Below are 57,671 nucleotides of genomic sequence, written 5' to 3'. Positions count from 1 at the left end.
TTGTGGTGACGAGTTGAGATGACCCGGAGCAACTGCCTCATTGGGATCGATCGAGCTTCATCATGGTAACGCTGTCTCACTCCCCAGTCATGCTCAGGGGCGAAAGTCAGGTGCATGGTTTGAGGCAAATTGAAAGTCAATGAGTCAGTTGTTGAAGCTGGTTTCTGAGCATCGTGTTTTCCATCATTCGGCTGTTTCGCGACTAAGTATCATGTAACCTCCCAGATTGCATGAATGCTTTGGAATCTGGACTGACCTGTTATGACAGAATCCTCCGTTGGGGGATTTTTTATTGCTATTTTCTGCAAGCCTAATTGACAGGAAAAATTTCTAGACTGCAATAGGTTGTTTTGAATTTAATTCGAGCTGGTTGATAATTAATTAGACTTGATTTAAACAATTTTTGGTGAACTGCTGAACTAGAGAAAACGGCCTGAGATTTGAACAATTTTCGATGGATAATCAAAAATTAACAATTAACCATTGATCATGCCCCGATGAGCGATCGCGCCGCAAAGTGGCCGACACCGGAATCATCAGCGCTTGAATGGTCTATAGAATTTTGATTGGGAACTTGAACTGGCTTTCTGAACCGGGTTTCTAAACTGGATTCATATCTAGCACTCGATCGGCTGAGTTGGCTGACTGGAGTGCAGGCTAACTTGGCACTAACGCAATGCCAATTCAATCAACTAATTCTAACTATTGCGCCTATTATCATTGCGCCTGCTGTCTATGAAACTTCGACAAGTCTTTGTCCAAATCTGGCGTGTGAATGCAGTCCTGATCCTGTTGGGTGGTTTGCTCTCTCTGGGTGTGATGGGATTAGCCCTGATCTCAATGCTGCTGCACAACGCGCGATCGCACTCAGCTTCGCAGGTGATGAACATTGACCAAACCCAATCGATTGAAACCCGAACCCGATTGGGAAATTTTGCGCGAATCGAGGGAACCAATACCTTACGCGCACCGCTGCACCTAACCCAGGATTATGAACAAAGCCGTGGATTTGCCAACTCTTCCTATTCCAAAGAGGCAGATTCCCTACAGAACTATCTCTTTTTTAACGAGCTGACACGTCAAACCTATTGGCTCAAACCACCCGATCGGGGACTGATTTGGGTGGATGAAAAGCTTTTAGCCGCTCCCGTCCAGCCCACGGATCCTCCGACCACAACGCCAGTTGGGTTCGTTTATCTAGTCATTACAACCGACAGCAACCAAGATCGCCGCCTGACCGAAAAGGATCGCAAAACCCTGGCGATTTCCGATGCCAACGGTGAGCGCTTTGCATTGTTGATTGAGAATGTGGACGAGTTTCACGGCGCATCGGGGGTGAAAGATCAGCGCCTTTCGGTGTTTTACACCCGTGACCAAATGCTGAATGTGGCAGAGTTGGATCTAAAAACTCAAAAAGTCTTGAGCACCACCTCAGTTCCCAGGCCCCAAGGTTCACCGGCTCCCTAAGCTGAATCGCCAACGCCGAACTGAGGAGATGCCCGAAAAGTATCTTGAGGCACTCGCCAATCATCAACGATCGTGGAGGCACGCGGCTGGGGGTGTCTCATCACTCCCCCGCGTCATCCCCGATCTGCGTCCAAGGACTTATTTCAATGCTCTGCTCCGGATCACCGAGCCGGATTGCGCTCCCTGGCTGGTTGTTCCAATTTTCAGGTTAGAAAACCCCAATTCCGGTGATTGGGAAGCTTTTCGGCCCGTATCTCACCCAGAATTGGTAAAAATTCTACAAGAAGACTAAACTTTTGCTTCGTGAAATGCTAATATCCAGTTAGAGCGAAAGCCAAAGGGCCACGTTCAAGTAGCCCTCAAGTTTTCCTCCCAAAAGACGTAGACGAATTCGGAGTCGCCTTCCCCCCTCGCGATTCCGATTTTTTTTATCGAAATCTTGCTCAAATCAGGCTTCCGTGGAACCACCGGCTAGTGAGTTACCCCCCGTAACTCATCAAGCGTTGCTTGGCGGCTCCCTGCGTTGACCTACCCTAACGATTAAGGTTTCAGGTAAAGCTGAGCTAAAACTGCGAATGCACCCTGGGGCTGCTCGCCTAGTTATCCAAGACAGAGGTTGAGAGCAAAGACAAACTCAAGAGAGCGTCAGCATCTGTGTTCTCTCGCCTGAGTTGCTGTCCTGATTATTCCCTAGGAACAGGGGATTCGACAAGTTTTTGGCTACCGTCTTCATCAAATCTTTAAAAAAGTTGCGAAAGTCCGGCGGGCGATCGAACGCGGAGATCGCTGCTATTGGGCGGAAATTCTGATGATGATGAGGCCAAGATGGCAATGGGGTGATGGTGGTTCTTTGCGGTTGGCCGCAAGCCGGGGCCTGGAAATAGGCGAGAATGAAGGACTGTTGGGCTGGTAATGCCGCCATTGCACGATCGCCCCAATTTCGATCGCCCTCATCCCTCGCTTGTAGTTAATCGCTTGTGTTACCTGAATCGATTCTGAAGCAATTAACGGATTTGGCCCGGGTGGACGGGGCAACGCTCCACTTGGGGGTCTATTACAAAAATACGCTTGTGGCCCTGTGCCATGCCTTGGAAGATGCGATCGCCCAGTCCCAGGGCCGGCCGGTGGTGCTGGCGGCATTTCAACTGGGTAAGTGGTATTTGCAAGAGGCCGATCGCTATGGGCAGTTGGCGGATCGATCGCGCCAGATTGTGATTCTAGCTGCGCCGGATGCGGGGTTTGCGGAAGATCCCACCAGCCAGCGATCGAACGTGGCGATCGTGCCCCTCAGTCCCACGGATCCGGTCGCCCAAGAATGGCACTTAACCATCGTGTCGCCGTCCTACTGTGCCATGGTGCTTTGCCAGGAATTGACGGCGGCGGACTATGGCCCCGAAGGGCCGCCCCAGTCGGACTTAGAGCGTAAGTTCTATGGCTTGTGGACTTTTGTACCCCAGTGGGTCGATCGCGGTGCGGCCTTGCTGGTGGAACGGGTGGCTCGCTATCAACCAGCCCTCGCAGAACAGCTCCAACGGCAATTGGCAGCGGTGGCCCAAGAGCAGGCCACGGCCCCAGGAGAAGACTGGTTAACCATTACCCAGCAGGTGGTGAACTACTTGCAAGCCACCCATCAACATCGCCACCCGGCATTGCAACCGGGGCAATTGGGGTTTGAAGTGGGGGCCCCTCTGGATCAAAACCTGGTTTCCAACGAATTACAGGCATTTTTGCGATTAGCGGAACTGCTGGAACTGTCCGATGGGCAAAATTCTGGATCGGCGGCGGAAGTGGCGGCGCTGACGGAGGCGATCGGGCAATTGCTGGATTTGCCAGCGGCCCAACTCAAACGAATGCGATTGGCCGCCGCGCTCCATCGCTTGGGCCGTTGGCCCGCCGTTTGGCGTGAAGGGCTGGCTGACCCATCTGCCGATTGCTGCGATCTCAGTGCGGTGCAGGTGTTGCGAGTGATGCCGCGCTTGCGCCCGATCGCCCACATCTTGAACCATTTAACGGAGCATTGGGACGGCTCCGGGCAGCCTTCGGGGTTGGCGGGGGATGCTATTCCGCTGGAGTCGCGAGTGGTGGCCCTTTGTGCCGACTTCCAGCACCGTCGATCGCGCGGTGAGCAACCGAATGAAATTTTGCAGCACTACCGCGATCAGTCAGGCCGCTGGGATCCAAAGCTTTTGGAGGCTTTGACCCTGTTAGCCCAGGGATTGCAACAGGGCTGGGAATTGCCACAGATGTCGCTGCGAGCTTCCTCGGGGTTGTGGCTGTTGGATGAGGGGGCGATCTCCTAGGCAATTCCCCCTGCTCAACTCCATCACTTTCAGTTTGGCCGGTGTTATGACTAGTCTTTCTCCGCTTGATTTGGATGCCATTCGCGATGGTCAGCTTTTGCAGCTAGCCGATCGGGATCTGACGGGTGCGGACTTGGAAGAGGCCCAGCTATCCAGGGCGGATCTGAGTCAGAGTCGGTTGGTGGGAGCTATTTTGACCGGGGCAGACCTGCGCCACGCTTGCTTAAACCGGGCGGTGCTTTCAGGTGTGAATGGGGTGGGACTGCAAGCAACTGGGGCGATCGCCCGGGGAATTTGGGTTGGGGCCAATTTAACCCAGGCGGATTTTGCGGAAGCGGATCTGCGGGGGGCTAATTTTCGGGGAGCGATCCTGATGGGGGCGAACCTGACTCGGGCCATGGCGATCGGGGCGGTTCTGAGCGGGGCCAACCTCGCCGGAGCCAATCTGCGGGGAGCCGACTTGCGAGGAGCCGACTTGCGGGGAGCCAACCTCAGCCAAGCCCAATTGCAGGGGGCGGACTTAAGCCAGGCCGATTTGGCCGGAGCCAGCTTAACCGGAGCCAATTTGGAAGAGGTGAACGGCCAGGGGGCTAATTTAGCGGGGGCTGATTTCACCAATGCCTACGGCCTTTGTGCCAACTGGTTGGAAGCGCGTGTGACGGGGGTGAACCAGCGAGGGGCGATCGCCCTGGATTTGCCGCCGGAACCCCCGCAGCCCTGAACCTGGGCATTTAGTCCTTGGCCCAGTTGGCTTCAAGTGGGTTTAGCGATCCGGAGCCAACAGGGCCCGCACCACCCGATCGAGGCCAACCGATCGGGAAGCCTTCAGGAGCCAAACATCTCCCGATCGCAACTCCCCTTGCAGGCGATCGATCAGTGCTTCGTGGGTGGTGAAGGTTTCGCAGGGAATACCCTCAGCCCCCGCTGCAAGATGCAAGGCCGTGGGGTCATCGGCCAAAATTAACAGACCCTCCAGGCGTAAATCTCGCGCCAACTCACCCACCTGTTGATGGAACTCGGGCGCGCGATCGCCCAATTCCTTCATGGTTCCCAAAACCGCCAAGCGCCGCTGCCCCGGTGTTTCCGCCAACAGGTACAGAGCCGCCGTCATCGACTCCAAACCAGCATTGTAGGTTTCATCCAACAGGGTCACCCCATTGGGCAAGTCGTGGCGACGGGCCCGCCCGTCGGGTAATTCCACCGCCAAGCCCGCCGCGATCGGCTCCCAATCTACCCCCAACACCTTGGCCACGGCCAAAGCGCCCAGAAAATTGAGGGCATTGTGACGACCGGGCAACGGGAGGCGAAAGGTTTTGCCTTCCACGCTCAGGGTTTGGGCATCTAGCAATTGACCGCGAAAGGTTCCGTTAGCAAAACCGTAGTCAATCACTTCCCCCGGCCAAAGGCGGCTGGCCGTCTCCATCAGCCGGGCACAGTCGGCATTCAACACCGCCACACTGTCGATCGGCATTTCCGTCAGCAGTTCGCACTTGGCCTCCGCGATCGCCTGTTCCGATCCCAGCAATCCAATATGGGCCGTGCCCACGTTGGTGATCAGCCCCACATTTGGGCGAGTAATTTGGGTTAGCTCGGCAATTTGTCCCCGACCGCGCATGGCCAACTCCACCACAGCGAAATCATGTGCTCCGGTGATTTGCAAAAGGGTTTTGGGTACGCCAATTTCGTTGTTGAAGTTGGCGTGGGTTTTGTGAACTTGACCCGCTGTGCCCAGGACGGCGGCGATCAGTTCCTTGGTGGTAGTTTTGCCCGCCGAACCGGTCACGCCCACGACAGGGATGTTTGCCCGATCGCGCCAGGCTCGTCCCAAGGCCTGATAGGCCGTCAGGGCATTGGGGACGATCAGTTGCGGATAGGGCTGGTCGATCGGCTCCTCAACGATCGCCGCCACGGCTCCCGCCGCGATCGCCCCCGGCACAAACGATCGCCCATCGAAATTCTCACCCCGCAGGGCCACAAACAGGTCGCCCGCCCCGATCGTCCGGCTATCGGTGTTGACCTGGGCGATCGGCTGGGCCAAGGCGCGATCGGGTAAGTGCTGGATCGTTGCTCCCGTGATGTGGGCCACTTCCTGCAAAGAAAATGGCGCGATCGTTTCTAAGCCGTTGCCCATGACCCTACCCTATATGCTCAAGATCTCTGAAAAATATTGCCTAATATCGTCGCACCGGATCAGCCGTTGCTAAACCTGGGGCTGATTGGTTGGGATGCTGCTGGCCATGGACTCTTTCCGGCGGCCGCTCCCACGGGCGATCGCGATCGACCCAATTCCTGAAAACCCAATTGTTGATTAACCTCGTTTCATGATGCAACGACCGCTGTTGGTTCACCGTTCCCTCGCCCCCGCCGATCGCCAGCACCGGTTGATCGGCCTGTCGCTGGTGGCCTCCCCGATCGTTGCGGCCCAATGGCTGGCCCACAGTCACCAAACTTCATCGCTGATCTGTCCCTTTCACTGGTTGACGGGGTTGCCCTGTCCCGGCTGTGGCTTAACCCGATCATTCGTAGCGATCGCCCGGGGAGACTGGCCAGGGGCGATCGGCTACCATCCCTTCGGCCCCCTGTTGTTTGGGGTCTTGCTGGGTTTGGGATTGCAATGGGCTGTGGAACTACGGGCGCGGCGGCGACTGGTTTGGCCGATCGGGCGATCGCTTCGGCGGGCGATCGGGCGCGGGCTGCTGATTCTCGGGCTGGTTTGGTACAGCGCCCGACTCTACGGCCTGTGGGGCAGCGGCGCGGCAGCCCTGGCCTGGAGCCGATCGCCCCTGGGTCAGTGGCTTGGTGGTTAGCACCCGGCCACAACTCCCGCAAACGATTCCGCCCAAAGTGGTTCCATTTGGTACGATAGATATTTGGCGATTTTCTTAGCGATCGCCCTCTTTTGCCAGCGCCCAATTTGCCTCAAAAGAGTCAGCGTCATGCCTTTGGGCCTGTGCGCCATATTTTGTCCACCTATCGCAAGGAGTGAAACCGCATGACCCAAGTGGTTTTGGGTGAAAACGAAGGAATCGAATCCGCGCTACGCCGTTTCAAGCGCCAAGTCTCGAAAGCCGGTATCTTGGCGGACGTGAAATATCGCCGGTACTATGAAACCCCGATCGAAAAGCGCAAGCGTAAGGCCGCTGCTGCCCGCCGGAAGCGCCGTTATCGGTAAAGTTTTTTGAGCAATTGCACCGTATTGAGCGGGGACAAGGGAGGTGAGCCTATGTCCCCGCTCTGTTTTTTGCCGGTTTCTAAGGTCGATGCCAAACTGAGGCGATCGCCCGGCCCAGTTGCCGCCCCAGCGATCGCACCGGGAGCTGGCACAGCAAACAGGCCCCCAGCACCAAAGCCGCTCCCACCCGGCCCCGATCGCCCAACTGTTCCCCCAACCAAGCCGCCGCCATCAGGGCCGCCCAAACTGGCTCCAAGGTATACAAAATCGCCGCCACCGGAGCCGCCACCGATCGCTGGCCGATCGCCTGCAACCAGGCCGTGCCCGCCGTGGCAAAGGTTCCCAAATAGACCAAATCTAGCCAAGGAATGGTTTGGGGGTTCCAAATTGCCGACGAAATTGCCCATGAAGCCCCCCACACCCACAGGGCCGCCGCCAGAGTCGTGATCCCCAACTGAATCAACGACAGCCACAGCACTTGGGCCCGAGCCGCGTAGGCCTCCATCCGCCAAATATAAAAAGACCAAGTGATAGCCGTGCCCACGCTCCACAAATCCCCAATATTGGGCGGTGCGCCATCGTAGGACAGCAACGCCACCCCCAACGCCGCGATCGCCGCCGCCCACCAAACCTTAGGGAACAGCCGCTGGCCCGCAACGCCCGTCAGCAATGGAACCAAGACTACATAGAGGGCGGTGATAAACGCGCTACGCCCCGCTGTAGTGTATTGCAGCGCGATCGTGTGAGCCACATAGCCCAAGGCCATCCAGAAGCCTAATTCCAAGCCTCCGCGCCCAGTAACCGCCCAAGCGGCTGAATTTTTCGGCAAACCGCTCCAAAGGGTGATCGGCAACAAAGTAATGGTGGCAATGCCAAACCGCACCAACATCAAAATGCTCGGGGAAACGGCCTCTAAACTAGACTTGACAACAACATAGGTACTTCCCCAAAGTACGCCCGCAACTAACAGCGCGATCGGGTTCAACCATTGCTCGCGATCGGCCCTTTCTACCCCGTGGATCATGTCTCGCCTCAATGATCGTGCTTACCAACTCCTGAAGGGAGCTATCCGTGCCCGCTATCAACAACAACCCGCCGCCCGGATTCCCAAGGAAGTGCTGTGGCAGCGGTTAGAAAAGTTGCGGTTGCAGTCTGGCGAGCCGGCCAGCTTTGAAGATCTGCGGGCGATCGTGAGTGATGCTTTCCCGGATTTTGATCTGGGCTTGCTCAAGTCCGCCGCTCGCCTTAACCAGCCTAAGACGGGCTGGGGATTTTGGGCTTGGGGATCTTGGGGCTGTGGTTTGGCGGGCGTGGTGGTGGCGACGGGGGGAATTGCCCTGGCCAACCTGCCATTGCCGCCGATTCGGAATGTGGTGGCAGACAACGCGCCATTGCTGTTGCTGCCCAGCTTTTGGATGATGGATCAAGATTATCGAGCCGCCACCGCCGCCACGGCCCAGGCCAAGCAATTGCTCGACAATGCCACCAGTGCGGCCGATATTGAACTGGGAGCCACCAAAACCCAAGCGGCCCAAGCAGCGCTCGATCGCCTGCCCGTTTGGTTTTTGGGGTCTCGGCCAAAGACTTATTGCAGCCTGTTTTCATGCCGGTGGCGATTCACGTTGGATGAATTTGCCGCCGCCCGCCAAACCGTGGCCCGTTTGGAAGCGCAAGTGTTTCAGGAGCGCAATGCCCAAGCCTTGTTGAATCAGGCCTTGGCAACCGTGGAAACGGCCCGCCAACAGCACCAAAGCGCCAAGGACAGCAGCGCCCAAAACGCGGCTCTCGGTGATTGGCAGTCAGGAATCGATCGCCTGCGGGAAGTGCCCCAGAAAACCTTGGCCGGGCGGCAAGCACGGGCCAAACTGGTTGGGATCGATCGAGACTTTCAATCGGTCACTGGTCGGGCGGTGGGGCGGCAGCAAGTGGGCAGCCTGATCACGGGGGCCAAGGAATATGGGTTTCGGGCGGCCTTGGCTGCTCAAAAACCTCCTCACCCGGTGGAACAGTGGCGGGTGGTGCAAAACCTGTGGCAAGAGGCCTTGGCCCTGTTGACCCAAATTAAGGATGATGATCCGCAATTTGCGGCCGCCCAGCGACTCCGGGCGGAATATGCGCAAAATCTGGCAATTGCCAAGCAGCGGGAGGCTTTGGAGCGCCAGTCGATCGAGTCTTTGGAACAAGCGGATCGGCAAATCGCCCAATGGCGCACCCTGGCCGCTGCTGACCCCAGCAATCCCCGACTGTTGGGAACGCTCCAGGAGATCGAAAACAACTTGGAGCGGGTTCACCCGGCCAGCACTGCCTACGCCAAGGCTGAACAGTTGCGCCAGTTTGCGAACCAAGCGCTCCAGCGCTACCAACCCATGACTCCGCAGCCCAATGTTGCCCCGGATGCTCCTGCCACCCAAGCTCGCTAGGGCAAGAACGACCCAGCCTTTCCCGGGCGATCGCCCATGGTTACGAGAGGGTTGATTGGTACTCCCATGCACCGGGGATTGTTGTTTTTGCGCGATCGGCTGCGGTGCATGGGAGGGATGGGGAAATGGTCGTTCATGGCCAAGCGTTCTCCCATGCACCCTACTGCTGGGATGGTTTCTCAGGGGCGATCGCGCCAGGGTTGGGCGGTGGTGAGGTGGTGGTGATAGAGCGGAACCCAGAGCCGATAGCCGCTGGGGCTGTTGGGGTCGGGGCGGAGAATTTCTTTGTGGAGCAGCTTTTGCAGGGGGCGATCGTCTTCGGGGCGGAGGGGCTGCTGGGTCAGCAGTTGAGTCAGGGCGGCCCGTTGGGATGCGGTGAGGGAGTTGTCCCAAAATTCCCGCAGGATTGCGCCTCCGGATTCGGTGGCCCGATCGAGGGCGCGATCGACATCCTCCACGGTGGCGCGGCGGCGTTGTTCGCGGTTCAGCAGTTGCACCACTTCAAAGCAGAGGTTTTGAGTCCAGTAGGGGTGGCCGGCTGTCCAGTGCCAGATTCGATCGACGGCTGCGGGGTCGTAGATCTCGGGGAAGTCGCGTTGGGGTTCGGGTTTGATGATCAGGTCGCGGCTGTCGGCTTCGCTGAGGTAGGAGACTTTGACGGTGCGGGTGTTGATCAGGTAGTCGCTCCAGTAGGGGTTGAGTTCGCCGGGGTCGTGGGAGCCACAAAACAACAGCGTCCAGGCGCGGCGGTTTTGGAAGATGTAGCGGAAAAAGTTGAGGGGGGCGCGGCTGCCGGTGGCGCTGATCAGTTCCTCTAGGCGTTCGTATTCATCCAAGCAAAGCCAGAAGCGGCGGTTGGGACAGCACCGTTCAATCTCGCTGAACCAGGTTTGGAGTTCCGCGAAGGGATCATCGTTCAGGGCTTGGGCGTTGGGTGGGGGCAGGCGCAGCTTGTGGGCCTGGTTGGCGGATTCGATTATCTCTTTGGCGAGGCTGCGGGCAAAGCCGGCCAGGCTACGGGTGGTACCGGCGGAGCCTTGCAGATCTACGCGCAGGGGCACAATTTCGCTGTTGAGGCAACGGGGCAAATAGTTGAGGGCCCAGCTTTTGCCCATCCGGCGGTTGCCCCACAGCAGCAGCATGGGCGGCGAGCTGGCTTGGGCCAGGTTTTCGAGTTCTTGGAACACATCGCGCCGCCCCCGAAACTGTTGCACGGCAGCGGTGTCAATCAGGCTGGCGTTGGGGCTGTAGGGGTTGGGGAGTTCGCCGGTGCGTTGGGCGGCTTCGCTGAGGCGGTCTTGCAAATCTTGGATCGCCTGCTGCCATTGGCGCACGGCCCGCAACAGATCGGGAATTAAGGCAGGATCGGGCAGGGCGGCAATATCGGCCTTGAGGGTTTCCAGGTCTTGCTTGGGCAATTCTAGGTTTTGCTGTTGGCGATAGGGGCTAGTGGCCGCGTTGGTGGCTCGGATATCGCCAGCCAAGTCCAGAAAACTTAAGAGAATGCGATTGATATGATCTTGGTTCTGATCTGATTGCCGGGACGGAATCCAGGCAATTTCTCGGGAAATCGCATCGATTGCTTGAATGTTTTGGCAACTGGCTAGGCGATCAACAGCGACGAAGATCATCACTTGCCTTGCTAGCTTTTCTTGGTTGGTAAATTGGAGTAGATACTCTAATTCGGCTTTGCCCAGTTGCGGTGATTCCCGGTAGAGTCTGAGCAGGTTCTTATCCAAAAATGGTAATGGTAGGTAAATAATTTCATTTAGACGGTGGGGAAAATAAGGAATGAATTTGGCTATGGATTTATCAATAACCAATCGATCTAAAACGATTGACCAAATGAACCAAAAAGGGTCTGAAAAGAGTCGCATATACCTAAAAAAAACCGCCACGCCCGTGCCGTACATCACGCCTAACGCTGTGCCTTCCGCCACGCCGAACGCCGCGACGACCCCCATTCGACCAAGCTCACCAGACATTAATAGTCCTATTAATAAACTCAACCCTAGCCCTATGGTGAGTATGACAGCCGCCATCAAAGAGCCATGACGTTGTGACCAGCCTTGACGGGCTAAAATCAATCCAATTAACCAGCCCACTGCAATTGATACGGTACTGACACAATAGAAATCTTTCATGAAGTCAAAATAGAAATCTTTCATGAAGTCAGAAATGACGAACTGCGCTAGCCCAACATTGACCATGGCGATCATGCTCGGTACAACCGCTATCAACCACCAAGCTTGGTTTGCATAAGCCTGCAATCGTCGATTGTTTGGATCTTTTTTGAGGAAAAAAAAGGGATTAGAGTCCCACTTTAAATCAGGGTGGATTGTCTTTAGTTTAGCTTGGAGCGAAAAAGGTTTGAAATAGCTGAAATAGAGTAATCGCAGGGCAGAGCGAACCGATCGCCCAAACTGTGCCCAAGCCTGAGCCTTTTTCGGTTTATTTCTCATTGCTCGGCTCCAGTGCTCGATTTGGAAACTCAATCACGCTGTTGACTGCCTTTTTCACCTGTGGAAATGTCCAGGCTCCAACTGCAATTCCTCCAATTGCAATGAAAATGAGTATCCCTTTGGCAACTGCTTCCACTTCGTCCAGCTTTAGCCCCAACCACGTTGCAGATTGCCCCACCGCTTTGAACGGCCACAACATCACCACCAAAATTCGCTTCCCCCGCCCCGGTTGCGGCTCCGACGGCAGCTCCACCGATCGCGTTTGCGCCAAAAACTTTTGATGGGCCCAATCCAGCGTTTTGCCCTCACGCCGCGATCGCCACAAGCAAGCCCCCGCCTTTTGCAACAACTCCGGCGCATACCCCTCCGGTTGCTTCACCCACCTCAGCGCCGCCGCCTTGTCCGCAGCGCTCAACCCCGCCCCCGAACCACTCAACAGCGCCTCTGCCTCTTCCCGACTCAGCAGACACAAATTCACCTTCTGCAACACATTGAAAAAGTCCGATGTGATCTTCTTTTCGCGGCTGTAAATCTCCACATCCCGCCGCGAAGCCACTACCAACAACAGCGGTGAATTTTGGGTCAGCGATCGCCACCCATCATAAAAATTCATCCCAAACTCCTCGGGATGATCCATCGCATCTTCAAAATCATCCAGACAAATCAACCAGCGCCAACCCGCCAACCGCAACGCCGCCAACACCGGCTTGATGCAACTGCCATCCTGGGCGCTGTCTTGGTTGACCGTTGCGATCGCCCGTTGCACCTCCGTTGCGATCGGGGAGTTGCCCTGAATCACCGGCTGCCCCAACAAATCCTGCAAAAGCCGCTGATGAAACCCATTCACCGTGCGGCATCCGGGATCTTTGAGCGAAACCCCCGTCACCACCCAAGTGCCCAGATGGTTGGCTTGGGCAATGTTCGCCGCCTGGGTTGCAAAATAGTGCAGCAACGACGACTTGCCCAGCCGCGCCGCCCCATGCAGGTTCACACAACGCGGCGATTCGCAAAACAGATGGGATTCAATATCGCTGATGGTATCGTCGCGTCCGACCAGCTTGGCTCGATCGGCGATCGGCTGGCCAAAGGTGAACGGAAAGCCGGTCGAAGCAGAGGAGGATGGGGGCACGATCGCGATTCCCACAAAAATTTGTGACAATCTTAGCCTCGTTGCTTCACTGAGGGGCGATCAGACCAGCAACTCTGCCCATCCTAACAACCTCACTAAGGCGCTAGTCGATCGTGAGGGGCAAGGAGCCTAACCCCCTTGTCTACGATGATTTGGGGCATAACGAGTAGGGTGGGCACTGCCCACCACATATTTCGCCAAAACGACATCCATTCTCAAAACAATGATCGCCGCTTCTCGAAGTGCAATCAAATTACTTTAGCGATGGGCTATGGGCGGAGGTGGGCATTGCCCACCCTACAGGCTCAACCCAACCTACTCGACTACTCAACTAAAATAGGGTCATGCCTGCTAAAGATCTCTATCACCAAACTGTTTGCAATGCCCTAATTGATGATGGCTGGACGATTACGGATGATCCCTTGATTCTAAAAATTGGTGCGCGATCGGTCTTTGTCGATTTGGGTGCAGAACGCCTAATTGCGGCTGAACGCGGTTCTGAAAAGATTGCGATCGAGATTAAAAGCTTTCTCAGTGCCTCTCTTGTCAGCGATCTCGAAAATGCCTGGGGACAGTTTTTTATGTATGCTCGCGCTCTAGAGAAACGCGAACCCGATCGAATTCTGTACTTGGCCGTGACTCAAGAAACTTTTAATACGATTTTTCAAGAGTCGATCGGTCAACTTTTATTAGAAGAACCGGGTTTTCATTTGGTTGTTTTTGATGCAAAAACGGAGAAAATTGCAGAATGGAAGCCTTAGAAGTCAAGACAGCTCCTAACCTCGATCAATGGCGATCGCTCCTAGAAAAAATCCTTAGCGATTATGCCAAGTTGCCCTATCGCTATGGAGATGTGACGACCTATTTGGTGGTTGACCAGGATCGCAATCATTTCCTGCTCATGCAAGAAGGCTGGGAAGAGAATCGACGAGTGCATGGCTGCCTAGTTCATGCCGAAATTCGGAACCAAAAAATCTGGATTCACTACGATGGCATTGAAGGCGGGATTGCTAATGAGCTAACAGATTTGGGAGTTCCGAAAGATCACATCGTCTTAGCGTTCCATGCTCCCACCGTTCGGCAATATACGGGCTACGCGATCGATTAACTCCAGCAAGAATTAGCTGTGGCCGCGTTGGGTTTCGCACTGCTCAACCCAACCTACTCGACTTAATCAGGTGGATGACGATTGATAGACTTGAGTAGTTTTCGTAAGTTCACCACACCTGATCGATTTAGCTTCAATGCTTCGACAGTTGCCCGCCCGATCGGTGTTAAGCCAATTGCCAAGCTACAGTCTTCATTCCAAGCAAAGTGCTCGTTCCACACCTGCTGTCGAGGATTGAATAAACCGGTCATCTGTCCAGTCAAAGGATCGATCGCAGAGATTTTATTATATTTATGATTGTTGCAACCCTGACAAGCCAAGGCTAGGTTCTCTAAAGCTGTTTCACCTCCTTGACTGACAGGAATAATGTGCTCAATGGAAAATGCCTGTAGTGCAAACTGAACTTGGCTACGACAATACTCACAGCAGTTAGCAGCGCGTATTTCAACGGCTGTACGAATTGCAGATGAAATTCGACGACTCATTCAATAACTGTCGGTAATTGAAGTAGACCTAAATCAATCATGAGTTGATCTAAGGAAGTCTGTCGGAGTTGCGCTAGTTGCAGCAAGTTCCCTAAACGCTCGGCTTCTAGATTTTCGATGCGATCGCCTAGCGTAATTAACTCTGAATATTCTTCTGATGTCAGAGCATTTGCATCGCGCTGCATCAAGAGATAGTGATAATGTTCTTGCAGCTCTACAGGAATCGCCTGATTAATCGCCAATAGCAATCGAGATTCATCAGCACTCAGGATGACTGGGCGTTTCTTTGTCGCATTGGGAACAGATGGCCATGATAGGAACAACGATCGAATTAATTCGCCGATTAAGATCAATCGATCGCGCACTGGCCAAGTGGCAGCCTGTGATCGTAAATCCTGAAGGTTCATAGTGCTTGGTCAATCTCCTGACTTGAAAAATTTGTCTTCCTGGAATCAATAATTACTTATGAAATCTGGATATCAGTTGTAGTGGGCTTAGTGCCGATCAATCTAACTTGCTCAACTCATTGATGGCAGTGATATCGCCTCTTGTTGGATGCGATCGCGCCATTCTTCGCGAATATTTTTGAGGGTGACAACATCAACCGGGCAATTCAATAAGTCTGATAGATCCTGAATGCAGCCAATGTGATCGAGCAAACTGTGATCGGGTTCCATCTCCACCAAGAAATCGATATCACTTTCGGCAGTTGCTTCGCCTCGGGCCACAGAACCAAAAATGCGAATGTGGCTGATGCCATGTTCTGCCGCGATCGCCTGGATTTGCTCACGGTAATGGATCAGGTGCGATCGCAATTCCAAGGTCGCGGGGGTGACTGAAGGCGTGATCGCTGGCATGAATCGGGTGGGATGTCGGGGCAATGGGTCGATCGTAGCAAAGGTCGTGGGGGCGATCGCGGCGGGCCGTGGAATCATAGACAGTAGTGTTTAGCCCCTGCCCGATCGCATGAGTCTGCTGTCTCTGAAGAATGCCCACAAGGATTTTGGAATCAAAGAAATTCTGCGGGATGGAACCTTTAGCATTGAGCCGACGGACAAAATTGGCTTGATTGGCACCAATGGTTCGGGCAAGTCCACGCTGCTGAAGATGCTGGCGGGGCTGGAGCCGATCGATCGGGGCGATCGACTGGTGAACCCCAACTATCGCTTGGTCTATTTGCCCCAGGATCCGCCCCTCGATCCCGATCGCACGGTGCTGGAGCAGGTGTTTGCCGACAGTGGCGAGCAAATGGCGCTGGTGCGGGAATACGAGGATTTGTCCCACCGGCTGGGCCATACGACGGGGCCGGAGTTGGATTTGGTGATGGCGCAGTTGGCCAGCCTGGGCGACAAGATGGCGGCGGCGGGCGCTTGGGAATTGGAAACCCAGGCAAAAATTGTGCTGTCTCAGTTAGGAATTGAGGATTTTGAAGCAAAGGTGGGGACGCTTTCCGGGGGCTATCGGAAGCGAATTGCGTTGGCGGCGGCGCTGTTAGCCCAACCGGATTTGTTGTTAATGGATGAGCCAACCAACCACCTAGATGCGGACTCGGTGAACTGGTTACAAGATTATTTGCGCCAACAGTTTCGCGGGGCGTTGTTGTTGGTAACGCACGATCGCTACTTTCTCGATCGGGTGACGAATCGGATCTTGGAACTTGATCGCGGCGATCTGTTCAGCTATGCCGGGAATTATGGCTATTACCTGGAGAAAAAGGCAGAAGTGGAAACGGCCGAAAACAGCCGCCAGCGCAAATTTCAAGGGGTATTGCGGCGGGAGCTAGAGTGGCTGAAGCGCGGCCCGAAAGCTCGCAGCACCAAGCAGAAGGCGCGGATCGATCGCATCCAAGACATGCGCGAAACGGAATTTAAAGCCAGTTCGGGCAAGGTGGAAATTGCCACGGCGGGCCGACGAATTGGTAAGAAGGTGATCGAGCTGGAGAATTTGACCTATGAAGTGGGTGATCGGGTCTTGATTCGTGATTTCACCTATCAGTTTATGCCGGACGATCGGGTGGGAATTATCGGCGGTAATGGGGTGGGGAAATCAACACTGATGAACCTGATTATGGGTAAGTTGGAACCTACAGCGGGCCAGGTCGATCGCGGTAGCACGATCCAAATTGGCTATTTTGATCAGCACTCGGATGACTTGTCTGATAAGGGTGATATGCGAGTGCTAAATTACCTGAAGGAAACGGCAGAGCTGGTGAAAACCGCCGACGGGCAAATCATCACCGCCTCGCAAATGTTGGAGCGGTTTCTGTTTCCACCCGATCAACAATATGCGCCGATCAGCAAACTTTCGGGGGGCGAACGGCGGCGCTTGTTCCTGCTGAAGGTGTTGCTGGAAGCGCCGAATGTGTTGATTTTGGATGAACCGACCAACGATGTGGATGTGCAGACCTTGGCGGTGTTGGAAGAATATTTGGAGGAGTTTAATGGCTGTGTGATTGTGGTGTCACACGATCGCTATTTTCTCGATCGCACCGTTGAAAAAATCTTCGCCTTTGAGCAAGCCGGTCAAATTCGCCAATATCCCGGTAACTATTCGGTGTATTTGGATTTGCGATCGCCCGATGTGTCTAGCGATGCCCCCGAGAAAAACGGGCGATCGGCTGAGAAGAAGGCTAGTGCTGCAAACACGCCAGAGCTGGATCAAAGTAGTTCGCCTAAGGGGCGATCGCGCAAATTGTCCTACAAGGAAAAGCGCGAACTAGAACATTTGGAAACCCATTTACCCCAGTGGGAAGAGGAAAAAGCGACCATTGAAAAGCGCCTCTATGAAAATCCCCCCAGTGGCTATAGCGAGGTCGAGAAATTATCGCAAAAGCTGGCGGATCTCAGTCACCAAATTGATCAGGGAACGGAGCGCTGGCTTGAATTGTCTGAGCTAGCTGAATCCTAGGATTCAGAATTCGATCACAACTGCCCGAGACAAGATGCTCAAGCCCCTTATTCCCTGACGATTCGGCTAATAGCTCTATCGAGATCTTCTATAGTAGTGATTGAAGGTTTTTCGCCGTTTTCCCTCGCTGTTTTCTGTGTCACCCACCATGGTTTTTGCACCGTCGCTATCGGCTACTCGCCCCGATTGGGAGGCGATCGCCCGGGAATTTGTGAACGCCCTGGGCGATCGGGCGGTGATTCGCCGCAAAGATGAACTGCTGACCTATGAATGCGATGGGTTAACCAGCTATCGCCACCGGCCGGCGCTGGTGGTGTTGCCGCGCACTACGGAGCAGGTGGCGGCGGCGGTCAAGCTTTGCAACCGGTTTCGCGTGCCCTTTGTGGCGCGGGGGGCGGGCACGGGCCTCTCCGGCGGCGCACTCCCGACCGAGGATTCGGTGCTGATTGTCACGGCGCTGATGAAACAAATCCTGAAAGTGGATTTGGACAATCAACGGGTGGTGGTGCAACCGGGGGTCATTAACAATTGGGTGACGCAGGCGGTGAGCGGTGCGGGATTTTATTACGCACCCGATCCATCGAGTCAAATTATTTGCTCGATCGGGGGGAATGTGGCAGAAAATTCCGGCGGGGTTCATTGCCTCAAATATGGCGTAACCACCAACCATGTTTTGGGTCTAAAATTGGTGTTACCCGATGGGGAAATCGTAGAAGTGGGTAGCGCCGTGCCGGAGATGCCCGGTTACGATTTAACAGGAATTTTTGTGGGTTCTGAAGGCACGTTGGGTATTGCCACGGAAGTCACCTTACGAATTCTGAAAACCGCCGATGAAATTGCTGTTTTGCTGGCCGATTTCACCAGTATGGACGCGGCGGCCAAGAGTGTGGCTGATATCATTGCCGCCAAGATTATTCCCGGCGGCATGGAAATCATGGATAACCTCAGTATCAATGCGGTGGAGGATGTGGCCAAAACCAATTGCTATCCCCGAGATGCGGAGGCAATTCTATTGGTTGAGTTAGACGGTTTGGCGGTGGAAGTGGAAGCCAATACCGATCGGGTGGCCCAAATTTGCCGCGAGAATGGGGCGCGCAATATTGCGATCGCCACGGATCCCCAAGAGCGCTTAAAACTCTGGAAAGGTCGCAAGTCTGCTTTTGCCGCTGCTGGCCATGTCAGCCCCGATTACTATGTGCAAGATGGCGTTGTGCCACGCGGTAAATTGGTCTGGATTCTACAAGAAATTGCCAAGCTAAGTGAGGAATATGGCTACAAAGTCGCCAACGTTTTCCATGCGGGCGATGGCAATTTGCACCCGTTGGTTTTGTACGATAAGTCCGTGCCGGGACAACTGGAAGCGGTGGAGGAAATGGGCGGCGAAATTCTCAAGCGCTGTGTGCAAGCGGGCGGCACAATCTCCGGTGAGCATGGCATTGGGGCTGAGAAACGCTGCTACATGCCCGATATGTTTTCGGCGGCGGATCTGGAGACGATGCAATGGCTACGATCGGCCTTTGATCCCTTGCGTTTAGCCAATCCCGACAAGGTATTTCCCACACCCAAAACCTGTGGGGAAGCGGCGAATGCTCAGGCTCCAGCGCAGCGATTGGTTGAGGGAGTCGATCGCTTCTAAATACCCATCTCTAAAGAGCCATCCGACCGGGAATTGGTGAGCGGGGCAGAGATGGGGCGATCGAGCAATCTTGAATCAAGAACTCGATCGCCCGTTATCCCACTGCTTGCTCATCACTCATTGGCGCGATCGGGACTCATGACCTGGGGTTTCACCTGTAATGACAGGTTTTGTCCGTTGCGATTGATGGCAAAGGTGAGAGGACGGGTTATGCCCGTGGCTTCCACCATTTGCTGCACTTCGCTGGGATCTTCCACCACCTTGCCATCAATCTGAAACACCGTGTCTCCGGGGCGCAAACCCGCTTCCGCAGCGGGCGATCGGGGCATCACTTGCACAATCAGCACCCCCGCATCCAGCTCGATTTTGGCGTTACTGTTCGGGTCTTCGTTGATCTGCTGCTTCAGTTCGGGCGTGAGCTTCACCATCCGCACCCCCACGAAGGCGTGATCTGCCCGGCCCTTGGCCACCAGTTGCTCGGCAATTTGGCGGGCCCGATTGATCGGAATCGCAAAGCCAATCCCCTGGGCCCCTCGGATGATAGCCGTGTTCATGCCAATCACGGCTCCTCGCTCATCGATCAGCGGGCCGCCGGAGTTACCGGGGTTAATGGCTGCGTCGGTTTGGATGAAGTTCACCCGCTTGTCCGGTACGCCGACCTGATTGCTCGATCGCCCGGTGGCGCTAATAATTCCGGTGGTGACTGTGTTGTCCAGCCCCAGGGGGTTCCCGATCGCGATCGCCCATTGTCCCGGTTGCAACTGGTCAGAGTTGCCCAAGTTGACCGTCGGTAAATCCTTCGCGTTGATTTGCACCACCGCCACATCCGTCAGGGAATCCGCCCCAACCACCTTGCCGTCAAACTTGCGCCCATCCTTCAGGGTCACGGTCACTGAAGTGGCTCCCTCCACCACGTGGGCATTGGTGAAAATTTTGCCGTCATTGGTCACCAGAAAGCCCGAACCGGAGCCACGGGTTTCTCGTTCCTGGGGGGCGGGCCCTTCTTCTCCAAAGAAGCGACGGAAAAAGGGATTGCTAAATTCACCGGGAATTTCGTTCCGAACGGTGCGGGCGGAGTCAATACGCACCACGGCTGGCCCCACGCGATTGACCACGGTGGTGACGAAGTTGCCAGGGTTGTTGGCATTGGCGGCAGATCCCAACGGCAGCGACACCGGCACGGAACTGGTGTTGGGCAGGGAGGCCAGCTCGCCCCCATTGGCTAAAATTCCCCAGGCATTAGGCGACACCATCCGCACCCCTGCCAAAGCCGCCCCCGCCCCAAACAGGATCAGGGAAACGTAGAGCAGGGCCTTCGATCCGCCGCCGGAACGATTGGGGGGATTTTGAAATTGCACCCGATCGGGGCGATCGTTGGGAGATGTCATGGCAGCTTTCGGCAGTCGAAACGTCATCGGGCTGTGTCCTTATCCATTCTGGCCTGTTTGACCCCAATCTAGTCAGCTTGTTTGACGGGGTTATGGTACAGACATGACGCGGTGATGACGCTTGCGCGGCAAACGGTTCATGCTAAGCCAGCGGAGAGCCACGTTTAGGCCATGATAACGAGGGGATTGCTGGATCTTGATTGCTGGATCTTGCTGTCCAGATCTCCTACTTTGGGTTCTTATCCGCTGACGTTATGGCTCCTTTGGTATCTCCCCCGCAACCTGAACCATCCGCCCATTCCCGATCGCCCCGCTTGAGTCCACCCCAGGCTCCCGCTTCCCCCAAGCTGCCTGCTAGTGGGCCCGATTGGTGGCTGTTGGCCCGCCAGCGCTCCGTGGTGCAGCGGGCCCTGCGTACCTCGCTGTTGGTGGGCACGATCTTGGTGGGCATTAATCACGGTGATGCTCTGCTGCGGCGCGACTGTCCGCCCGATCGCCTCGCCAAAATTGGGCTAACTTACATGGTTCCCTATTTGGTGGCCACCTTTGCTTCCGTTTCCACCCTGCGGGAATTGGGGCGATCGCCCATGGCCGATCGCGAGGAAAACGGTACCTAGGATCCCGCCTGATCCCGCAGCCGTCGCAATTCCGCCTGGAGCCGTTCCACTTCTTGGCGCATGGCATCCAGATTGGCCCCACCATTGGCCGAATCTGCGCTCACTTCCGCGTCCAAAATTTCGATGCGGCGCGGTTCTTGGCCGGCGGATGGCTCGCGGCTGGGGGCGCTGTCTTGGGATTGTTGAATCAGGGCTTCCACGGCGCGGCGAGCTTCTTCAGTGGACATCTCGCCTCTTGCCACCATCTCATCGGCCAGTTGTTGCAGTTTGCTGGGCAAGTCGGTGAAGGTTTCACTGGCCTTTTCACCGGCATAGCTGGCAAGGCCAACACCCAAATACAGGGCTTTTTGCACCAAGTTACCGAAGTCAGGCATGTTGCTTGCTCCTGAGAAAACGGGTCGATCGAACGGATGGGCAAAATCGAGCGGCGGCCGGAGCCAAAGCCCAAGGGCCCAGCACCGGGGCAAACCCGCCAAGGATTCGCATCCAGCCTAGCGCGGGAGTTCCCCGATCGCGCCGTTCTTTCCAGCGAATTTCGGGTAAATTCAGGGCCAATCAACGGCTATGGTGTTGTCGAGATTGGGCAAGCGGCAACGGTTGCCTGGCTTGTTGTCTGGATCATTACTGGATCATTATCTGGCTCATCGATAGATCACGATCAATCACCTATTAGGATCATCAGGATCATCTTCATCCATAAATCATCCATCGATACTGGTATCGATACGGGTAGAGAGATACTTGTAGAGCGTTGTTGAACATGATCGATTCCTGGTCAAAATTGCCAGGGATGGCCAAAACGCTTGTTCGTCCGGCGGTTTTGCGGCTGAATGGGCGATCGTCTACCCTGTTTGCTCTGGTCACTGGCTCCGCTTGCTGGCCCGGTTTGCTTGAGCAGTTTGCTGGCGAAATGGCTTGTTTTTGCTGCTTGTTTTCGCTGTTTTCTTCTGTTGCTCTTTCTTGTTGTTTCTTGAGGAAATTCCTGTGGTTGCCGTTGCGATCCTTGCGGCCGGTAAAGGCACGCGCATGAAATCTGATTTACCCAAGGTGTTACATGAATTGGGGAGCAAAAGCGCGATCGCCCGAGTCTTGGATAGCCTGTCTCAATTATCGGTCGATCGATGCCTGACCATTGTTGGCCATCGAGCAGACTTAGTGCGATCGCACCTGGCCGCCTGGCCACAAATGGAATTTGTGGAACAACAGGAGCAACGAGGAACCGGCCACGCCGTTCAACAATTACTCGCTCCTTTAGCGGACTATGAAGGCGATTTGCTGGTGCTGAATGGGGATGTGCCCCTCTTGCGCCCAAAAACCCTAGCCAACCTTCTGAAAGTTCATCAAACTCACCAAAATGCTGCCACCATCCTGACAGCGCAACTGGCAAATCCTCAGGGATATGGTCGCGTTTTTTGTGATCAAAATTTGATTGTCCAAGAAATTATCGAAGACCGAGATTGCAGCCCCGAGCAACGCCAAAATTGCCGAATTAATGCCGGAATTTATTGTTTTCGCTGGTCGGCATTGGCGGCTTTTTTACCCCAGCTCAAAAATGACAATAGCCAAGGGGAATATTATTTAACCGACGCGATCGGGGCCTTGGATCCGGTCATGGCTTTGGATGTGGCCGATCCGGAGGAAATTTGGGGATTTAACGATCGGGTGCAACTGGCGGCGGCGGCCCAGGTGTTGCAACGACGCACCAAGGAGCAATGGATGCGATCGGGTGTGACCCTGATTGATCCCAGCAGCATCACGATCGACGATACGGTCACCATCGGCCCCGATGCAATCATTGAACCCCAAACCCATCTGCGCGGCCACAGCTCGATCGGAGCCGGAGCCAGAATCGGCCCCGGCTCACTGATTGAAAACGCCACGATCGGGGACGGCTGCCAAGTGCTCTATTCCGTGGTCACCGACAGCGAAATTGGCCCTAACAACCAAGTGGGGCCCTTTGCCCATGTGCGCGGCCATGCCAGCACGGGCCCCGATTGTCGCCTGGGGAACTTTGTGGAACTGAAAAATGCGCAATTGGGCAGCAACACCAAAGCCTCCCATCTGTCCTATTTGGGTGATGCCACCTTGGGCGATCGGGTCAACATCGGCGCAGGAACGATCACGGCGAACTACGACGGCGTGAACAAACACCGCACCGCGATCGGCGATCGCAGCAAAACCGGTGCAAACACAGTGCTGGTGGCTCCCGTCACCATTGGCCAAGACGTGACGATCGCCGCCGGTTCCACGGTCACCGAAGATGTGAGCGACGATGCCTTGGTGATTGCCCGATCGCGCCAAGTCGTCAAACCCGGTTGGCGCTTGCCCAGTGCCGACTAGGCGCGTACTCCAAATAGCTGTTGATGAACCTCTTCCCATCGGGCGCTATCGAACTGTTGCAGTTCCTAGCGCCCGATGTTTTTTCAGAGTGATTTTCAGAGTGATTTAAGGAAAATTTTAGAAAAATCTGCCAAATTACCGACTCAGAATGGCTTTTTCTCTAAAAAATACCTGGAGCATCGCCATTTCGAGAGCAGCTTGGCGCAAGCCCCGTCGCTGACGGACTTGAAGAAGCTCAGTGACACAATGCACGCCTGATGACGATCTCGATCGCAGCGAGTAAAGATTTGTATCACAGAATACGGTCTATTGCGATCGCCTTGATCTTCCGCAATGATCACGCTTTCTTACTGGGGTGAATCACCTGGCCAGCGCACCCAAAGCGTCATATTAGAAACGTAGATTCGACTGCGAATGTCGATGCAGGGGTGAATTATGCAACCGCCCGTTCGACTATTGCCCTTTGCATTGTCCGAGTTATTTGCCCAAGTGACGGCGACCGGTCGCCTCACCCTCGCCGATCGCTACGGCTTGCTCGCAGCGCTCCTGGACGACTCGATCACGGAAGAGGAACGAGCCTCTATTGATCGTCTTTTGCGATCGATTCGTCGTGGGCGGGTGGAGATAGTGAACGATTTGTCCACGCTGGTGTAGTGGGGTCAGTGGATCCCAGGATTCAATCCTGAAGGCTGCCTTGATCTCCTCAAACTCAGTCACAGCAATCGTTTCGGGTCGGCGGTCAACCCCTTTGGCCGCCATCCACCCAAGGGCAACAACTCCAACGATCGGGCTGAAGCATCACAATTCCCTCGCGATCGCGCCAGTCAAATCCACACCGCTTTTGCATCTCAGTGCGGTTTCTAGGCAACCCCTGAGATGCCTAAAGCCCTTAAAGCACACTCAGCACAGCTAAAGCGCCGTCCGACAGAGCCGGCGCTTTTTTCGTGTTTTTTCCGGTTTTTCCTGGCTCAGAATCGGATCCCGATCGGCCAGCGGTCAATTGTGGTGGACAGGCGGCGATCGTTGCAGCCCCAAAAGGGCGGGGCTGGAACCCCTGTTTTCTGATAAAATTTTCGGCAGCTTTTAATAAAATTCGTGTTGGAGAGGATACCCACAATGGAAGCCGCCTTGCTGTTGGCCAAGTTGCCCGAAGCTTACTCCGCCTTCTCGCCGTTGGTTGACGTTCTGCCGATTATCCCTTTGCTGTTCCTGGCGCTGGCCTTTGTGTGGCAAGCTGCTGTTGGTTTCCGCTAAAGCACGACACCTTTCGGCTAGGCCTAGGTTGAAAACCAGCCTGTTGAACCCCGTCCTCATCCAAAATTGTCCAAAAGCGTCCAATTCTGTCCCAGCCTCGCTGAGTTTCTCTAAGTTGCTCTGAGCTTAATGACCTGAGATTTCCTGTCTAGGTTTTGGCTCAACGACTGGACATTTGAGCGCGCGATCGGGAGTGATCGCCCACTGATTCAGCTCAGTTCAACGCAGCTTTCCTGAATTAGATCAACTCAGATTTTCATTATCTTCTGACCAAAAAGGCGTACGATCGTGCGCTTTTTTTGTGTCTGCCAAGATCCAAGTTAATTGCTCTGGAATTGCTCTGGAATCACTTTGGAATTGCGCTGGCAGGCTGAAGCTCTCACCACGAAAGTATCAAGCGGTGGTTTCTGATCCCTAGAGTCCGGTAGCCACAGGATTAAGCTAGGGCAAATTTCCAGGAAATCTTAGTAGGGAAAATAACTAGGAGAAACTTGCCCCTAAATCCTAGGGACTGTCGTCATTTCCTGAGATCAGACAACAACGGTTGATTTTTCATGCCCCAATCGTCGTAACAAGGGGCTTAAGCCCCTTGTTCCCCACGATCTGACAACGGTGGAATCAGGGTTTCAGGCGATTTGACGACACGCCCTAGCCTTCTCGGCGCAGGTTGCGATATTGATAAAACACAAACGCATCAAATAAAACGCAAACAAAGCTACAGGCCAACCCAATGACCAACGTGCCTTGAATGGGGGAGCCATTACCAAAAACAGTTAAAAATAAAATGATGTGCTGCAATGTTGTGGCCGCAATCATATTCAAAACCGGCACGTAAACCCAAACCCCGATCGCCAGCAGCAAAATGCCCAAACCCGCCACGGGAATCAGAAAACCCAAGCTGGCGGCCAAAATTAAGGACTGCAATAGATCAATCAGCATTGTGTTTACGGAACTCAGGCGATCGCGCACCATTTGGCTATCAATGACCAATCCGGGACAACGCCCCGATCGCCCCCCGATCGCCCCCAAAACCTGTGCAATTTGTTGATACATTTCCACCCATCCTTGCATCGCCCCAATCCTCCCCGCTAAAACTTTCCCTGAGGCGATCGCTCCATAGTCTCAGCACTTACCCTGAAGCCGCATCACTGGTCTTGGCACACTTTCCAATCCAACACCAACTCCACTCAGCGATTGAAATCGGGGTTATTTGGCTGTTTGTTCCCTGACGATTGAGTTATGGCCGTGGGGCCGATCGCGTTTGTTGATTTTGTTGATGTTGATCCAGTTGATGTTGAGCCATCGGAGCGCTGGCTAAGGGTCTCCTGGGGTTGGAGCAGAATTTTCAGTCCGGTTTAAAAATGCACCCGATCGGGCAGTGAGTGATGAGGATGATTGCCTCGCTAGCTATGCCCCGTTGCTCTGCCCATCAATATACTTCCAGAATACGAATTGATTTTAGGGCTTTCCGTTGAAACACCGGTTTTGTCAAAAATCTTCAATATCAGACCTAATTAGACTCAAAAGGATGACGAATTATCAAATAACGATGTGAAAATACGATAAAAAATCATTACGCTTTTCCTGCTTTTGCATCATAGTTGACAATTGCCTTGTTTCCGTTTGCCTTGATTTGTTTCTAATCATGTTTCTAATCGTGTTTTGAGTCACGACTGTTGAGTCGCAACCATTGATCAGTGACGATTAATGAATGACTTTGTATGAATCATGCAGCGATTTTCTGTAGATTCTTTATGGATTTTTAAATTTTTGTGAACAACTAATTTGGCAAACATCAGAAATCGCCCAGACCTGCAACGAGGTCATGGGCGATCCGAGGAACTAGAACGAGTTAATGGACGCGAGCAAGAACTCCAGCACCAAGTAACAACTGTTTAGAAACTGGTTGAATCAAAGAATGCAAACCAGCTCAAAACGGACATGAGATTGGCGCAAGATTAGCTTGCCCTTAAGACAGCCACTCTAACTTGGCTTCTTCCTTGCTGTTGGTGTTGCGGGCGGGCGTTTGGCGCTCGAACTTCATGTGAATCGATCGCGTCTGTTCGCCATCAGCCGCCACTGCCATGATCGGATAATCGATCGTGCCGTCTTGGAAGGACATCTGGAAGCGGAATGTCCCATCGGGATTCAGTTTGATCGGTTGTCCGCCGATCGTCACCGTGGCATCGGGTTCCGTGGCTCCGTAAACAATCAGTTCCGCATCGGCCACCAGCCAGAATTGACGGGGGCGGATGGGCGGCATCGAAGCCCCAAACCCAATCCCAGACATCATCATGCCCACACCGGACATGCCCATCCCCGAGGCTGACAGCGCCCCCGGCAGACCCGGCGCACCCACTGCACCAGCCCACATGCCCACGCCCGAGGGGAAGACATAGGAGCTGATGGCTTGCTCGCCCAGGTGCTGGATCGAGCCTGCGGGAACGGAACCGGGCACATGCTGCATGGAGCCAAAGAGGGAACCGGCCACGCGCATGGCTTCGACTCCGGCGGCCATTCCAAACACCTGTTGGTAAATGGCGTTTTCGGCGGCTTGGGCGGCTTTTTGGGCGGGAGGAATCAGGGTGGCCACGGTAGTGCCGCGCAGATCCTGTTCCCAATCAACGGTTACAAATACGTCTTCGATCCAGTCGGAGGGATACACGGGCGGAATCCGAACCGGGGCCGATCGCGCTAGCACGAGCCACCGGCCGTCGCCGCAGCGGTAACCAATTTCGATCGCGTAGTCCCGATCGCTGATCGGAATGGGCAAGTACCATTCCCGAGCCAATTCATCGCAGGGGAACTCTTGAACCGTGTGGGCCCGTTGGACACTCAAGTCCAAATCGGTCACGTCATAAACCCGTAACGCAAGCTGAAGACCCCCTTGGGCCCGCAACTCAGCTTTGTGCTCGTTGGGAATGTCCCAATAGGTGTAGGCCCATTGGGGATCGCGAGGCAACAGAAGAATCCGACTTTCGCCATAGCCACCGGGCAGGTCGGGCAATCCTTCATCAACACCGGAGAGAGTTTCCGGATCCAAAATCAGCTCTTCGGAGAGGTCGGCGAGGTTGTTCGGTTGTCCGAGGTCGAATTTTGCAGCTTCCACAGCTTCTTGGGCCTCAATGGTACGAACGGGAATAACTTGGGCGATGGCTGGCGGGGCGGTGGGTGGCGTAGGGCTAGATGCCGGCAGACCAGCCGATTTGGTCTGAATGGAGGCCAAAAGCTGATCTTTCCGCATTCGGCTATAGCGCGAGATACCTAACTCGCTGGCAACACGGCGCAGTTGGCGCAGTGTCATTTCCTCTAGGGGTGGACGTTCTTTGGGCGCGCTCATCAACTCGAAAGCTCCTCAGCGTATAGGGCAGGCCATCAAAGGGCGATCGCACGTCAATAGCAGCAATGATGCCTTGGGCACGGTTTGGGATGGGCGATCCCAATCTCAGCTCTTGATGGCCGTTATCCTACTGAACTCGATCCCCACCCGTCGAGGGCGATCAAGCTTAATATCAAGATTTCATGACATATTGATCCGGATGTGCAAAACCCACTTCAGAAAATGTCAGGTTTTCTTGACTTATCCGAATTGAGAAGGGGCCCTACGTGATCGGGTCAGCGGCTGGCTGCCCCACCGGCAACCGCAGCCGAAACGTGGTTCCCTGCCCCAGGGTCGATTCACAGTTGATTTGGCCCCCGTGGCGATCGACCACGATTTGATAGGCGATCGCTAGCCCTAGGCCGGTTCCCTTGCCCACCGGCTTGGTGGTGAAGAAGGGATCAAACAACCGATGGCGAATGGTTTCGGAAATGCCGATGCCATTGTCTTGGATGACCAATTCCGCTTGGGGGCCCTGGTCGGTTTTCAGGGCCACCGTTTGCAGGGTGATGGTGGGTGTCCACCGGGCAGTTTCTCCTGAGCTTTGTTGAGCCATCTGCTGCTGCCAGGCCTGATCGAGGGCCTCGATCGCGTTGCTGAGGAGATTGATGAATACCTGGTTGAGCTGCCCGGGATAGCACCAAACGGGCTGTAGGTCGCCATATTGCTTAACGATGCGAATTTCTGGGCGATCGCTATACCGCTTTAGGCGATGAGACAACATTAGCAACGTGCTGTCGAGGCCATCGTGCAAACTCACGGGTTTGAGATCCACTTGATCTAAACGTGAAAAATTACGCAGGCCCTGCACGATTTCCTGAATCCGTCGAGTCCCTTCCTCCATGGATTGGATCAGGTTCGGCAAGTCATCCAGCACAAAGGTTAATTCCTCGGTGTCGATGGTGGCATTGGCTGCCGGGTCGATCGCCCCTGATCCTGCCCCAGATTGCGTGAGTCCCAACAGGGTTAAACAATCCGTGAGTTCTTCAATGTATTGCCGCAATACCCCCAAGTTGCCATGGATAAATGCAACGGGATTATTGATTTCGTGGGCAATGCCCGCCACCATTTGCCCCAAGCTGGACATCTTTTCCGTTTGAATCAGTTGGGCTTGGGCACTTTTGAGATCCTCAAGGGCCTGGGCTAAATCGGCCGTTCTTGTGGTCACCCGACTTTCTAGGGTTTGATTGGCGGATTCCAGAGCAATCAGGGAATTGCGGAGGTGGTCGGCCATGCGGTTAAAGGCCTGGGCCAGCTCATCCAATTCGCGAATATCAAAGGTTTCCGCTCGGTGATTAAGCTGACCGGCCGCCAACTGGCCGGCCGCTCCGGCCAGAGACTGCACGGGCCGCCCCAAACGACGCGCCATCACCAGGCCCAGAAACACAGCCAGGACGATCACCAAACCGCAGAGCAGGGTTGTGACGCGGCGATTTGCCTCAATTTGCCCCATGAAGGCCGATCGAGGCACAGTGGCCACAATCACCCAATCGAGGCCATCGGAATCCCGCCAAGGGGAAGTCCAGAGGAGATAGGTTTGGTGATCGACCTGGAAGGTTTCTGATAGGGGACTAACCACGGCCCCCAAACCGCCTTTTTGATTCAAATGATCGAAAGCGGCGACCAATCGCAGATCATTGCTGGTGCGGGCAGTGATCCGCTCCAGGGTTGATCCCTGTTCGGACGTTTTGAGCACAAACAGGGGTTGCTCGTTGCTGCTGGCCACCAAGTTTCCGTTGCGCTCCAGAATGGTGATGGTTAATTCTGGGTGAACGTTCAACTCCTTGAGCATGGCGCTGATGCGGGCCAACAACAGGTCAACCCCGATCGCCCCGATCGGTTGGCCACGGCGATCGCGAAAGGGAACGGCGTAGTTAATTGACACAAACTCTGGGGTGCTATCCCAAGCGTAAATGGCACTCCAGCCAGGACGGTTGCGCCGAATTGCCGCCTGATACCAGGGTTCTTTGCGGTGGTCATAGGAATACACCCCCAGCCGTTGCTGGCGACGACCCAGCCGATCGGCCCGATATTCCTCATAGCGCCAACCCAAGGCGGCCGATCGCTCCCCCACAATCAGCCCATCCCGCCCCACCCCGGAGCCTGCAAACTCCCCCGTGGCTAAGCCGAAGTTGATGTAGCTGGCATCGAAGGCCTGGCGTAATTGCCAGCTATATTGCCCCACCTGTTGCAAATTCTGGGGAGAGACCAACTCCGAGTTGAGGGCCATCAGAAACAGCCGGGTGGCCCGCTTGGGTTGCTCAAAGTATTGGGCTAGGCCACCGCGAATCCGTTCCCGGAGTTGCAGGTGCAGGCGATCGGACAGCTCTTGGACCGATTGCTCTCCCGCCCACAGGGACAGGGCCCCGGCCACCACCACCGCCGCACAGGAAAGGCTCACAAACGGAAACGTTAACACCCAAGCCAGCGATCGCCGCTTGGCCCGGGCAGAAATATCGGGAGGGCGAAAATAAGGCTCCATGGAATTGGGGGTTGTGGGGACTTTCGCAATCATTGGCTCAAAGTTGGGTCTAGACGGCGATGCTTCCCCGGCGACAGCGGTTGAATCAAGGGGCAATTTTGCAATTGCTTGAAACGCCTAACGCCAAGCGATCAACAAGCAATCAACAAGCGATCAGCAAGTGATCAACAAGCGATCAGAGGCGTGGCGCTAGACCCCGCTGCCCCGTGGGCCATGCGGGGAGTTGAACTCACGCGCCCGATCGATGGAGGTCAGACGGGTGGGTGAATTCTCTTCGTTATGATTGCCAGAATTACCGATCTATTCAGCGATCGCCCTCCCCTCCGGTCGTGATTCCTTGGTTTTGCGGGGGCGATCGGCTCAAGGTCTTTGGGTGACTGCTTTCTAGCCCCCGCGTGACTGATCCAGATCCCCAAGGCGATCCAGATCACAGTGAGCGAATCGCGGTGGGCAAATCACGGTAGGTAAATTACGGGGGGCAAATTACGGGGGGCGATCGGGTCAACGGTCAAGAACCGATCGCCAACCCAAGGCCATCAACAGGCAGCGCCATCAACAGGCAGACACCAAAACCTAGCCCGGCCAACGTTGGGGCGGTAAAACTGCATCGCGAAATTTCACCGCAAAATTTGATCGCAAAATTTGATCGCGAAATTTCATGATTTGGCAGCAAAATCGGCCGAATACCTGGCTCCTTGGCTGCCGATTGTACTCAGCCGCCCATCCACACCGCTACAACCAGCGAGCTTGGTTCACGCGCCACTGTGCCAAAAGCTGCTGCTCTCGTTCCGACGAAAGACCCGCCTTTAAATCCGCTTGGCGCGATCGATCCCAAGACCACAGATCGCGCACCGTGCCCGCCAGGGGGCGACATTTCAGACCAGCGGCCGCCGCCCGGCGAGTATCCATGCTGGTGAAGCCGCGCATGGGAGCTTCCTTGCTGGGGATCCAAAGGGGCAGCTCTGTCCAGGGCGCAACCCCCGCCTCTAGCAAAAAGTCCTCATGCACCCAATCGATCAGCGCATCGCTGCGGGTGACCCGGGCGCATTCATCCAACACTTTGTCTAGGGTGAGGGATTTTTCGGCAGTGCCAACGTTGTAAACCCCCGATCGCTGGGTTTCGCAGGTTTTGATTAGCCAAGCAGCCAAATCACGGGCATCGATCAGTTGTACCCACTGTTCCGGTGGCGATGGGGCTAACACGTCACCCCCTTGGGCCAGGCGACGCACCCAGTAAGTGAAGCGATCGGTGGGATCATAGGGCCCCACGATCAAGCTGGGGCGAGCAATCAACAACTGATCGCCAAAGGTCTCGGCAAACAGTTGCTCGCAACCCGCTTTCAGGGATCCGTAGTCATCGCCGGTTTCGATCGAGGCTTGGTCATCCAAGAGAGGCGATCTCAGGGGATCGTTTTCCGTGATCCCCGGCAACCCAAAATCTTCGTAAACGGAAATGCTGGATAGGTAGACGTAGTGACCCACCGCATTCTGGAGCCGGGCGGCCGTGTAGCGAGCGGCTCGGGGCACGATCGCGCTGGTGTCGATCGCGCTGTCCCAGGTGCGATCGCTCAGGGCGGCCAAGTCATCCGTGAGCCGATCGCCCACCAGCCGCTCCACTGTTGGGAAGGGTTCCGGGTTGCGCCGCCCCCGAGTCAGGATGGTGACCTCATGGCCGCGAGCCACGGCCGCATCTACCAGATGCCGCCCCAGAAAGGTTGTTCCGCCCAAGATCAAAATTCGCATAGCCGTTGATTGTACTAGACCAACGGCCTGCGTCGCCTATGGAGGGTCATCAACAGCTCTCGGGTCGATCGATCCGGTTGCTCCCGGGCGATCGCTGGGCCGTAGCCCTCAACGGTGTTTTAGATCTCAACAGCCTTATTAGGCCGCCATTTCCTGGGGTTCCGGCTCGGCCTGCGGTTCAATGGCTAAGGTTTGGGGGGGCGGGTTGATGCCGTAGCAGTCTTGGCGAATTGTCCCCGTCAGTTGGCGCACATCGTCGCCGTCTTCCCCCAAGGTGAGCAGCAGATGAGAAGTCAGTTCCAAAGCCGCTTCAAACTCCGGTTGCACCACCTCTTTGGCTCCCAAATTGGTCAGCCGCTCAATTTCCGCACCATCGCGGGCCCGGGCGATCGCATCCAAATCCGGGGCAATCTTCAGGGCATGTTGCAACACCAAGCGGGTACTGGCGGGATCGGGTAACGCAATCGCCAGGGCCTTAGCGCGATCGATCCTGGCTTTTTCTAACACCAACTCCGAATCCGCATCCCCAAATAGGTAAGGAATTTTCGCTTCCCGCAGTTTATTAATGACGGCTTCGCTATTGTCAATCACCAAAACTGGATAGCCTTGATCGCGCAAAACTTTAACGATAGTTTGACCAATTCGCCCATAGCCCGCCACCACCACTTGCCCAGCCAGTTCGTCCGGCATGGAGGTTAATTTTGGCTCCCCCAGACCCGAAAAATACTTGTTAACCCAAGACCAACGTCCCGACACTTCCACGATCCAAGGCGCGGTGGCCAAAGACAGCGGAGTGAGCATTAGGGCGATCGCGGTGGTTCCTAGTAGCAGTAAATACAGCTTTTTATCAATTAAGCCCATGGCCAAACCTTGGGCCGCCAAAATGAAGGAAAATTCTCCAATTTGGTTAATGCCAAATCCGGCAAAAACTGCCGTTTTAAAGGAATAGCCAAATCGCAAAACCACTGGAGTGACGATCGCCGCTTTGCCGATCATCACCAGCACCACCAGTCCCAAAATGGGAAAAATTTCTTCGATCAAAAGGTGGGGATCAATTAACATCCCGATCGAGGCAAAAAAGAGGCTGGCGAAAGTATCCCGCAACGGCAAAATTTTCGAGAGCGCCTGATCGGCCTGGTCGAGTTCGGCAATCGTCACACCCGCCACAAAGGCTCCCATCTCGATCGACAGCCCCAGTTCCGCCGTCACGAAAGCCACACCCAAACACCAGGCGATCGTGGTCAGCAAGAAAATTTCATTACTTTCCGTGGCCGCCACTGCGCTCATTAAGCGCGGCACAACCCACTTACCCGCCAGAATGGCCGCCCCCAAAAAAGCCGAGGCCTTCAGCAAGGCGATCGCCAACGCCTGCCCCAAGTCTTCCGGTTGGGTCAAGGCGGGCAGCACCGCCAACATCAATCCCAAAGCGATGTCCTGAGCAATCAGAATCGCCAGCATCACTTGACCATGGGGGGTGTTGGTTTCGCCCCGATCACTCAAGGTTTTCAGCACCACCGCCGTTGATGACAGGGCCAACACCACCCCCAAAAACACCCCCTCGGGCAAATCCTTCGCCCAGCCGGTGAGCGTGGTGGCCGCCGCCACGATCGCGGTGGTTAAGCCCAGTTGCAGCAGGCTGCCCTCGATCGCAATTTTGCGAACGCGCCCCAATTCTGAGAGAGAAAATTCCATCCCCAACGCAAACAGCAGAAACGCCACCCCAATTTCCGCGAGGGCTTCAGTTTGGGCTGCATCGCTGAGTAATTGCAAGCCGAAGGGACCAATAATGAGACCCGTCACCAAATAGCCCAAAATAACCGGCTGTCGGAGCTTATTGGCGATATATCCGCCAATAGCGGAGGTTCCAAGGACGGTTGCAAAGTCAAGAACAATGCCGTGTTCAATAGCCATCCTGAGCGCGATCCCGGGCTGATTGCGTAAGGTACTGCTCTTACATTAACGGAATTTACGGAAAATGTAAGATTCCTTAACGAAACGGTGAAGTGCTTCAGGCATCACCCATTCAGCACAGAGGGCGATCGGGGATCTCCTCCCGATCGCCCTCATTTGGGTCGCCAATTTGGAACGGGTTTGGGGGCAACGGTTAACCAATTAACCAACGTTCACCCGATCGCCCCACGTTTTTGTGGCCGGTACAGCTATAGCCAATAAACCTTCAGGCAATAAACCTTCAGGCAATACACCTTCAGGCAATACACCTTCAGGCAATACAGCTACAGCAAATACAACAGCGCAAACAACACAATCCACACCACATCCACAAAGTGCCAGTAGAGTTCGGCTGCTTCGATCCCAAACTTACTTTGGTTGCTGTAATGACCTTCACGGCGCGATCGCCACAACACCGCCAAAATCAAAAACAGCCCAAAGCAAACGTGCAGTCCATGGAAACCCGTTAGCACATAGAAAGTGCTCGCAAACAGATTGGTGGTCAGGCTAAATTCCAAGTGAAAATATTCATAGAGCTGCCCCACCAAAAAGATGGCCCCCATGGCGGCTGTGATCCCAAACCATAGGCGCATTCCCTTCACATCATTGGTCCGAATGGCATCATCACCCTTGTGGATCACGAAGCTACTGGAAATCAGAATTAGGGTGTTAATGCCTGGCAACAATAGTTCCAGCTTTGGCGTGCCTTCCGGGGGCCAACTGGGCGCAACCGATCGAAAGGTTAAATAGGCCGCAAACAGGCCCAAAAAGATCATCGCCTCCGCCACCAAAAACAGAGCAATGCCAAACAGCCGCAAATCGGGATGATGTTCCTCGCTGCCATGGCTAGTGCTTTCGAGGGCGATCGACTGTTGAGAATCAACTGCGGAACCTTGCATAGAAACCCAAAAGAAAGAAGGACAATGGAACGGCTATCTTGAAATCCAGATGAAAATCCAAATTCCTAGCGTGTTGAGCCACTCAAAATATCAGAAGCCTTCAGTTGCGAAATTGGCTTGCGGCTTTCACCCCGTTTTGTCACCCCGTAATCATAGGGGCCTGTTTTCAGAACCGGCTGACCCACGAAATTGTGCTCCGGCGGCGGCGAAGAAACCGTCCACTCCAATGTCAAAGCATTCCAAGGATTAGCCGAAGCCTTTTCGCCAGCCACCCAGGAATAAACCGCATTCACCAGGAACGGAATGGTAGACACAGCCAAAATATAGGAACCGATGCTGCAAATTGCATTCACCGTTGAAAATTGCGGATCATATTCCGCCACCCGTCGGGGCATTCCCATCAAGCCCAAGTAATGCATGGGCAAAAAGCAAAGATTGAAACCCACCAGGGTCAAAACAAAATGTACTTTTCCCCAGGGTTCGTTTAACATTCGCCCGGTCATTTTGGGGAACCAGTGGTAAAGCGCCGCATAGAGACCAAATACACTGCCGCCAAACAACACGTAGTGCAGGTGGGCAACGATGAAATAGGTGTCGTGAACGTGAATGTCAAAGGGCACGGAGGCAATCATCACACCGCTGAGACCACCCACCACAAACATCGACACAAACCCGATCGCAAACAGCATGGCGGAATTCAGCCGCAATTTGCCACCCCAAATGGTGGCTACCCAACCAAACACTTTGATGCCGGTGGGCACGGCGATGATCATGGTGGCAATCATGAAAAACATCCGCAACCATGCCGGTGTGCCACTGGTGAACATGTGGTGTGCCCAAACAATCAAGCCCAACAAACTGATGGCAATGCTGGAATAGGCGATCGCTTTGTAACCAAAAATCGGTTTGCGAGCATGGACGGGCAAAATTTCGGAAATGGCTCCAAACAGCGGCAGGATCATGATGTAAACCGCTGGGTGGGAATAGAACCAAAACATGTGCTGATAGACGATCGGGTCGCCGCCCCCAGTGGGGTTAAAAAAGGCCGTTCCCGCCATCAAATCAAAGGACAACAGCACCAATGCGCCAGCCAGCACCGGGGTGGACATCAAAATCAAAATGGAAGCGGCCAACATGGCCCAACAAAACAGCGGCATGTCATTTAACGTCATGCCGGGGATGCGCATTTTGAGGATGGTGGCTGCAAAGTTGATTCCGCCCAAAATGGAGGAGGTTCCCAACAGCAAAATGCTGAGGATCCAAATTAGTTCACCCCATTGGCCACTGACCAAGCTGAGGGGAGGATAGGAAGTCCAACCGGCGGCGGCGGCTCCGGTGGGCACAAAAAAGCTGGCAATCAGCAGCAGCCCGGCCGGCGGAATCATCCAGAAGGCGATCGCGTTGAGCCGAGGAAAGGCCATATCCTTGGCCCCAATCATCAGGGGAATGAGATAGTTGCCAAAGCCTGCTCCGGCCGGCACAATCCACAGAAAAATCATCACCGTTGCATGGATGGTGAAGAGTTGGTTGTAGAGTTCGCGGCTCACGAAATCCACTTCCGGAGTAGCCAACTCCACGCGCACAGCGGTGGCCAAGGCTCCACCAATCAGGAAGAAGAAAAAGCTGGTGACAAGGTATTGAATGCCGATGACTTTGTGATCGACGCTGAAGCTAAAAAACCGTTGCCAGGGTTCGGGATCGGGTTCGATCGCGCCGGGCGTTCTGAGTTCTGCTGGAGCCATAGCAACGACAAGAGACAACAAGAAACAACAAAAACCGAAAAGTTGGATGTCAATTCAGCCCAGCCCGGATGCTGAGGCCAAGGGTGACCGCTGGTTACAGCGCAGCGGGGGCCAATTGGGCGATCGAACGGGTCTCGATCCCCAGCCGATCGCTGTAAACCTGTAAATATTCCGAATCCGTCAAATTTTGAGGATTTTGCGCCAGGGTTACCGCTGATCCTTGGCCCGTTTCCGTGGTTTCCGCCTCGGGCATCACGCTCGCCACCCAGGCTTCATACTCTTCTGGCGTTTGCACCAGTACTTCGGTGCGCATTGCCCCATGGAAGGAACCGCAAAGCTCGGCGCAAACGATCGGGTAGCGGCCTGGCTGGGTTGCCCGGAAGCGTAATTGTGTGGGGCGACCGGGGATCGCATCCTGCTTAATCCGAAACTGCGGAATCCAGAAGGCGTGCAACACATCCATGGCGGAAATGTTGAGCTGCACATCCTGACCCACGGGCACATGCAGCTCCCCTGCCATCACGTTCAAGTCAGGGTAGTTAAAAATCCAGGCGTATTGCAGCCCCTGCACATTGACCTGCAAGTCGGGGGCTTGGCCTTGGGAGCCGGGAGCTGCCCCCAGCCCTAGAGCCACTTCCGTACCATTCATGGCCGGGGCCTCATCCAGCGTGGCGGCGATCGCGGTGTGGTGGCCGTGGTGGTGGGCCATGCCCATCCCGGCTCCACTGGCCATCGGATCCAAGCCCCCCATGGAGTTATACACATCAAAGCTAAAGACCGAGATGCCCAAACAGATCACGGCGGGGATCGCGGTCCAAAGGATCTCTAGGGGAATGTTGCCCCGGATGGGCGGGCCGTCGGTGTCATCGCCGGGCTTGCGCCGAAAGCGCAGGATTGCATAAATCAAGCATCCTTGCACCAGCAGAAAAAGGCCCGTGGCAATGGTCAACATGGCCCCAAACAGGCGATCGACCTCGGGCGACACGTCCGTAGCCGACACCGGCAGCAGGAAATGATAGTTTTGCCCAACCCAAAGGCTGATTAGCGTTAAGCCAATGCCCATCAGCAGGGTCAGGATCGTACTAGGAACATTCATGGTGGTGCGTCACGCAAGACTGCAAAGGCAAAGGGCAAAGGGCAACAGGCGATCGGGACAGGTCTGCTCCTCCGTTGGGGGCCAACGGCCAAGCGATGGCGGCGGCCAACGAAGGGGAAAGGAGCGGGGGCAGCGGCCCATTGCGCTTGCCACTGCGTTACTGCCTTCAAAGGTAGACGTTTTTTTCAGGGAGCTGATTTGGTTTGTCAATATTTTTAAATATCTTTAGGATTCTCTTTGCCGTTAACAACCTTTAGGAAATCTTTGGGTTTCCTGGAGTCTGGCGATGATGATTTTCAGCGATTCTGGCCGTGATTTGTCATCAACAATTAACATGCTCTAGATTGTGCGAACTCATCGGTTGCCAAAAATCTTGAAATCTTGGGGCGATCGCCCATTGATACATCAATACCTAGGGATTATTTGAGGATTGGGCTGAAAATTACCCTAGGGGGACGAAGGGTGACAGTCCTGGAAAAGCTGTTATTTACAATATAAACTAAATCAAAAATCGTTTGATATGTAACGCTTTCTTGGGGACAAATTTTGATCAAATGGTCAGTTCTTGATGAGCTTACCGTTAGTTGACGGCGAATTTTAGGTCGAATCGGCTAATTGTTGTACATTGCAACGTGTTGCAATCTTTGACATGACATTTCCGCAATTTTCGGAACTGAGTTATGGTGGCGATGCACCTCATTGCTGCTTTTTAGACTCAAGATTTTCTTAAGAATTCCTATGGCGGAAACCGTGTTTCATCAGGCGGGGCATTCTTCCGAATCGGTGAAGACCTCGATCGCGATCGCCGAGGTCAATTCATCTTTGGGAAGCGATCGAGTGCGGTGGTTGGCTAAGCGGCTGGCGGTGGCGGCCTGGTTGCTGATGGCGATCGGCTCGGCCACCCGCGTGGCTAATGCGGGTCTCGCCTGTCCCGATTGGCCCCTCTGCTATGGCCAGGCGGTTCCCTGGGCCCAAATGAATTGGCAGGTGTTTTTGGAATGGTTCCACCGACTGGATGCAGCAGTGGTGGCCTTTGGGGCCCTGGGCTTGGCGGGCACGGCAGTCCGGTTTCGGCGGGAACTGCCCGGTTGGGTGGTTCCGGCAACGGTGGCGGCCCTGGCCCTGGTGGTGTTGCAAGCGGGGCTGGGGGCCCTGACGGTGACGGAGTTGCTGCGGTTTGACGTGGTGACGGCGCACTTGGGGACGGCCTTGGCATTTTTGGCCCTGTTGGTGGCGATCGCGGCGGGCCTGACTCCCCAACAGGCTTCGGGCACGGCGGCCGGCTTGGCGGGTTGGGCCCTGCTGGCGGCAATCGCGATCGATGTCCAAAGCCTGATCGGTGGCATTGTCGGATCGCGCTGGGCGGTACACCAATGCCTGGAGGGCGATCAGCTCTGCGGCGTTCTCCACACCCACTTTTGGGGCATTGTGCCCGCCGTCTTGACCATTGGCATTTTGCTGATCATGGCTTGGCGCACCCCGGCTTTGAATCCGCGCCTCCGTTCCCTCCGGAGCCTGATCGCCCTGTTGTTGGTGGCGCAATTGGCCATTGGTTACAGCACCTATCACTTTCAATTGCGGGTGGCAGGGCTAACGGTGCTGCATGAGGCGATCGCGGCGGCCCTGTTGGCTTCGCTGGTGGCCTTCACGGTTTGGGCCGGGCGCGATCGGTTGCGGGAGTCGCCCGATGGTCTGACAGCCTAAACAGCTCAGGCCTCGCCCAGAATTCCCCAAGAATTTCCAAGAACTCCCCAAAAACTCCCAAGAACTCGCTGGTTGTTGATGTTGCCGGAATAGCTGCTATGCAAGAAATTGTGCAAAACCTGTCGAACATGACCGAGGAAGCGGCTGCGTCGCCCTGGCAGCGAGCCGGGTCGATCGTTCGGAGCTATATTCAGCTCACCAAGCCCCGGATCATTGTGTTGCTGCTGATTTCCACCGCAGCGGCCATGGCCCTGGCTGGCGGGGGTGATGTGGATCCGGTGCTGTTTTTGGCAACCCTGGCCGGTGGGGCCTTGGCTGCCGGTTCCGCTAATGCGATCAACTGCTTTTACGATCGCGACATTGATTCGATCATGGTGCGCACCCAAAAGCGCCCAATTCCCTCCGGGCAAATTCGCCCCCGCGATGCTCTGATATTCGCGATCGTCCTGGGCGTTGCGTCCTTTGGGCTGCTGACCTGGATGGCCAATCTGCTGGCGGCTCTGTTGGCGATGGCGGGAATTGGCTGCTATGTGGTGGTCTATACCCACTGGCTGAAACGCCACAGTCCCCACAACATCGTGATTGGCGGCGCGGCGGGGGCCATTCCGCCCCTGGTGGGTTGGGCCGCCGTGACGGGCACGCTGGATTGGCCCGCCTGGGCACTGTTTTGGATTATTTTCCTCTGGACTCCGCCGCACTTCTGGGCGCTGGCTTTGATGATTCGGGATGACTACGCCAGCGTAGGTGTGCCCATGCTGCCGGTGGTGAGTGGCGACGAGGCCACGGCTAAGCAAATTCTGGGTTACTCGATCGCCCTGGTTCCTTTGACCTTGGCGCTGGCTTGGCCCTTGGGCGAAACCGGTTGGCTCTACGGAGCGATCGCCCTGATTTTGGGGAGCATTTTGGTGCAAAAGTCCTGGCAACTGCTGGCTCTACCGAGCGATCGCGCCGTCGCACGGGATCTGTTCAAATACTCGATCGGCTACCTGATGCTGCTCTGTGCCGGAGCCGTTTTGGCTGGGTTACCGGTCACCCACAGCCTGCAACTGGCTTTGTTTGACCAAGTGCAATCGCTCTGGCTGGCGATCGCCGCCTAGTGACCCAAGGCCCCAATGGTCTCGCTAGATCTAGCGAGACCCAACGAGGCCTAGAAGTTAGGCCCAGAAGTTAGGCCTAGAAGTCAAAGTAAATAAACGGTACGCCCTCGGGCCCCAAAATCCAGACCAGATAAAGGCAGATGGGGACGAGGGCGATTTTTACCGGCTGTGTGAGCTGCAACCGCAGGCCCCGTTGACCAAACCAAGCCACCACCATCAGCAGCGCGATCGCCCCCAAGGCCGCGCCCAACCGCCAAGGATCCAACCCCAACGCTTCGTCATAAACCTTTTCTAGAAAAGCCCCATCGCTCGATCGGCCCCAAAGGTGTTGAAACACCAAGCTCGACTGGCTCCAGTCCGGCAACCGAATCAGCACCCAGCTCAAAAACACCATCAGTTGCGTCAGACCCCAAGCCAGAGCCACCCCCGCCGGATGGGCCCACAGGGCCGCCAGGGGACTGAAACGGTGGGAAGCCGCATCCACCAACCGATGCACCGCCAAAGCCAGCCCATGGGCCCCACCCCACAGCACATAGCCCCAGTTGTCCCCATGCCACAGGCCACCCAACAACATCACGATCATCAGGTTGATGCAGGTGCGAACCAGGCCTTGGCGGGAACCCCCCAAAGGAATGTAGAGATAATTTCGGAGCCAGTCACCGAGGGTGATGTGCCAGCGTCGCCAAAAGTCCGCAATGCTGGTGCTGAGGTAGGGAAAATCAAAATTTTGGGGCAGTTGAATCCCGAGCAACATCGCACTGCCTCGGGCGATGTCCACATAGCCGCTGAAGTCCAGATAGAGCTGGAAACCATAGGCCCCGATCGCCAACCACAAGTCCCCGCTGCCCGCCCGCTCCAGGGTTCCGGGGCTGAAGATCGTGCGGACCCATAGGCCCAAGGAATCGGCAATCAGTCCCTTTTTGATGGCACCGCAGGCAATCAGCCACAGACCTTCGGTGATTTGTTCAGCCCGGGGATTGCGCGGCTGGTCTAACTCTTCCAGTTGGCTTGCCAAGCCGTGATAGCGGACGATCGGCCCGGAAATGAGCTTTGGGAAAAAGAGCTTATAGGTACAAAATTTCAGCCAATTGTGGGCCGGAGGCGCACCGCGATAGACATCCACAAGATAAGCAATACATTCAAAGCAAAAAAAGCTGATGCCGAGGGGCGCTTCGATTCGATCGACCCAATTAGCCGCATCCAACAGGGGCGGATTCTGGAACGCCCAGCCCAGGGAGTTGAGGGCAAAGGGCACATATTTAAACCCAAACAACAACAGCAAATTGAGGCCAATGCCCACCCATAGCAGGCGTTTTCGCTGTCGCTGTCGGGCTTCCGGGTTGGGCCCGCCCACGTAATGTCGAATCGATCGCCGATCGGTCCGCAACATCCAGCCCAAGCTGTAGTTCAGGGCCGTGCCCACCAACAACAGAGGAACGTAGAGGGGTTGCCGCAGCCCATAAAAAATCAGACTGGCAACCAACAGCAAGCCCCATCGCCCCGATCGCCAGGGCAGCAGCCAAAACAGGCCCACCGTTGAAATCAGCAGCCAACCATAGACTTGCGACAGAAATGTCATGAGATCCCCCCTGTTGCTTCCCCCGAATGATAGGGCTGGCCGTTGCCCAGAAATCCAAATCGACGATGCAGGGACGATCGCCCCTAACGGATGGATTGCACCGTCAGCACTTGGGGCGGTGTGGCATCGGGCGGATAGAGAAAATTCACCTGCACCACCCGCTTGGAACCGGGTCGTAGGTTCAAGGTGGCGAGGGGTTGCCCCTGTTCACCCCGATGTTGCACCACATGGATGAAGCGATCGATCGGATTGCCCAAATCATCTTGGTACTGCAACCGAATGGGCCCCCGGAAAAAGACCCGCTCTTCGGGCGGCTCCAAAAATCGTAGTTGATCGCTCGGCCCGTCTTCCTTCAAAGGAGTTTGAAACAAAATCGCCACCTGTTGCGGGCTGCCGGTGCGATTGGTTAAGGGCAAGGTCAAGCTATATTGCACCCCGTAATTACCGTGGGCCAGATAGGCCGTGTCGGGATAGCGAGCCACCATGGGCGCACTTTGAACCTGGCGCGTGCCCAATGTTCCTCGGGGCAAGGTGGCGATCGGGTAGGAAATGGCCCCGCCATCGGTAGGCACTCGCAACTCATTCACCCCCGGATCCGTGAGGGTGGCCTCCCAGCGCGACCCTTTGGCCACGCCGGCCACTCGGCCATAGAAGAATCGAGCACTGGTTTCCGCCAAGCTCAAGGAGGTGGGAGCCACATCACGCGGGCCCGAAAGACCGCTGCGCACCAGCAGGTATTGCCACTCCCGCAGGCTGGGAATTTGTTCGCGGCCGTCGGGGGTTTTGGGCGAGAACATGGCCAAACTGGCCAGATAGACCGGCCCATTGGACTCGGCCCGAATCAGGGTCGATCGAGTATTGGAGGAGGGGGTGATTTTGCCCACTGGAATCGGGGAATTCACCACCATTTCTGCTTCCCGAGGCCCTAACCGCAGATTCGATCGCAGCAGGCCCCGCCGCCGACCGCGCAACACATCCCCCACCACGCGGCTGCCAGAGCCAGAATAGATTGCCCCGATCGGGTCTTCCAGATAGGCCGGCAAGGGTTTAAAGGGCGCTTCAAACCGGCTGATATAGCTCGCGGATTCGCGAATGTTCACCTCAACGGTGCGCGGCCCCGGGTTATAGACCATCACGCCCTGAAACAGCGTGCGCCCTTCCTGATAGGCCGCCGCCCGGGAAATGTGATGCGAAAAAATATCAAACCGCCCCTGAAAGGCATAGTTTAGGTGCGCAGAAGGCACGGCCATGCCGTTGGCCGGAAAAGTGGACAGCAAAATCCCTTCCGTCAGCACCACTTCGGGGCTGTTGCTGTTAAAAACCGGCACGTTGTCCAGCCGCCCGGGGAGCGATCGCACCTGATGGCGCTGGGTAATCTCTCGCCGCCGCACGGGCTGCGGAGCCAAAATTTCATCTTCTGCGGCCTCCCGGTTCCCTGGGGAATCGGGTTCGGCCTGTTCGATCGGGGGCAGTTGAGCGACGGGCCCCACCTGGAGCGGAAACAAGCCAAGGAGCAGAGAGAGCATGGACTCGAAGGCAAATACTAGGAATGGAGTGGTGCGGGCATGACCTGAGGCACAGACGGCCATTAGCCGCTGTTTCGGCCCAGAAAAACAGAGCAAAACGCTGATGGATCCAATTCCATGCACCGGCCGGCCGACGGAGGATTAACTGGCAAAGGGCGATTTTTAAGCCGTTGACCAGTATGCCTGGATCGGGGTTGCTTGAGGGGGTCAGCGATCGAGAAACCCGGGGTGAAAGGGGCTGAAACCTCAGTGAACCACAGAAGACGGCGGAGACCGTTGGAGAATTGTGGACTGCCGGCGTTTTCTGTTGATCGAAATCCTGAGAGAAACGCCCCAAACTTTAACATTTTCTATTGGGGGGTGAATGCCCCCGGACGGATCTCCAGAAACCTGATCCCGCGCCCAGGATGCCAACAACCGCCTGTTTGCAAGTTTTGAGCCTGTTGGCCACCGCCAGCCAACGGCGCGATCGGGCCCCTTGAACCGCTGGCTCCCCAGAGACCTTCCGTAATCCATCTGTTAGCCTTACGGTATCGCAACGGCCAAGGCGGCTCAACCCGTTACTAGCTGTGCTTTGAAGCCTGATGGAATGGTGCTGGTGGCCCCAATTGGCCCCCAGTGGGTTTCGCCCATGGGGGCCCAGCGATCGCCGCGATCGGCCAACCGTCCCCCAATCCCCAAACTTGGGGCGGGGCCAAGGGTAACAGCCCGATCGTGGTGGCCCTTCCATCCCTTCAGGTGCATTCCACTGGAGCATCACAATCCATGACAATCGCAATTTGGCAAATCGTTTCTATGCCCCCAGCCCTTGCTTTGCCCGGGGCTGCGGCCCTTTATTCGGCCCAAGTGCCCCCAATTCCGGGCACGAGTCCGGATGTGGCCCCCTTCTTGAATGGCCTGGTGCGGGGGCTGGTGGCCCTGTTGGTGGGCTGGCTGTTGGCTATTTTGGTGGCCAGTGTGGTGCGCCACCTCCTCAGCCGATTGGATGTGGGGCGGCGGCTGTCGGGTTGGCTGTCGGGTCAGTCGGCTAACGATGCCACCCTTGTCCCGATCGAAAACTGGGCCGGGGCGATCGCCTTTTGGACGATCATGCTCTTTGCCATTTTGGTTTTCCTGGATGCGGTCGGTCTGCAGGCGGCTTCAACTCCCCTTCAGCGCTTTTTAGGGGAAATTCTGGGCTATGCCCCGCGTATCTTTAGCGCCCTAATTCTCACGGCGCTGGCTTGGCTTGTGGCCACGGTAGTGAAACTGCTGCTCACCCGAGGGCTACAGCGCTTTTCCCTAGACGATCGCTTGGCGAGTCAAATGGGCGGCAGCAGTCCGATTCTGCTGAACGAAACCCTCGGCAATATCCTCTACTGGCTGATTCTGCTGCTGTTCCTGCCTTTTGTGCTGGATGCCTTGGCCTTGCAAGGGCCGCTGGAGCCAATTCAAGGGGCCGTGGCTCAGGTGCTAGAAGCGCTGCCACGAATCTTTAAGGCGGTGCTGGTGGGGGCGATCGGTTGGTTCATTGCTCGACTGGTGCGGGTGGTGTTGACCAACTTCCTGGGATCGGCAGGGGTCGATCGCCTCGGTTACCGCATTGGCCTCAGCGGATTGGCAGGAACCCAAAGTCTGTCTTGGATTGCGGGAACCATTGCCTACACGGTGATTTTGATCGTCACGGCCATTTCGGTTTTGCAAGAGCTGCAAATCCAGGCCATTTCGGAACCCGCCGTGGCCATGCTGAATGAAATTCTGCTGGCAATTCCGTACATTCTGCGGGCCGTGATCATTCTGGCGATCGCCTATGCGATCGGGCGGTTTGTGGCCAGTTTGGTCAGCAATTTCCTGAGTGGTGTGGGCTTCAACAACATGCCCCTCGCCTTAGGGCTGCCCATGACCGTGGGGGCCAAGTCTCCTTCGGATATTGCCGGGATCATCACCCTGGTGGGCATCATGCTGTTTGCCGCGATCGCCGCGATCGACAGCCTGAAAGTGCCGGAACTGACAGCCCTTGTTGCGGGGCTAACCACCATCCTCGGTCAAGTGCTCGTCGGAGCCTTGATTTTTGCCGTGGGCCTGTATCTGGCTAACTTGGCTTACCGAGTGATTGCCATGCCCGGCTCTCGCCAAGCCACCCTGCTGGCTCAAGTGGCCCGGTTGGCGATCATTGTGTTGGTGGGGGCCATGGCGCTGCAACAGATGGGAATTGCCCCGGATATTGTGAACCTGGCCTTTGGTTTGATCTTGGGCGCAGTGGCCGTGGCCAGCGCGATCGCCTTCGGTTTGGGCGGCCGTGATGTGGCCAGCGAGCAACTCCGCGAATGGATCAATAACCTCAAGCGCTAACCTCAAGCGCTAACCTTTGGTGTGATTAGTGCGATTTCCAGCGCGATCGTCAGCGCCAAAGGTTGTTAGCCAATTCCCAATGTGCTGATCCTGGCGTTGGGAAATGACCAAAAACAAAGACAAGGGGTTTAAACCCCTTGTCCCACCCGGCAAAACTAGGACAGAAATGCTTGGTGCATTCTTGCGGTTAGTCTTCAGAAACCCGAAACCCTAGCCTAAAAACCTAAAGATAAAAACCCTAAAGATAAAAGTCAGGCTTCGGTAAGCGCTCATTCAAAACCCAATCGCCAAGGGCTTTGATCTTGTAATCAATCGGATCATGAAGCGTGAAGGTTCGGAGGTTACGCCAGAACTGATCAAACCCGTAGCATCGACTGCTCGATCGCGCACCCATCGCCTCAAAAATTCCACTCGTCACATCCAATCCAACCTGGTGGGTAACCACCTTAGCCGAGGCAATTGCCAGGGCGCACTCAGCTCGCTCCTCCGATGACAGGGCCCAACTGCGATCCCAAGCGTTTTGCAAGCGCTCAGCCGCCCGGTCACAAAGCGCCGTAGCCGCCTCCAACCCAGCCCACCATTGACCATATCGTTGAAGGATATAGGGATCGTCGCCAGCGGTGGGCACTCCGGCAGTGGGCCAAGGACGAGTGCAATGGCGAGTGTAAAGCTTGGCGCTATCTAACGCCCCCAGTGCAATTCCTAAGTAAATATTGGCTAAGTTGAGTTGTGTCAAACAGGCCCGAATGGTTCGGAATGGCTGATTGACTTGAGTTTGGTCTTCCAAAATTTCTTCCGGCTTCACCAAAACATTGTTAAAAACAACGCTGCCGCTATCGGTCTGACGTTGCCCAATATTGTCCCAATTATTTTGCAGCTCAATTCCAGCACGTCTCGTAGGCAAAATGGCAATGACCTGCTTGCCGGATGCTTCTTCAGTGGCCATGGTCGGCAAAATATCCGAGTCTTTGGCTCCTGAACAAAATGTTTTAAATCCATTCAGGCGATAGATCCCACCCTCTCGACTTAACTTGAGATTGTGGTCTAGGGGATTGAGCGCATTACACCAAAACCAATTCTGTTGAATAGTTTCTTGATAGTAATAATCTCGCTGCTGAACAGTTCCAAATAGGTAAGGAATGATCACTCCCAAGTTGTGGTAGGAGTAAATATGGGCGATCGAGCTATCTACCTTGGCAAATTCGCGACTAATTCGCATTGCCAGAATCCAACTTTCTCCCCAGCCACCGGCAGAGCTGGGAATGATTAGCTTCAAGAGTCCGCTGTGACGTAGGCAATTGCGCTCAAGCAGGGGAGTCACGCCGGCTGCGTCTCGCTCAATTACCGTTGTCGAAAAATCTTCTGCTAAAGATCGAGCAACTGCCAACGGGTCAAGCCGGTTTTGCTCAGTCCAATCGCTAACCAAAACACTAGATCTTTCAGGTCTTAAGTTCGTCATAATGTCCTTGGCGATCGGGAAATCGGTCATCAACTGCAATTTATTCAGCAAGCCAACTCAAGTAGCTCTGAGATTTGGGTTTAACGATTTGCCAACTGTAGCTCCCTAGAAAAGTTGAGTGCATCTAGAATTTCGATCTTCCAACGCTGAAATTCTAGGCTCGTGCGCGATCGAGGACGTGGTAAATCGATGGTGAACTCTCGATAAACCCGTCCAGGACATTGCAAAACAATCACTCGATCGCTGAGTAGCACCGCCTCTTCAACATCGTGGGTTACGAGTAACAAAGTTGGGCGATTCTCTTGCCACAGATCCAGCAAATGATCTTGTTGCTTGAGGCGAGTAAACGCATCCAAGGCGCTAAATGGTTCATCCAGCAAAAGAATCGATGGACGAGTCACTAAAGCACGGGCGATCGCCACACGCTGCGCCATCCCACCTGATAACTGTCGAGGAAGTGCATCCGCAAACTGGCATAAACCAACCCGTGCAATGGCATCAGTGGTCAGCTCATCACGAACTGGGGGCGGTAATTTTGACAAGCCAAAGGCAATATTTTGACGAACTGTCAACCAAGGCATTAAGCGCGGTTCCTGAAAGATCGTGCTCACCTTGGGATGTGGTTTTCGGATCACTTCATCATCAATCAGAACTTGCCCCAGACTCGGATGCTCTAGACCGGCAATAATTCGCAGCAGAGTACTTTTGCCACAGCCGCTAGCACCGACTAATCCAACAATTTCACCCGGTTCTAGCGTCAAGTCAATTCTGTCAATGGCAATGTAACCATTTCTGAACTGTTTTCCAACTCCATCAATTTTTAGCATGTTCAATAGCCCTCACTCACGGCGAGTCATATTCAGGTTCATCAATCCAACTGAGGCTCAAATTCATTCAAATTCTGGGAATCCCAAATTTCAAAAATTCCGCATCATAGTTTGACAATGCTTCATGCTTTCGTTCTTGGACAATGCTCTAAACAGATTGCTCACTCGATCCATAAACATCCTGCCAATACAAGAGACGCTTACCAAAAATCAGAAGAATCAAATCCGTGGTCTTCCCAATGATTGCGAATAGCAAAATGCTGCCCAAAATAATTGAAGGTCTCCCGGTGGCCTGTCCATCAACCAACAAAAACCCTAAACCTTGGCTGGCACCCATAATTTCAGCAGCAACCACAAACATCCATCCCAATCCCAGTCCACTTCGTAACCCAACTAAATAAGCTGGTAGCGTGGCTGGGATAAAAACTCGCACAATAGATTCCCAATCGCTTAATCGATATACCTTGCCAACCTCAACCAGCTTGCGATCGACCTCTCGAACTCCCGTCATCAGATTTAGATAAACTGGAAAAAAAACTCCCACTGCAATCAGGGCTATTTTTGAAGGCTCCTGAATACCTAGCCAAAGAATAAATAAAGGAACCCAAGCCAGGGATGGAATACTCCGCAGTGCCTGCAACAGGGGATCGCACAATTGATGAAAAACTCGAAAGTACCCTGTCAGAGCACCAATAATGGTTGCGAGACCACCACCAATCAAAAACCCCAAAAGCACCCTGTAAAGCGTGATGCCAATATGCCCAAAAAGTTGACCATCAACTGTCAGTTGCCAAAGTGTTAGCAAAACAACTGATGGCGCAGGCATCAAGTTTTCTGGAAAGATGCTGAGTCGCGAAAGAACTTCCCAAGTCAGCAGTAGAGCTACTGGCAAAATTCCTCCTTGGAAGATGGATGAATCCCGCCAGCGAATTTTCTGATTGGGCCGCAGTCGTCTAATCTCAGATTGCCTTTTGATGGTGGTGGTCACTGTTCTGACAAGCCTCAACTAGGTTCATATTTCCGGATTTGCCTGACCAGTCTGATTCTAGAGTTGACTTGCTTTCAGCCGTCAATTGACTACTCATGACTACTCATGATTACTCAATAGCTTAGTCAAGCCAACTCTCGGAATCAGTCAATTATTTTTTGACAATCTGATCAATGTACTGGGGATCGATGAGACTATCTACAACCTGATTGACGTTGATCGACTCTGAAATAATGCCACTTTTCTTGAGGACGCTCCCCGCTGCCACAATGGCATTCTTCTGTTGCCCGCCAATGGCTGAATTTGAAAGATCAGTTCGCTCCAGTTGCTTGGCCGCCACGGCAGGACTCAGCTTGGATTCCTTGACAAGAACTGCTTTTAATTCTTCCGGATTTTCCTGTGCCCATTGCCGTCCTTGTTCGTAGATTCGAAGCACACGTTCAACTAATTGTGGATAACGTTGTGCAAATTCCTCCCGAACATTCAGTACGCCATAGCTATTGAATTCAGGATTGCGGGAAAACAAACGAGCGCCACTTTCCAATTCAGCTTTTGCCATATGCGGGTCTAGGCCGGCCCAAGCATCAACGTCACCCTTTTCAAGGGCAGCACGACCATCTGCGTGTTGCAGCGGGATAATTGTCACGTCTTTATCACTCAGTCCCACTTGATCCAGGGAGCGCAGCAGGAAAATGAAGGCATCAGTGCCCCGGGTTGCAGCAACTTTCTTGCCTTTGAGATCCGAAACACTTTTAATTGATGACTCGCCCTTGGTGACCAAGGCCACCCATTCGGGTTTGGAATAGGTATAGATTGACTTGATGGGATTACCATTCGCTTTCCCAATCAGGGCGGAAGCTCCAGCCGTTGAGCCAAAGTCTAAGCTACGAGCATTCAAGAACTCCAAGGCTTTGTTACTACCCTGACTTAAAACCCATTCAACTTGGATTTTATCTTTTGCAAATTCCGACTCAACCCAGCCCTTTTCTTTCAGAACAAGGCTCACAGGATTGTAATAGGCGTAATCTAATCGAATGGATTTGGGCAAGTCTGCTTTGGTTGCATTGCTGCATCCCACGGAAACGATGAAAACCAGGGCAAGACTTAGCAACCATTTAGGAAGCTTGAAGGTTTTGGCAATGAAACGAACAACTGTACTTTGACTGCTCATGCTTAGCTCCTGGTCAGATGGAGGACTTGACGGATTGACAGTGTTGGTTAAACGGCGATGACGATTTCTTGCTGGAATTCCTAGCGCTTGCCAGCGGATGAACTAAACCGGTACTGATTGGGGAGAGGGCAAACGATCGCGCAAGCTCTGGGCTGAGGCATCGCCAAAGGGGCCAAACATCAGGGGATTGACTAGATGTTGGGTGGATTGTTGTTCAACGGGAGCCAGGGGGAGTCGAGGCAGTAACAACTCCGCTGTGCGATAGGCTTCTTCCAAGTGGGGGTAGCCCGAGAGAATGAAGGAATCAATGCCCAAGTCCGCGTATTCCCGTAGGCGTTCGGCAACTGTTTCGGGATCGCCAACCAACGCTGTTCCGGCTCCTCCGCGCACCAGGCCAACACCCGCCCAAAGGTTGGGAGAGATTTCCAGGGACTCTCGACTGCCGCGATTGAAATGGGTCATGCGACGCTGGCCTTCAGAATCCATGCGAGCAAAATCCGCCTGTGCGCGAGCCACTGCTGACTCGTCCACGTAACGCAGTAGGTCTTCTGCGGCTGCCCAGGCTTCGGATGTTGTTTCTCGCACCACCACATGCAGCCGAATTCCAAATCGTACCGATCGCCCTTGGGATTCGGCCTGTTGTCGAACATCAGCAATTTTTTGAGCGACGGCGGCTGGCGGTTCGCCCCAAGTCAGATAGGTATCGGCGTGTTTGGCTGCGACCCGGTGCGCGGCAGTTGATGAGCCGCCAAACCATAGGGGCGGATAAGGTTTTTGCAGTGGTGGGAAAACTTGCTGTCCACCGCGCACATCAATGTGGTTACCGGTAAAGTTCACGGTTTCCTGAAGCAGCAGCTTGCGCCAAACTGTCAAAAACTCGTCAGTGAGGGCGTAGCGATCGTCGTGGGCTAAGTGCAGGCCATCGCCTGCTAATTCCACAGGGTCGCCACCGGTAACAACATTGATCAGCAGTCGGCCCCCAGAGAGGCGATCGAACGTGGCGGCCATGCGTGCTGCCACACCCGGCAGCGTGAGTCCGGGTCGCACGGCTACCAAAAATTTCATCCTCTGCGTTACGGCAATGAGTGCCGAGGCAACAACCCATGCGTCTTCGCAGGCCCGCCCTGTGGGCAATAGTGCTCCCGAAAACGGTAGGGCATCGATCGCCTGAGCAAGCTGTTTGAGATAGGCGAAATCTGAAGGACGACCGCCAATATTCGTCCCCAAGTAGCGTCCATCACCATAGGTTGGAATAAACCAAAGGACATTCACAGTTGGCTACTCACGTTCAATCAAAAGGTGGGGATGAGGCCGGAGCGCAAACGCTTTTGAAGTTCAAAAGCGTGCATCTCGTGGCTGGTTTAATTGGCGGCTCCAGGTGAATGGGGCTGACCGATATGGCTGGCTCATATGCTTGGTCTATGCCTATGAATTGAAGCCATGTTTTATAAAATACGATATTCAGATCGGAATACCGTATTTTTCTCGAAAGAATATTACACAGATCTCAAGAATTATGCAAGTTCAGTTTTGAATATTTCCTTCAGTCGATCGAACAAGCGTCGAGTGAAGGCCTGAAAAATCAGAACTTTATTCTCGATGTCAAATTGCTGTGTGTCTTGCTCCGTAAGGCTTTTGCGAATGTATTTAAACTAAAAATCTCTCGTGCTTTGTATTTTTCTGAAGTGGGCTAGGTGCTTTCACGTTTCGATCGGCACAGTAGCTAATGCATCACTCGCTTTAGATTAATTGCCTGTTTTTGTCTAGTATTTCAAGCTACAAAAATAATCTTTCTGCCGATACAGCCTTGATCTAAAATAATTGGCACGCCATATGGCAGATGCCATGAAGCAACGATTCGGTGGGCATTGCTCACCCACGGGCTAACCCGCTAACCTTTAGTGCGATTAGTGTGATTTCCAGCGCGATCGCCAACGCCAAAGGTTGTTAGCCAATTCCTAATGTGCTGATCCTGGCGTTGGGAAACGATCAAAAACAAAGACAAGGGGTTTAAACCCCTTGTCTGGATCCCTGAACTAAGCCTCTGGTCTGCTGCCTGGGTCTCTTCTCAATGCTTGAGAAAATCAGTGCTTGAGAAAACCCTTGAAGAAGACCTGTTAGAAAAGCTGCTAAAAAAAGTTGCTAAAAGAAGCTGCGGTTGCGTTGCAATTGCTGGGGAAACGGCAAATTTTGGGACTCATGAAAATCCGTTTGTACCTTAGCCGTTAACCGGCGAGACACCTGGCGGACAATTTGCCCCAGCAGTCGATCGCCCGTTCTTTGAATCAATCCTTGGGGCAAAACCCGAATAAAGCGCGGAAACCACACATCCACATTCAAATCCAGCGTCCAAGTGACGTGGGTACTCACGGGTTGCTCGGCCGCTTCGTCGGGATTGTCCACCGCCACCAGTTTCATGGCGGCCTGGAAGTCTACGGCGTAGCCCGGTGGGTCATAGTCGGGCACGGGTACGGTGCGGATGCCATAAACGCCCTGTTCCGGCGGCAGGAGTTCGAGGCCCACTTTCGGTTCCACGTAATAGTCAAATGCGCCAAAGTGTCCGATCGTGATGGCATAGCTGTTTTGGTCGATCGGGTTGACCTGCATTGGATGAGCACAGCGGTGAAACCACTCCTGATGTCCATCGAGGTAGTTGGCAAAGGTTTCCGGGGCGGCGGCGATTTCCATGTAGTCCTCAAAGCGGTTATAGAACCGCATGGGCCCATCGCTGTCATCCTCGGCATCGGAGTCCGGTTGGGCGTTTTGAGCACCCTTCTGCGCGTCATTCTGGAAACCGTCCCGATCGCTACTTTGAACGGTCTGCTGTGGGTTGTGAATATTGATTGACGGGTCTTGCGCCTTAAGGGCCGCATCGTCCGATCGCCCCTCGTTGGGATCGGATTCCGGTGACCAGTCAGGGGTAGAACGCATAGCCATGCAACATCAACACCTTGGAGACTATAGCCTGCTCGATCGCCCAACGTCCTGGCCTAGGGAACCAATTTGCCCCAGGTGGCTGGGCCCACCACCCCATCGGCTGTCAACCCTTGGGCTTTTTGATAGGCCAGCACTGCGCTAACCGTTGCGTCGCTGTATAACCCCGTGGGCGGAATATTCAATCGGAATTGTAAATAGCGCACCGCCGGGCCATAGCCGTGATTGGGTCGCAACACAACGCGATCGACCGTGATCGACGTGATCGCTTCCCACATGGCGCGATTGCTGGCTTCCGTTTCCGCAGGCGAAATGGCAAAGATGGTTTTGAGGCGTTGTTTCGCCTGGTTGGTTTGGGGCCCTAGCTTGCCGTCGGCGGCCAAGGGCTGGCCCGTGGGTGTGGCGTAAACCTGCAACCGGTTAAGGGCCTGCTGCAATTTCACAATTTCTGGGTCGCTGGCGGTCGGGGGCGGCGTGGTGGCCGTTTGGCCGCCGGTCACGCCCGCCACGATCGCCCGCGCCATTTGGTCTGGGTCAAACCGCTTCATATCATCGGCGGAATCCACAAAGCAGCATTCCACCAAAATGCTGGGCATATCCGTATGGGCTAGCACGTAGAAGTTGCCCTCTTTGATGCCACGGTTGACATAGCCCAGTTTCAGAATTTCCGTGAGCACGGGTTGGGCAAATTTCTTCCCAGAATTGCTGGCATACCAAACTTCAGAACCGCTGGTGCGGCCGTTGTAGCTGTTGAAGTGGATGGAGACAAATAAATCCACATTGTTGGCATTGGCGGTGGAACAACGCTTGGAAAGCGAGTCCATGACGCTGGAGGCGCTTTTGGGGGTGCAGTTCACCACCTGATGACCCAAGGCTTGCAGTTGACTGATCACCCTTGTGCCGACGGCGATCGTGAGGTCATCTTCTTTTTTGATGCCCACTGCGCCAGTGTCGGGGGCCGCGTTGTGGCCCATGTCAATCCCATATTTCATTGAATCCAGTCTCCTCGGGTCTCTCAGGCTGCTAATCAGTCTAGCCGTTGCATTGAGGGAGCGGCGACTGGGCGATCGCCCCTAGGCAGTTGTCTGGCGGGGGGCGATCGCCACCCAATTTGAACATCATTCGCCGCTGGGAGGGTGCTGCTCCAGGGCGAGCTTGAGATAGCGTCCCGTGTGGGAAACCGGATTCACCGCCACCTGTTCCGGTGTGCCGGTGGCGATGATTTGCCCACCCCGATCGCCCCCTTCGGGCCCCAGATCAATCACCCAATCGGCGCACCGGATGAAGTCCAAGTTGTGCTCGATCGCCAGCACCGTGTTGCCCTTATCCACTAGCCGTTGCACCACGTCCAGTAGCTTATGCACGTCATAGAACGAAAGGCCCGTGGTCGGTTCGTCGATCAGATACAGGGTTTTGCCCGTGGCTCGGCGGGATAGTTCCGTGGCCAGCTTCACCCGCTGGGCCTCGCCACCGGAGAGGGTGGGGGCCGGTTGACCGAGCTTGATGTAACCCAGACCCACATCGGAGAGGGTTTGCAGGCGACTGACGGCTTTCGGCACGTTTTGGAACACCTCCAGCGCCTCATCGATCGTCATTTCCAGCACGTCAGCGATCGAGTAGCCCTTGTATTTCACCTGGAGCGTTTCTCGGTTGTAGCGCTTGCCTTTGCAGACTTCGCACTGCACATAGACATCGGGCAAGAAATTCATTTCGATCGTGTTCACGCCCTGGCCGCCACAGGCCTCGCAGCGGCCGCCCTTGACGTTAAAGGAAAACTGACCGGCTTTGTAGCCCCGCGCTTTGGCCTCGATCGTCTGGGTGAACACGTCGCGGATGATGTCAAACGCGCCCGTATAGGTGGCGGGGTTGGAGCGGGGCGTGCGCCCGATCGGGGATTGGTCGATCGCGATCGCCTTGTCGATATGTTGCAGGCCGCGAATATCGCCCAAATCCGCCGGAAACGGAATCTTGTGACCCAGGTGGTGATAGAGCGCAGGCAATAGCAGCTCATTCACCAAGGTGGACTTGCCGGAACCAGACACCCCCGTCACGCAAACAAATTTGCCCAAGGGCACTTCCACGCTCACGTGCTGCAAATTATTGCGGTAGGCATCCAAAATTTTCAGGCTCAGGCCATTGCCCGATCGACGCTCGGCCGGGGTGCAAATTTGCCGCCGCCCGGACAGATAGGCCCCCGTTAAGGAGGTTTCCGCCTTCAGCAAATCCGCCAGGGAACCTTGGGCCACAATTTCGCCCCCATGGATGCCCGCGCCGGGGCCAATGTCCACCAAGTGATCCGCCGCCCGAATCGTGTCTTCATCGTGCTCCACCACAATCAGCGTGTTGCCCAAGTCCCGCAACCGGGTGAGGGTGGCCAACAGCCGATCGTTATCCCGCTGGTGCAGACCAATGCTCGGTTCATCCAACACATAGAGCACCCCCGTCAAGCCTGCACCGATTTGGGTGGCTAGGCGGATCCGCTGGGCCTCGCCGCCGGAAAGGGTCGCCGCCGATCGATCCAAGGTCAAATAATCCAACCCCACATCGATCAAAAACTTCAACCGCGATTCCACCTCCTTCAGCGCCAAGGCCCCGATCGCCTGTTGCCGTTCTGACAGGAGCGATCGTCCATCAATGCTGCCCGTGAGTTGTTGCACCCGCGCCAAGGCTTCCCGTACCGACACATTGGTTAAATCAATAATTCGGTAGGGCCCCAAGCGCACGGCCAGTGCCTCCGGTTTCAACCGTTGACCCTGGCAAACCTCGCAAGCTTGATCGACTAAATATTGCTCTAGCTTTTGTTTGTATTGATCAGAGGTGGATTCGCGATATTGTCGATCCAAAATCGGCAAGATCCCTTCATACTTTCGGTGATAGCCCTGGCGTTCTCGGAATCGGGAATCCGTTTCAATCCAAATCGGTTTATCCGTGCCGTACAACAAGATCTGTTGCTGTTCTTCGCTGAGTTGGTTCCAAGGCGTTTGAATTTCAAACCCAAAGGCCTGCCCCACACTGTGCAGCAAAGATAGGTAATAGGTACTGTCCTTATCTGACCAAGGGGCCACCGCTGCATAGACCGGCAACTTGGGATCAGGAATCACCAATTCTGGGGAAAAGGTGCGTAAGAATCCCAATCCATGACAAGCGGGACAAGCCCCATAGGGCGAATTAAACGAAAAGAGTCGCGGCGACAATTCCTCCATCACTGCGCCGTGTTCAGGGCAAGCAAAATTCTCAGAAAAAACCAAAGATTGGGGCAATTCTGTTGCCGTTTCGGAATTAGCCGCCCCATTGGTCGAATCCGCAGCGGTTGTGCCATTGGCTCCGGAATCCGGCGCATGGGCAGCGGGCAAAATATCCACCACAGCCACCCCGCCCGCATGTTTGAGGCAAGTTTGCAAGGAGTCAACGAGCCGCTCTTGGATGCCTTCTTTTTTAATTAGGCGATCGACCACAATTTCAATGTCGTGAAATTTGTTTTTGTCCAGTTCGATCGCATCACTCAGTTCGCGTACTTCCCCATCAATTCGCACCCGTGCAAAGCCTTCGGATACCAAACTCGATAGCAGTTTTTTGTGGGTTCCTTTTTTGCCGCGCACCACCGGGGCCAGAATTTGGAACCGAGTCCGATCGGGCAGTTCCATCACCCGATCGCACATTTGATCGATCGCTTGGGGCGCAATTCCCCGATCGCAAACGGGACAATGGGGTTCACCGGCCCGCCCATAGAGCAACCGCAAATAGTCATAGATTTCCGTCACCGTGCCCACGGTCGATCGGGGGTTGTGGCTGGTGGATTTTTGGTCGATCGAAATGGCCGGACTCAGCCCCTCGATCGCGTCCACATCGGGCTTATCCACCTGTCCCAAAAACTGCCTTGCATAGGCGCTCAGGGACTCCACATAGCGCCGCTGACCCTCTGCAAAGATCGTGTCAAACGCCAACGAAGATTTTCCCGATCCCGACACCCCCGTAAACACAATTAATTGGTTGCGCGGCAGCTCCAAATCAAGATTTTTCAGGTTGTGTTGCCTTGCGCCGCGCACATGGATCCGCTCGCGGACTTCGGGAGACTGCGG

The 57,671-nt window shown here is 54.8% G+C and carries 46 protein-coding genes and 2 pseudogenes (1 of these 48 cut by a window edge); 18 read left to right on the top strand and 30 right to left on the bottom strand.

Annotation, left to right across the window (positions count from 1 at the left end):
• Positions 1-735 precede the first annotated feature (735 nt).
• On the top strand, positions 736-1,467 hold the full coding sequence (locus ACZA91_RS01890; RefSeq protein ID WP_190531645.1) for a hypothetical protein: 732 nt from the start codon (positions 736-738) through the stop codon (positions 1,465-1,467).
• A gap of 634 nt (positions 1,468-2,101) precedes the next feature.
• Here ACZA91_RS01890 and ACZA91_RS01885 read toward each other — a convergent pair.
• A complete protein-coding gene (locus tag ACZA91_RS01885) occupies positions 2,102-2,389 on the bottom strand; it encodes a hypothetical protein (RefSeq protein WP_463184426.1) in 288 nt (95 codons plus the stop codon).
• Between the two features lie 55 nt (positions 2,390-2,444).
• Here ACZA91_RS01885 and ACZA91_RS01880 point away from each other — a divergent pair, with 55 nt between their 5' ends.
• Together ACZA91_RS01880 and ACZA91_RS01875 are read left to right on the top strand one after the other, a co-directional pair.
• The gene (locus tag ACZA91_RS01880) at positions 2,445-3,767 is read left to right on the top strand and encodes a DICT sensory domain-containing protein (protein ID WP_463184424.1); all 1,323 of its coding nucleotides are present in this window, start codon (positions 2,445-2,447) and stop codon (positions 3,765-3,767) included.
• Between the two features lie 46 nt (positions 3,768-3,813).
• Positions 3,814-4,488 carry a pentapeptide repeat-containing protein gene (locus ACZA91_RS01875; protein WP_099532027.1) on the top strand — a complete coding sequence of 225 codons (675 nt, stop codon included), beginning with the start codon at positions 3,814-3,816 and terminating at the stop codon, positions 4,486-4,488.
• Positions 4,489-4,530: 42 nt separating this feature from the next.
• Here the strand turns inward: ACZA91_RS01875 and ACZA91_RS01870 are convergent, their stop codons facing one another.
• On the bottom strand, positions 4,531-5,898 hold the full coding sequence (locus ACZA91_RS01870; protein WP_463184423.1) for a UDP-N-acetylmuramoyl-tripeptide--D-alanyl-D-alanine ligase: 1,368 nt from the start codon (positions 5,896-5,898) through the stop codon (positions 4,531-4,533).
• 36 nt (positions 5,899-5,934) lie between these two features.
• On the opposite strand from ACZA91_RS01870, the gene ACZA91_RS01865 reads away from it, so the two are divergent.
• The 3 genes from ACZA91_RS01865 (at position 5,935) to rpsU (ending at position 6,939) form a co-directional block, all read left to right on the top strand.
• A complete protein-coding gene (locus tag ACZA91_RS01865; RefSeq protein WP_463184421.1) occupies positions 5,935-6,060 on the top strand; it encodes a hypothetical protein in 126 nt (41 codons plus the stop codon).
• Between the two features lie 28 nt (positions 6,061-6,088).
• Positions 6,089-6,574 carry a DUF2752 domain-containing protein gene (locus ACZA91_RS01860; RefSeq protein WP_463184420.1) on the top strand — a complete coding sequence of 162 codons (486 nt, stop codon included), beginning with the start codon at positions 6,089-6,091 and terminating at the stop codon, positions 6,572-6,574.
• A 185-nt stretch (positions 6,575-6,759) separates the two neighbouring features.
• Positions 6,760-6,939 (top strand): 30S ribosomal protein S21, encoded by a 180-nt coding sequence (rpsU, locus tag ACZA91_RS01855; protein WP_099532024.1) that lies wholly within the window; start codon positions 6,760-6,762, stop codon positions 6,937-6,939.
• A gap of 79 nt (positions 6,940-7,018) precedes the next feature.
• On the opposite strand, the gene ACZA91_RS01850 is transcribed toward rpsU, so the two are convergent.
• Positions 7,019-7,963, bottom strand: a complete 945-nt coding sequence (locus ACZA91_RS01850; protein WP_463184418.1) for a DMT family transporter — start codon at positions 7,961-7,963, stop codon at positions 7,019-7,021.
• On the opposite strand from ACZA91_RS01850, the gene ACZA91_RS01845 reads away from it, so the two are divergent.
• Positions 7,962-9,359, top strand: coding sequence for a hypothetical protein (locus tag ACZA91_RS01845; protein ID WP_463184417.1), 1,398 nt, complete (start codon positions 7,962-7,964; stop codon positions 9,357-9,359). The two genes, ACZA91_RS01850 and ACZA91_RS01845, sit on opposite strands and share 2 nt — an antisense overlap.
• A gap of 179 nt (positions 9,360-9,538) precedes the next feature.
• On the opposite strand, the gene ACZA91_RS01840 is transcribed toward ACZA91_RS01845, so the two are convergent.
• Positions 9,539-11,323, bottom strand: coding sequence for an ATP-binding protein (locus ACZA91_RS01840; protein WP_463184415.1), 1,785 nt, complete (start codon positions 11,321-11,323; stop codon positions 9,539-9,541).
• Positions 11,324-11,810: 487 nt separating this feature from the next.
• Complete coding sequence (locus ACZA91_RS01835; protein ID WP_463184414.1) at positions 11,811-12,980, bottom strand: ATP-binding protein; 1,170 nt, start codon at positions 12,978-12,980, stop codon at positions 11,811-11,813.
• 314 nt (positions 12,981-13,294) lie between these two features.
• Between ACZA91_RS01835 and ACZA91_RS01830 the strand changes: the two genes are divergently transcribed.
• Together ACZA91_RS01830 and ACZA91_RS01825 are read left to right on the top strand one after the other, a co-directional pair.
• Positions 13,295-13,711, top strand: coding sequence for an element excision factor XisH family protein (locus tag ACZA91_RS01830; protein WP_463184412.1), 417 nt, complete (start codon positions 13,295-13,297; stop codon positions 13,709-13,711).
• On the top strand, positions 13,699-14,058 hold the full coding sequence (locus ACZA91_RS01825) for an element excision factor XisI family protein (protein ID WP_463184410.1): 360 nt from the start codon (positions 13,699-13,701) through the stop codon (positions 14,056-14,058). The genes ACZA91_RS01830 and ACZA91_RS01825 overlap by 13 nt, the downstream gene beginning before the upstream one ends.
• A 62-nt stretch (positions 14,059-14,120) precedes the next feature.
• Here ACZA91_RS01825 and ACZA91_RS01820 read toward each other — a convergent pair whose 3' ends face one another.
• The 3 genes from ACZA91_RS01820 to ACZA91_RS01810 all read right to left on the bottom strand — a co-directional run bounded on the left by ACZA91_RS01820 (position 14,121) and on the right by ACZA91_RS01810 (position 15,364).
• The gene (locus tag ACZA91_RS01820) at positions 14,121-14,543 is read right to left on the bottom strand and encodes an HNH endonuclease (protein ID WP_463184409.1); all 423 of its coding nucleotides are present in this window, start codon (positions 14,541-14,543) and stop codon (positions 14,121-14,123) included.
• Positions 14,540-14,950 carry an STAS/SEC14 domain-containing protein gene (locus ACZA91_RS01815; RefSeq protein WP_463184407.1) on the bottom strand — a complete coding sequence of 137 codons (411 nt, stop codon included), beginning with the start codon at positions 14,948-14,950 and terminating at the stop codon, positions 14,540-14,542. Before ACZA91_RS01815 ends, ACZA91_RS01820 begins: the two co-directional genes overlap by 4 nt.
• Before the next feature lie 111 nt (positions 14,951-15,061).
• Positions 15,062-15,364: a nucleotidyltransferase family protein gene (locus tag ACZA91_RS01810; protein WP_463186373.1), complete on the bottom strand. Its 303-nt coding sequence runs from the start codon at positions 15,362-15,364 to the stop codon at positions 15,062-15,064.
• A gap of 145 nt (positions 15,365-15,509) precedes the next feature.
• On the opposite strand from ACZA91_RS01810, the gene ACZA91_RS01805 reads away from it, so the two are divergent.
• Together ACZA91_RS01805 and glcD are read left to right on the top strand one after the other, a co-directional pair.
• Positions 15,510-17,450 carry an ABC-F family ATP-binding cassette domain-containing protein gene (locus ACZA91_RS01805; protein WP_463184405.1) on the top strand — a complete coding sequence of 647 codons (1,941 nt, stop codon included), beginning with the start codon at positions 15,510-15,512 and terminating at the stop codon, positions 17,448-17,450.
• 148 nt (positions 17,451-17,598) lie between these two features.
• Positions 17,599-19,086 (top strand): glycolate oxidase subunit GlcD, encoded by a 1,488-nt coding sequence (gene glcD, locus ACZA91_RS01800; protein WP_463184403.1) that lies wholly within the window; start codon positions 17,599-17,601, stop codon positions 19,084-19,086.
• A gap of 113 nt (positions 19,087-19,199) precedes the next feature.
• On the opposite strand, the gene ACZA91_RS01795 is transcribed toward glcD, so the two are convergent.
• Entirely contained in the window at positions 19,200-20,501 is a 1,302-nt protein-coding gene (locus ACZA91_RS01795; protein WP_199291397.1) for an HhoA/HhoB/HtrA family serine endopeptidase, read from the bottom strand.
• Between the two features lie 227 nt (positions 20,502-20,728).
• Here ACZA91_RS01795 and nrtS point away from each other — a divergent pair, with 227 nt between their 5' ends.
• Positions 20,729-21,091, top strand: coding sequence for a nitrate/nitrite transporter NrtS (nrtS, locus tag ACZA91_RS01790; RefSeq protein WP_463184401.1), 363 nt, complete (start codon positions 20,729-20,731; stop codon positions 21,089-21,091).
• Here nrtS and ACZA91_RS01785 read toward each other — a convergent pair.
• A complete protein-coding gene (locus ACZA91_RS01785; RefSeq protein WP_463184399.1) occupies positions 21,088-21,465 on the bottom strand; it encodes a phasin family protein in 378 nt (125 codons plus the stop codon). The two genes, nrtS and ACZA91_RS01785, sit on opposite strands and share 4 nt — an antisense overlap.
• A gap of 610 nt (positions 21,466-22,075) precedes the next feature.
• Between ACZA91_RS01785 and glmU the strand changes: the two genes are divergently transcribed.
• The 3 genes from glmU (at position 22,076) to ACZA91_RS01770 (ending at position 24,685) form a co-directional block, all read left to right on the top strand.
• The gene (gene glmU, locus ACZA91_RS01780) at positions 22,076-23,431 is read left to right on the top strand and encodes a bifunctional UDP-N-acetylglucosamine diphosphorylase/glucosamine-1-phosphate N-acetyltransferase GlmU (protein ID WP_463184398.1); all 1,356 of its coding nucleotides are present in this window, start codon (positions 22,076-22,078) and stop codon (positions 23,429-23,431) included.
• 435 nt (positions 23,432-23,866) lie between these two features.
• Positions 23,867-24,085 carry a hypothetical protein gene (locus ACZA91_RS01775; RefSeq protein WP_099532855.1) on the top strand — a complete coding sequence of 73 codons (219 nt, stop codon included), beginning with the start codon at positions 23,867-23,869 and terminating at the stop codon, positions 24,083-24,085.
• Between the two features lie 462 nt (positions 24,086-24,547).
• Positions 24,548-24,685 (top strand): photosystem II reaction center protein K, encoded by a 138-nt coding sequence (locus ACZA91_RS01770; RefSeq protein WP_099532854.1) that lies wholly within the window; start codon positions 24,548-24,550, stop codon positions 24,683-24,685.
• 648 nt (positions 24,686-25,333) lie between these two features.
• On the opposite strand, the gene ACZA91_RS01765 is transcribed toward ACZA91_RS01770, so the two are convergent.
• From ACZA91_RS01765 to ACZA91_RS01725, 9 genes and pseudogenes are all read right to left on the bottom strand, one after another.
• Complete coding sequence (locus tag ACZA91_RS01765; protein WP_099532853.1) at positions 25,334-25,756, bottom strand: hypothetical protein; 423 nt, start codon at positions 25,754-25,756, stop codon at positions 25,334-25,336.
• An 898-nt stretch (positions 25,757-26,654) separates the two neighbouring features.
• A complete protein-coding gene (locus ACZA91_RS01760) occupies positions 26,655-28,025 on the bottom strand; it encodes a DUF4912 domain-containing protein (RefSeq protein WP_190353805.1) in 1,371 nt (456 codons plus the stop codon).
• Positions 28,026-28,287: 262 nt separating this feature from the next.
• Positions 28,288-28,680 (bottom strand): annotated as a pseudogene (locus ACZA91_RS01755) (sensor histidine kinase); the annotation flags it as partial.
• Positions 28,681-29,292: 612 nt separating this feature from the next.
• Positions 29,293-30,294, bottom strand: a pseudogene (locus ACZA91_RS01750) (PDC sensor domain-containing protein); the annotation flags it as partial.
• A 984-nt stretch (positions 30,295-31,278) separates the two neighbouring features.
• On the bottom strand, positions 31,279-32,289 hold the full coding sequence (locus tag ACZA91_RS01745; protein WP_463184394.1) for an NAD-dependent epimerase/dehydratase family protein: 1,011 nt from the start codon (positions 32,287-32,289) through the stop codon (positions 31,279-31,281).
• 138 nt (positions 32,290-32,427) lie between these two features.
• Positions 32,428-34,200, bottom strand: a complete 1,773-nt coding sequence (locus ACZA91_RS01740; protein WP_463184392.1) for a cation:proton antiporter — start codon at positions 34,198-34,200, stop codon at positions 32,428-32,430.
• Positions 34,201-34,523: 323 nt separating this feature from the next.
• On the bottom strand, positions 34,524-35,138 hold the full coding sequence (locus ACZA91_RS01735) for a cytochrome c oxidase subunit 3 (protein ID WP_463184390.1): 615 nt from the start codon (positions 35,136-35,138) through the stop codon (positions 34,524-34,526).
• Between the two features lie 65 nt (positions 35,139-35,203).
• A complete protein-coding gene (ctaD, locus tag ACZA91_RS01730; RefSeq protein WP_190527866.1) occupies positions 35,204-36,880 on the bottom strand; it encodes a cytochrome c oxidase subunit I in 1,677 nt (558 codons plus the stop codon).
• Positions 36,881-36,974: 94 nt separating this feature from the next.
• Entirely contained in the window at positions 36,975-37,976 is a 1,002-nt protein-coding gene (locus ACZA91_RS01725) for a cytochrome c oxidase subunit II (RefSeq protein WP_190527864.1), read from the bottom strand.
• Positions 37,977-38,714: 738 nt separating this feature from the next.
• Here ACZA91_RS01725 and ACZA91_RS01720 point away from each other — a divergent pair.
• Positions 38,715-39,680 carry a COX15/CtaA family protein gene (locus ACZA91_RS01720; protein ID WP_190531681.1) on the top strand — a complete coding sequence of 322 codons (966 nt, stop codon included), beginning with the start codon at positions 38,715-38,717 and terminating at the stop codon, positions 39,678-39,680.
• 98 nt (positions 39,681-39,778) lie between these two features.
• Positions 39,779-40,777 carry a heme o synthase gene (locus ACZA91_RS01715; protein ID WP_099532844.1) on the top strand — a complete coding sequence of 333 codons (999 nt, stop codon included), beginning with the start codon at positions 39,779-39,781 and terminating at the stop codon, positions 40,775-40,777.
• A gap of 76 nt (positions 40,778-40,853) precedes the next feature.
• On the opposite strand, the gene ACZA91_RS01710 is transcribed toward ACZA91_RS01715, so the two are convergent.
• The 3 genes from ACZA91_RS01710 to ACZA91_RS01700 form a co-directional block, all read right to left on the bottom strand.
• Entirely contained in the window at positions 40,854-42,356 is a 1,503-nt protein-coding gene (locus ACZA91_RS01710; RefSeq protein WP_463184388.1) for an MBOAT family O-acyltransferase, read from the bottom strand.
• 83 nt (positions 42,357-42,439) lie between these two features.
• Positions 42,440-43,882 carry a DUF3370 domain-containing protein gene (locus ACZA91_RS01705; RefSeq protein WP_099532843.1) on the bottom strand — a complete coding sequence of 481 codons (1,443 nt, stop codon included), beginning with the start codon at positions 43,880-43,882 and terminating at the stop codon, positions 42,440-42,442.
• Positions 43,883-44,434: 552 nt separating this feature from the next.
• Complete coding sequence (locus ACZA91_RS01700; protein ID WP_463184387.1) at positions 44,435-44,626, bottom strand: hypothetical protein; 192 nt, start codon at positions 44,624-44,626, stop codon at positions 44,435-44,437.
• 21 nt (positions 44,627-44,647) lie between these two features.
• Between ACZA91_RS01700 and ACZA91_RS01695 the strand changes: the two genes are divergently transcribed.
• Positions 44,648-46,213, top strand: coding sequence for a mechanosensitive ion channel (locus tag ACZA91_RS01695; protein ID WP_463184385.1), 1,566 nt, complete (start codon positions 44,648-44,650; stop codon positions 46,211-46,213).
• 238 nt (positions 46,214-46,451) lie between these two features.
• Here ACZA91_RS01695 and ACZA91_RS01690 read toward each other — a convergent pair whose 3' ends face one another.
• From ACZA91_RS01690 to uvrA, 8 genes are all read right to left on the bottom strand, one after another.
• Positions 46,452-47,672: an acyl-CoA dehydrogenase family protein gene (locus ACZA91_RS01690; protein WP_190527855.1), complete on the bottom strand. Its 1,221-nt coding sequence runs from the start codon at positions 47,670-47,672 to the stop codon at positions 46,452-46,454.
• Positions 47,673-47,752: 80 nt separating this feature from the next.
• On the bottom strand, positions 47,753-48,499 hold the full coding sequence (locus ACZA91_RS01685) for an ABC transporter ATP-binding protein (RefSeq protein ID WP_190353790.1): 747 nt from the start codon (positions 48,497-48,499) through the stop codon (positions 47,753-47,755).
• Positions 48,500-48,647: 148 nt separating this feature from the next.
• Complete coding sequence (locus tag ACZA91_RS01680) at positions 48,648-49,487, bottom strand: ABC transporter permease (protein WP_199858116.1); 840 nt, start codon at positions 49,485-49,487, stop codon at positions 48,648-48,650.
• A gap of 151 nt (positions 49,488-49,638) precedes the next feature.
• Complete coding sequence (locus tag ACZA91_RS01675; protein WP_190527853.1) at positions 49,639-50,658, bottom strand: aliphatic sulfonate ABC transporter substrate-binding protein; 1,020 nt, start codon at positions 50,656-50,658, stop codon at positions 49,639-49,641.
• Between the two features lie 102 nt (positions 50,659-50,760).
• Entirely contained in the window at positions 50,761-51,930 is a 1,170-nt protein-coding gene (gene ssuD, locus ACZA91_RS01670; RefSeq protein WP_463184382.1) for an FMNH2-dependent alkanesulfonate monooxygenase, read from the bottom strand.
• Positions 51,931-52,800: 870 nt separating this feature from the next.
• Entirely contained in the window at positions 52,801-53,589 is a 789-nt protein-coding gene (locus ACZA91_RS01665) for a DUF1997 domain-containing protein (RefSeq protein ID WP_463184380.1), read from the bottom strand.
• Positions 53,590-53,648: 59 nt separating this feature from the next.
• Positions 53,649-54,584, bottom strand: a complete 936-nt coding sequence (locus tag ACZA91_RS01660; RefSeq protein ID WP_463184379.1) for an N-acetylmuramoyl-L-alanine amidase — start codon at positions 54,582-54,584, stop codon at positions 53,649-53,651.
• Positions 54,585-54,710: 126 nt separating this feature from the next.
• Positions 54,711-57,671 carry the 3' portion of an excinuclease ABC subunit UvrA gene (gene uvrA / locus ACZA91_RS01655; protein ID WP_463184377.1) on the bottom strand. 42 nt of this gene lie beyond the right edge of the window, so 2,961 of the gene's 3,003 nt are visible here — the last part of the coding sequence; the start codon falls outside the window, past its right edge; the stop codon is at positions 54,711-54,713.

This window comes from Limnothrix sp. CMB-01 (genome assembly GCF_055193175.1).
The sequence above is the reverse complement of the archived record's forward strand: the minus strand, read 5'-3'. Positions and strand labels throughout refer to the sequence as shown.

Bases quoted from the DNA above. Each gene is read 5' to 3' on its own strand.
- ACZA91_RS01795 (WP_199291397.1), bottom strand. From the start codon at position 20,501: ATGACGTTTCGACTGCCGAAAGCTGCCATGACATCTCCCAACGATCGC.
- ACZA91_RS01775 (WP_099532855.1), top strand. From the start codon at position 23,867: ATGCAACCGCCCGTTCGACTATTGCCCTTTGCATTGTCCGAGTTATTT.
- ACZA91_RS01700 (WP_463184387.1), bottom strand. From the start codon at position 44,626: ATGCACCTGAAGGGATGGAAGGGCCACCACGATCGGGCTGTTACCCTT.
- ACZA91_RS01825 (WP_463184410.1), top strand. From the start codon at position 13,699: ATGGAAGCCTTAGAAGTCAAGACAGCTCCTAACCTCGATCAATGGCGA.
- ACZA91_RS01815 (WP_463184407.1), bottom strand. From the start codon at position 14,950: ATGAACCTTCAGGATTTACGATCACAGGCTGCCACTTGGCCAGTGCGC.
- glcD (WP_463184403.1), top strand. From the start codon at position 17,599: ATGGTTTTTGCACCGTCGCTATCGGCTACTCGCCCCGATTGGGAGGCG.
- ACZA91_RS01840 (WP_463184415.1), bottom strand. From the start codon at position 11,323: ATGGGGGTCGTCGCGGCGTTCGGCGTGGCGGAAGGCACAGCGTTAGGC.
- ACZA91_RS01710 (WP_463184388.1), bottom strand. From the start codon at position 42,356: ATGACATTTCTGTCGCAAGTCTATGGTTGGCTGCTGATTTCAACGGTG.
- ACZA91_RS01875 (WP_099532027.1), top strand. From the start codon at position 3,814: ATGACTAGTCTTTCTCCGCTTGATTTGGATGCCATTCGCGATGGTCAG.
- ACZA91_RS01705 (WP_099532843.1), bottom strand. From the start codon at position 43,882: ATGCTCTCTCTGCTCCTTGGCTTGTTTCCGCTCCAGGTGGGGCCCGTC.
- ACZA91_RS01860 (WP_463184420.1), top strand. From the start codon at position 6,089: ATGATGCAACGACCGCTGTTGGTTCACCGTTCCCTCGCCCCCGCCGAT.
- ACZA91_RS01665 (WP_463184380.1), bottom strand. From the start codon at position 53,589: ATGCGTTCTACCCCTGACTGGTCACCGGAATCCGATCCCAACGAGGGG.
- ACZA91_RS01725 (WP_190527864.1), bottom strand. From the start codon at position 37,976: ATGAATGTTCCTAGTACGATCCTGACCCTGCTGATGGGCATTGGCTTA.
- ACZA91_RS01885 (WP_463184426.1), bottom strand. From the start codon at position 2,389: ATGGCGGCATTACCAGCCCAACAGTCCTTCATTCTCGCCTATTTCCAG.
- ACZA91_RS01805 (WP_463184405.1), top strand. From the start codon at position 15,510: ATGAGTCTGCTGTCTCTGAAGAATGCCCACAAGGATTTTGGAATCAAA.
- ACZA91_RS01820 (WP_463184409.1), bottom strand. From the start codon at position 14,543: ATGAGTCGTCGAATTTCATCTGCAATTCGTACAGCCGTTGAAATACGC.
- ACZA91_RS01745 (WP_463184394.1), bottom strand. From the start codon at position 32,289: ATGCGAATTTTGATCTTGGGCGGAACAACCTTTCTGGGGCGGCATCTG.
- ACZA91_RS01845 (WP_463184417.1), top strand. From the start codon at position 7,962: ATGTCTCGCCTCAATGATCGTGCTTACCAACTCCTGAAGGGAGCTATC.
- ACZA91_RS01690 (WP_190527855.1), bottom strand. From the start codon at position 47,672: ATGACGAACTTAAGACCTGAAAGATCTAGTGTTTTGGTTAGCGATTGG.
- ACZA91_RS01870 (WP_463184423.1), bottom strand. From the start codon at position 5,898: ATGGGCAACGGCTTAGAAACGATCGCGCCATTTTCTTTGCAGGAAGTG.
- rpsU (WP_099532024.1), top strand. From the start codon at position 6,760: ATGACCCAAGTGGTTTTGGGTGAAAACGAAGGAATCGAATCCGCGCTA.
- ACZA91_RS01685 (WP_190353790.1), bottom strand. From the start codon at position 48,499: ATGCTAAAAATTGATGGAGTTGGAAAACAGTTCAGAAATGGTTACATT.
- ACZA91_RS01760 (WP_190353805.1), bottom strand. From the start codon at position 28,025: ATGAGCGCGCCCAAAGAACGTCCACCCCTAGAGGAAATGACACTGCGC.
- ACZA91_RS01715 (WP_099532844.1), top strand. From the start codon at position 39,779: ATGCAAGAAATTGTGCAAAACCTGTCGAACATGACCGAGGAAGCGGCT.
- ctaD (WP_190527866.1), bottom strand. From the start codon at position 36,880: ATGGCTCCAGCAGAACTCAGAACGCCCGGCGCGATCGAACCCGATCCC.
- ACZA91_RS01765 (WP_099532853.1), bottom strand. From the start codon at position 25,756: ATGCAAGGATGGGTGGAAATGTATCAACAAATTGCACAGGTTTTGGGG.
- ACZA91_RS01770 (WP_099532854.1), top strand. From the start codon at position 24,548: ATGGAAGCCGCCTTGCTGTTGGCCAAGTTGCCCGAAGCTTACTCCGCC.
- ACZA91_RS01850 (WP_463184418.1), bottom strand. From the start codon at position 7,963: ATGATCCACGGGGTAGAAAGGGCCGATCGCGAGCAATGGTTGAACCCG.
- ACZA91_RS01785 (WP_463184399.1), bottom strand. From the start codon at position 21,465: ATGCCTGACTTCGGTAACTTGGTGCAAAAAGCCCTGTATTTGGGTGTT.
- nrtS (WP_463184401.1), top strand. From the start codon at position 20,729: ATGGCTCCTTTGGTATCTCCCCCGCAACCTGAACCATCCGCCCATTCC.
- ACZA91_RS01735 (WP_463184390.1), bottom strand. From the start codon at position 35,138: ATGCAAGGTTCCGCAGTTGATTCTCAACAGTCGATCGCCCTCGAAAGC.
- ACZA91_RS01890 (WP_190531645.1), top strand. From the start codon at position 736: ATGAAACTTCGACAAGTCTTTGTCCAAATCTGGCGTGTGAATGCAGTC.
- ACZA91_RS01830 (WP_463184412.1), top strand. From the start codon at position 13,295: ATGCCTGCTAAAGATCTCTATCACCAAACTGTTTGCAATGCCCTAATT.
- ACZA91_RS01740 (WP_463184392.1), bottom strand. From the start codon at position 34,200: ATGGCTATTGAACACGGCATTGTTCTTGACTTTGCAACCGTCCTTGGA.
- ACZA91_RS01720 (WP_190531681.1), top strand. From the start codon at position 38,715: ATGGCGGAAACCGTGTTTCATCAGGCGGGGCATTCTTCCGAATCGGTG.
- ACZA91_RS01675 (WP_190527853.1), bottom strand. From the start codon at position 50,658: ATGAGCAGTCAAAGTACAGTTGTTCGTTTCATTGCCAAAACCTTCAAG.
- ACZA91_RS01695 (WP_463184385.1), top strand. From the start codon at position 44,648: ATGACAATCGCAATTTGGCAAATCGTTTCTATGCCCCCAGCCCTTGCT.
- ACZA91_RS01660 (WP_463184379.1), bottom strand. From the start codon at position 54,584: ATGAAATATGGGATTGACATGGGCCACAACGCGGCCCCCGACACTGGC.